Annotated in this window: 68 protein-coding genes, 1 other RNA gene and 1 pseudogene (1 of these 70 cut by a window edge); 8 read left to right on the forward strand and 62 right to left on the reverse strand. The window is 58.6% G+C overall.

The features are described 5' to 3' along the window. From ftsH to ACSAMP_RS02325, 4 genes are all read right to left on the reverse strand, one after another. Positions 1 to 681, reverse strand: the 5' portion of a protein-coding gene (gene ftsH, locus ACSAMP_RS02310) for an ATP-dependent zinc metalloprotease FtsH (RefSeq protein ID WP_457799382.1). Its footprint begins 1146 nt before the window's first position; the window shows 681 of its 1827 coding nt (coding positions 1-681); the start codon lies at positions 679 to 681; its stop codon lies beyond the left edge, outside the window. A gap of 250 nt (positions 682 to 931) precedes the next feature. Next, the gene (locus ACSAMP_RS02315; protein ID WP_457799383.1) at positions 932 to 1480 is read right to left on the reverse strand and encodes a QueT transporter family protein; all 549 of its coding nucleotides are present in this window, start codon (positions 1478 to 1480) and stop codon (positions 932 to 934) included. Between the two features lie 317 nt (positions 1481 to 1797). Further along, positions 1798 to 2292, reverse strand: a complete 495-nt coding sequence (gene lnu(C) / locus ACSAMP_RS02320) for a lincosamide nucleotidyltransferase Lnu(C) (protein WP_019543803.1) — start codon at positions 2290 to 2292, stop codon at positions 1798 to 1800. Positions 2293 to 2315: 23 nt separating this feature from the next. Beyond that, complete coding sequence (locus ACSAMP_RS02325) at positions 2316 to 3353, reverse strand: IS1595-like element ISSag10 family transposase (RefSeq protein ID WP_002837184.1); 1038 nt, start codon at positions 3351 to 3353, stop codon at positions 2316 to 2318. 162 nt (positions 3354 to 3515) lie between these two features. Here ACSAMP_RS02325 and ACSAMP_RS02330 point away from each other — a divergent pair, with 162 nt between their 5' ends. Both ACSAMP_RS02330 and ACSAMP_RS02335 read left to right on the forward strand, forming a co-directional pair. After that, positions 3516 to 3944 (forward strand): SseB family protein, encoded by a 429-nt coding sequence (locus ACSAMP_RS02330; protein ID WP_457799384.1) that lies wholly within the window; start codon positions 3516 to 3518, stop codon positions 3942 to 3944. Between the two features lie 425 nt (positions 3945 to 4369). Continuing rightward, positions 4370 to 5305 carry a LysR family transcriptional regulator gene (locus ACSAMP_RS02335; RefSeq protein WP_457799385.1) on the forward strand — a complete coding sequence of 312 codons (936 nt, stop codon included), beginning with the start codon at positions 4370 to 4372 and terminating at the stop codon, positions 5303 to 5305. Positions 5306 to 5368: 63 nt separating this feature from the next. Here ACSAMP_RS02335 and ACSAMP_RS02340 read toward each other — a convergent pair whose 3' ends face one another. The 54 genes and pseudogenes from ACSAMP_RS02340 to ACSAMP_RS02605 all read right to left on the reverse strand — a co-directional run bounded on the left by ACSAMP_RS02340 (position 5369) and on the right by ACSAMP_RS02605 (position 41955). Then, positions 5369 to 6214, reverse strand: coding sequence for an IS3 family transposase (locus ACSAMP_RS02340; RefSeq protein ID WP_457799222.1), 846 nt, complete (start codon positions 6212 to 6214; stop codon positions 5369 to 5371). Beyond that, positions 6208 to 6561 carry a transposase gene (locus ACSAMP_RS02345; protein WP_457799214.1) on the reverse strand — a complete coding sequence of 118 codons (354 nt, stop codon included), beginning with the start codon at positions 6559 to 6561 and terminating at the stop codon, positions 6208 to 6210. Before ACSAMP_RS02345 ends, ACSAMP_RS02340 begins: the two co-directional genes overlap by 7 nt. A 214-nt stretch (positions 6562 to 6775) precedes the next feature. Continuing rightward, positions 6776 to 7045: a helix-turn-helix domain-containing protein gene (locus tag ACSAMP_RS02350; RefSeq protein ID WP_008982833.1), complete on the reverse strand. Its 270-nt coding sequence runs from the start codon at positions 7043 to 7045 to the stop codon at positions 6776 to 6778. A gap of 98 nt (positions 7046 to 7143) precedes the next feature. Continuing rightward, positions 7144 to 7902, reverse strand: a complete 759-nt coding sequence (locus ACSAMP_RS02355) for a DNA adenine methylase (RefSeq protein ID WP_457799386.1) — start codon at positions 7900 to 7902, stop codon at positions 7144 to 7146. Positions 7903 to 7985: 83 nt separating this feature from the next. Next, entirely contained in the window at positions 7986 to 8330 is a 345-nt protein-coding gene (locus ACSAMP_RS02360) for a hypothetical protein (protein ID WP_008982835.1), read from the reverse strand. Next, the gene (locus ACSAMP_RS02365) at positions 8330 to 9148 is read right to left on the reverse strand and encodes a CHAP domain-containing protein (protein WP_008982836.1); all 819 of its coding nucleotides are present in this window, start codon (positions 9146 to 9148) and stop codon (positions 8330 to 8332) included. The genes ACSAMP_RS02360 and ACSAMP_RS02365 overlap by 1 nt, the downstream gene beginning before the upstream one ends. Beyond that, positions 9135 to 9488 (reverse strand): phage holin, LLH family, encoded by a 354-nt coding sequence (locus ACSAMP_RS02370; protein ID WP_008982837.1) that lies wholly within the window; start codon positions 9486 to 9488, stop codon positions 9135 to 9137. Before ACSAMP_RS02370 ends, ACSAMP_RS02365 begins: the two co-directional genes overlap by 14 nt. A gap of 173 nt (positions 9489 to 9661) precedes the next feature. Then, positions 9662 to 10072, reverse strand: coding sequence for a hypothetical protein (locus ACSAMP_RS02375; RefSeq protein ID WP_020990058.1), 411 nt, complete (start codon positions 10070 to 10072; stop codon positions 9662 to 9664). Positions 10073 to 10074: 2 nt separating this feature from the next. Then, positions 10075 to 10686 carry a carbohydrate-binding protein gene (locus ACSAMP_RS02380; protein ID WP_457799387.1) on the reverse strand — a complete coding sequence of 204 codons (612 nt, stop codon included), beginning with the start codon at positions 10684 to 10686 and terminating at the stop codon, positions 10075 to 10077. Further along, complete coding sequence (locus tag ACSAMP_RS02385) at positions 10671 to 11819, reverse strand: reverse transcriptase domain-containing protein (RefSeq protein ID WP_457799388.1); 1149 nt, start codon at positions 11817 to 11819, stop codon at positions 10671 to 10673. The genes ACSAMP_RS02380 and ACSAMP_RS02385 overlap by 16 nt, the downstream gene beginning before the upstream one ends. A 120-nt stretch (positions 11820 to 11939) precedes the next feature. Continuing rightward, positions 11940 to 12152 (reverse strand): annotated as a pseudogene (locus tag ACSAMP_RS02390) (hypothetical protein); the annotation flags it as partial. A gap of 42 nt (positions 12153 to 12194) precedes the next feature. Continuing rightward, on the reverse strand, positions 12195 to 12641 hold the full coding sequence (locus ACSAMP_RS02395; RefSeq protein WP_008982842.1) for a hypothetical protein: 447 nt from the start codon (positions 12639 to 12641) through the stop codon (positions 12195 to 12197). A 192-nt stretch (positions 12642 to 12833) separates the two neighbouring features. Further along, entirely contained in the window at positions 12834 to 14888 is a 2055-nt protein-coding gene (locus tag ACSAMP_RS02400; protein WP_457799389.1) for a DUF6273 domain-containing protein, read from the reverse strand. Between the two features lie 17 nt (positions 14889 to 14905). After that, complete coding sequence (locus ACSAMP_RS02405; protein ID WP_008982844.1) at positions 14906 to 15292, reverse strand: phage tail-collar fiber domain-containing protein; 387 nt, start codon at positions 15290 to 15292, stop codon at positions 14906 to 14908. Next, complete coding sequence (locus ACSAMP_RS02410) at positions 15293 to 16060, reverse strand: putative phage tail protein (RefSeq protein ID WP_444003096.1); 768 nt, start codon at positions 16058 to 16060, stop codon at positions 15293 to 15295. Further along, on the reverse strand, positions 16047 to 17156 hold the full coding sequence (locus tag ACSAMP_RS02415) for a baseplate J/gp47 family protein (protein WP_008982846.1): 1110 nt from the start codon (positions 17154 to 17156) through the stop codon (positions 16047 to 16049). Before ACSAMP_RS02415 ends, ACSAMP_RS02410 begins: the two co-directional genes overlap by 14 nt. Beyond that, entirely contained in the window at positions 17153 to 17599 is a 447-nt protein-coding gene (locus ACSAMP_RS02420) for a DUF2634 domain-containing protein (protein WP_008982847.1), read from the reverse strand. Before ACSAMP_RS02420 ends, ACSAMP_RS02415 begins: the two co-directional genes overlap by 4 nt. Further along, positions 17596 to 17838, reverse strand: coding sequence for a hypothetical protein (locus ACSAMP_RS02425; RefSeq protein ID WP_008982848.1), 243 nt, complete (start codon positions 17836 to 17838; stop codon positions 17596 to 17598). Before ACSAMP_RS02425 ends, ACSAMP_RS02420 begins: the two co-directional genes overlap by 4 nt. 12 nt (positions 17839 to 17850) lie before the next feature. Beyond that, positions 17851 to 18825, reverse strand: coding sequence for an XkdQ/YqbQ family protein (locus tag ACSAMP_RS02430; protein WP_008982849.1), 975 nt, complete (start codon positions 18823 to 18825; stop codon positions 17851 to 17853). Next, positions 18822 to 19469 carry a LysM peptidoglycan-binding domain-containing protein gene (locus tag ACSAMP_RS02435; protein ID WP_008982850.1) on the reverse strand — a complete coding sequence of 216 codons (648 nt, stop codon included), beginning with the start codon at positions 19467 to 19469 and terminating at the stop codon, positions 18822 to 18824. Before ACSAMP_RS02435 ends, ACSAMP_RS02430 begins: the two co-directional genes overlap by 4 nt. Before the next feature lie 12 nt (positions 19470 to 19481). Then, the gene (locus ACSAMP_RS02440; RefSeq protein WP_457799390.1) at positions 19482 to 21713 is read right to left on the reverse strand and encodes a phage tail protein; all 2232 of its coding nucleotides are present in this window, start codon (positions 21711 to 21713) and stop codon (positions 19482 to 19484) included. Between the two features lie 172 nt (positions 21714 to 21885). Then, complete coding sequence (locus ACSAMP_RS02445) at positions 21886 to 22311, reverse strand: hypothetical protein (protein WP_008982852.1); 426 nt, start codon at positions 22309 to 22311, stop codon at positions 21886 to 21888. Positions 22312 to 22326: 15 nt separating this feature from the next. Beyond that, positions 22327 to 22764, reverse strand: coding sequence for a phage tail tube protein (locus ACSAMP_RS02450; RefSeq protein ID WP_008982853.1), 438 nt, complete (start codon positions 22762 to 22764; stop codon positions 22327 to 22329). Positions 22765 to 22777: 13 nt separating this feature from the next. Beyond that, positions 22778 to 23842, reverse strand: a complete 1065-nt coding sequence (locus tag ACSAMP_RS02455; RefSeq protein WP_008982854.1) for a phage tail sheath C-terminal domain-containing protein — start codon at positions 23840 to 23842, stop codon at positions 22778 to 22780. 4 nt (positions 23843 to 23846) lie between these two features. Next, positions 23847 to 24320, reverse strand: coding sequence for a phage tail terminator family protein (locus ACSAMP_RS02460; protein ID WP_008982855.1), 474 nt, complete (start codon positions 24318 to 24320; stop codon positions 23847 to 23849). 11 nt (positions 24321 to 24331) lie between these two features. Then, positions 24332 to 24733: an HK97 gp10 family phage protein gene (locus tag ACSAMP_RS02465; RefSeq protein WP_008982856.1), complete on the reverse strand. Its 402-nt coding sequence runs from the start codon at positions 24731 to 24733 to the stop codon at positions 24332 to 24334. After that, on the reverse strand, positions 24730 to 25092 hold the full coding sequence (locus ACSAMP_RS02470) for a hypothetical protein (protein ID WP_008982857.1): 363 nt from the start codon (positions 25090 to 25092) through the stop codon (positions 24730 to 24732). The genes ACSAMP_RS02465 and ACSAMP_RS02470 overlap by 4 nt, the downstream gene beginning before the upstream one ends. Next, a complete protein-coding gene (locus ACSAMP_RS02475; RefSeq protein ID WP_020990062.1) occupies positions 25089 to 25457 on the reverse strand; it encodes a head-tail connector protein in 369 nt (122 codons plus the stop codon). Before ACSAMP_RS02475 ends, ACSAMP_RS02470 begins: the two co-directional genes overlap by 4 nt. Beyond that, on the reverse strand, positions 25411 to 25683 hold the full coding sequence (locus ACSAMP_RS02480; protein WP_008982859.1) for a hypothetical protein: 273 nt from the start codon (positions 25681 to 25683) through the stop codon (positions 25411 to 25413). The genes ACSAMP_RS02475 and ACSAMP_RS02480 overlap by 47 nt, the downstream gene beginning before the upstream one ends. 19 nt (positions 25684 to 25702) lie before the next feature. Continuing rightward, positions 25703 to 26647, reverse strand: a complete 945-nt coding sequence (locus ACSAMP_RS02485) for a hypothetical protein (RefSeq protein WP_008982860.1) — start codon at positions 26645 to 26647, stop codon at positions 25703 to 25705. A gap of 1 nt (position 26648) precedes the next feature. Beyond that, a complete protein-coding gene (locus ACSAMP_RS02490; protein ID WP_008982861.1) occupies positions 26649 to 27329 on the reverse strand; it encodes a DUF4355 domain-containing protein in 681 nt (226 codons plus the stop codon). A gap of 96 nt (positions 27330 to 27425) precedes the next feature. Then, positions 27426 to 28433: a minor capsid protein gene (locus ACSAMP_RS02495; protein WP_008982862.1), complete on the reverse strand. Its 1008-nt coding sequence runs from the start codon at positions 28431 to 28433 to the stop codon at positions 27426 to 27428. Further along, on the reverse strand, positions 28430 to 29827 hold the full coding sequence (locus ACSAMP_RS02500; protein ID WP_008982863.1) for a phage portal protein: 1398 nt from the start codon (positions 29825 to 29827) through the stop codon (positions 28430 to 28432). Before ACSAMP_RS02500 ends, ACSAMP_RS02495 begins: the two co-directional genes overlap by 4 nt. Beyond that, entirely contained in the window at positions 29828 to 30088 is a 261-nt protein-coding gene (locus ACSAMP_RS02505) for a hypothetical protein (protein WP_008982864.1), read from the reverse strand. Between the two features lie 11 nt (positions 30089 to 30099). Beyond that, positions 30100 to 31854 (reverse strand): phage terminase large subunit, encoded by a 1755-nt coding sequence (terL, locus tag ACSAMP_RS02510; protein WP_008982865.1) that lies wholly within the window; start codon positions 31852 to 31854, stop codon positions 30100 to 30102. 299 nt (positions 31855 to 32153) lie between these two features. Beyond that, positions 32154 to 32669 carry a transcription termination/antitermination NusG family protein gene (locus tag ACSAMP_RS02515; protein ID WP_444003093.1) on the reverse strand — a complete coding sequence of 172 codons (516 nt, stop codon included), beginning with the start codon at positions 32667 to 32669 and terminating at the stop codon, positions 32154 to 32156. Between the two features lie 4 nt (positions 32670 to 32673). After that, entirely contained in the window at positions 32674 to 33237 is a 564-nt protein-coding gene (locus ACSAMP_RS02520; protein ID WP_444003092.1) for a phage protein Gp27 family protein, read from the reverse strand. A 3-nt stretch (positions 33238 to 33240) separates the two neighbouring features. Next, a complete protein-coding gene (locus ACSAMP_RS02525; RefSeq protein WP_287827421.1) occupies positions 33241 to 33570 on the reverse strand; it encodes a type VI secretion protein in 330 nt (109 codons plus the stop codon). Beyond that, positions 33563 to 33955 (reverse strand): hypothetical protein, encoded by a 393-nt coding sequence (locus ACSAMP_RS02530; RefSeq protein WP_008982870.1) that lies wholly within the window; start codon positions 33953 to 33955, stop codon positions 33563 to 33565. The genes ACSAMP_RS02525 and ACSAMP_RS02530 overlap by 8 nt, the downstream gene beginning before the upstream one ends. Positions 33956 to 34055: 100 nt before the next feature. Then, positions 34056 to 34367, reverse strand: a complete 312-nt coding sequence (locus ACSAMP_RS02535; RefSeq protein ID WP_444003090.1) for a Mor transcription activator family protein — start codon at positions 34365 to 34367, stop codon at positions 34056 to 34058. Further along, positions 34364 to 34849, reverse strand: a complete 486-nt coding sequence (locus ACSAMP_RS02540) for a regulatory protein GemA (protein WP_444003089.1) — start codon at positions 34847 to 34849, stop codon at positions 34364 to 34366. The genes ACSAMP_RS02535 and ACSAMP_RS02540 overlap by 4 nt, the downstream gene beginning before the upstream one ends. An 18-nt stretch (positions 34850 to 34867) precedes the next feature. Further along, positions 34868 to 35560, reverse strand: coding sequence for a hypothetical protein (locus tag ACSAMP_RS02545; protein WP_457799391.1), 693 nt, complete (start codon positions 35558 to 35560; stop codon positions 34868 to 34870). Beyond that, positions 35553 to 35807 (reverse strand): AbrB/MazE/SpoVT family DNA-binding domain-containing protein, encoded by a 255-nt coding sequence (locus ACSAMP_RS02550; RefSeq protein WP_337649168.1) that lies wholly within the window; start codon positions 35805 to 35807, stop codon positions 35553 to 35555. Before ACSAMP_RS02550 ends, ACSAMP_RS02545 begins: the two co-directional genes overlap by 8 nt. A 109-nt stretch (positions 35808 to 35916) precedes the next feature. Beyond that, positions 35917 to 36312: a hypothetical protein gene (locus ACSAMP_RS02555; RefSeq protein WP_008982875.1), complete on the reverse strand. Its 396-nt coding sequence runs from the start codon at positions 36310 to 36312 to the stop codon at positions 35917 to 35919. A gap of 17 nt (positions 36313 to 36329) precedes the next feature. Further along, the gene (locus ACSAMP_RS02560; protein ID WP_020990063.1) at positions 36330 to 36578 is read right to left on the reverse strand and encodes a hypothetical protein; all 249 of its coding nucleotides are present in this window, start codon (positions 36576 to 36578) and stop codon (positions 36330 to 36332) included. Beyond that, positions 36572 to 36769 (reverse strand): hypothetical protein, encoded by a 198-nt coding sequence (locus ACSAMP_RS02565; RefSeq protein WP_008982877.1) that lies wholly within the window; start codon positions 36767 to 36769, stop codon positions 36572 to 36574. Before ACSAMP_RS02565 ends, ACSAMP_RS02560 begins: the two co-directional genes overlap by 7 nt. 2 nt (positions 36770 to 36771) lie before the next feature. Then, positions 36772 to 37728, reverse strand: a complete 957-nt coding sequence (locus ACSAMP_RS02570; protein WP_020990064.1) for an ATP-binding protein — start codon at positions 37726 to 37728, stop codon at positions 36772 to 36774. A 101-nt stretch (positions 37729 to 37829) separates the two neighbouring features. Then, a complete protein-coding gene (locus ACSAMP_RS02575; RefSeq protein ID WP_457799392.1) occupies positions 37830 to 38153 on the reverse strand; it encodes a hypothetical protein in 324 nt (107 codons plus the stop codon). 100 nt (positions 38154 to 38253) lie between these two features. Further along, the gene (locus ACSAMP_RS02580; protein ID WP_008982880.1) at positions 38254 to 39213 is read right to left on the reverse strand and encodes an AAA family ATPase; all 960 of its coding nucleotides are present in this window, start codon (positions 39211 to 39213) and stop codon (positions 38254 to 38256) included. Further along, positions 39206 to 41194 (reverse strand): Mu transposase C-terminal domain-containing protein, encoded by a 1989-nt coding sequence (locus ACSAMP_RS02585; RefSeq protein ID WP_457799393.1) that lies wholly within the window; start codon positions 41192 to 41194, stop codon positions 39206 to 39208. The genes ACSAMP_RS02580 and ACSAMP_RS02585 overlap by 8 nt, the downstream gene beginning before the upstream one ends. Beyond that, positions 41182 to 41249, reverse strand: an RNA gene (locus ACSAMP_RS02590) — hammerhead ribozyme type II. Before ACSAMP_RS02590 ends, ACSAMP_RS02585 begins: the two co-directional genes overlap by 13 nt. Further along, positions 41249 to 41443 carry a hypothetical protein gene (locus tag ACSAMP_RS02595; RefSeq protein WP_020990066.1) on the reverse strand — a complete coding sequence of 65 codons (195 nt, stop codon included), beginning with the start codon at positions 41441 to 41443 and terminating at the stop codon, positions 41249 to 41251. Before ACSAMP_RS02595 ends, ACSAMP_RS02590 begins: the two co-directional genes overlap by 1 nt. Before the next feature lie 15 nt (positions 41444 to 41458). Next, on the reverse strand, positions 41459 to 41734 hold the full coding sequence (locus ACSAMP_RS02600) for a DUF7678 domain-containing protein (RefSeq protein WP_008982883.1): 276 nt from the start codon (positions 41732 to 41734) through the stop codon (positions 41459 to 41461). Further along, a complete protein-coding gene (locus ACSAMP_RS02605; protein WP_008982884.1) occupies positions 41731 to 41955 on the reverse strand; it encodes a helix-turn-helix domain-containing protein in 225 nt (74 codons plus the stop codon). Before ACSAMP_RS02605 ends, ACSAMP_RS02600 begins: the two co-directional genes overlap by 4 nt. Positions 41956 to 42103: 148 nt before the next feature. Between ACSAMP_RS02605 and ACSAMP_RS02610 the strand changes: the two genes are divergently transcribed. Then, on the forward strand, positions 42104 to 42622 hold the full coding sequence (locus tag ACSAMP_RS02610) for a helix-turn-helix domain-containing protein (protein WP_020990067.1): 519 nt from the start codon (positions 42104 to 42106) through the stop codon (positions 42620 to 42622). A gap of 645 nt (positions 42623 to 43267) precedes the next feature. Here the strand turns inward: ACSAMP_RS02610 and ACSAMP_RS02615 are convergent. Next, complete coding sequence (locus ACSAMP_RS02615; protein ID WP_457799394.1) at positions 43268 to 44455, reverse strand: pyridoxal phosphate-dependent aminotransferase; 1188 nt, start codon at positions 44453 to 44455, stop codon at positions 43268 to 43270. A gap of 242 nt (positions 44456 to 44697) precedes the next feature. On the opposite strand from ACSAMP_RS02615, the gene ACSAMP_RS02620 reads away from it, so the two are divergent. Beyond that, the gene (locus tag ACSAMP_RS02620) at positions 44698 to 45078 is read left to right on the forward strand and encodes a hypothetical protein (protein WP_457799395.1); all 381 of its coding nucleotides are present in this window, start codon (positions 44698 to 44700) and stop codon (positions 45076 to 45078) included. 84 nt (positions 45079 to 45162) lie between these two features. Here ACSAMP_RS02620 and pta read toward each other — a convergent pair whose 3' ends face one another. Continuing rightward, positions 45163 to 46137: a phosphate acetyltransferase gene (pta, locus tag ACSAMP_RS02625; protein ID WP_457799396.1), complete on the reverse strand. Its 975-nt coding sequence runs from the start codon at positions 46135 to 46137 to the stop codon at positions 45163 to 45165. Between the two features lie 328 nt (positions 46138 to 46465). Between pta and ACSAMP_RS02630 the strand changes: the two genes are divergently transcribed. Then, positions 46466 to 47716 carry an HlyC/CorC family transporter gene (locus ACSAMP_RS02630; RefSeq protein WP_457799397.1) on the forward strand — a complete coding sequence of 417 codons (1251 nt, stop codon included), beginning with the start codon at positions 46466 to 46468 and terminating at the stop codon, positions 47714 to 47716. 119 nt (positions 47717 to 47835) lie between these two features. Here ACSAMP_RS02630 and ACSAMP_RS02635 read toward each other — a convergent pair whose 3' ends face one another. Both ACSAMP_RS02635 and ACSAMP_RS02640 read right to left on the reverse strand, forming a co-directional pair. Then, positions 47836 to 49008 carry an NAD(P)-dependent malic enzyme gene (locus tag ACSAMP_RS02635; RefSeq protein ID WP_441795068.1) on the reverse strand — a complete coding sequence of 391 codons (1173 nt, stop codon included), beginning with the start codon at positions 49006 to 49008 and terminating at the stop codon, positions 47836 to 47838. Between the two features lie 88 nt (positions 49009 to 49096). Next, positions 49097 to 50050 (reverse strand): RluA family pseudouridine synthase, encoded by a 954-nt coding sequence (locus ACSAMP_RS02640; protein WP_457799398.1) that lies wholly within the window; start codon positions 50048 to 50050, stop codon positions 49097 to 49099. Between the two features lie 150 nt (positions 50051 to 50200). On the opposite strand from ACSAMP_RS02640, the gene ACSAMP_RS02645 reads away from it, so the two are divergent. The 3 genes from ACSAMP_RS02645 to ACSAMP_RS02655 all read left to right on the forward strand — a co-directional run bounded on the left by ACSAMP_RS02645 (position 50201) and on the right by ACSAMP_RS02655 (position 52820). Continuing rightward, positions 50201 to 50476, forward strand: coding sequence for a translation initiation factor 2 (locus tag ACSAMP_RS02645; protein ID WP_457799399.1), 276 nt, complete (start codon positions 50201 to 50203; stop codon positions 50474 to 50476). 117 nt (positions 50477 to 50593) lie between these two features. Continuing rightward, positions 50594 to 51358 (forward strand): ABC transporter ATP-binding protein, encoded by a 765-nt coding sequence (locus ACSAMP_RS02650; protein ID WP_441795065.1) that lies wholly within the window; start codon positions 50594 to 50596, stop codon positions 51356 to 51358. Further along, the gene (locus ACSAMP_RS02655; RefSeq protein ID WP_457799400.1) at positions 51348 to 52820 is read left to right on the forward strand and encodes a proline-rich domain-containing protein; all 1473 of its coding nucleotides are present in this window, start codon (positions 51348 to 51350) and stop codon (positions 52818 to 52820) included. Before ACSAMP_RS02650 ends, ACSAMP_RS02655 begins: the two co-directional genes overlap by 11 nt. The last annotated feature ends 402 nt before the right edge of the window (positions 52821 to 53222 follow it).

The raw sequence follows: 53222 nt of genomic DNA on the forward strand, positions 1-53222 counted from the left end.
GAAGAAGGGGACGTTTGCCTCACCGGCCACGGCCTTGGCCAGCAGTGTTTTGCCGGTGCCCGGAGGGCCCACCAGTAGGGCGCCCTTGGGCAGCTTGGCTCCAATTTCCCGGTATTTCTCCGGGTCGTGGAGGAAGTCCACGATCTCCCCCAGCAGCTCCTTGGCCTCGTCCTCCCCGGCCACGTCGGCAAAGCGGATGCCGGTGGAGGAGGGCACATATACTTTCGCCCCGGAGCCGCCGCCCATGCCGAACATCATGCCGTCTTTGCCGCCCACGGCCTTCTGCATCCGGCGGTTGATAAAGTAGCCGATGAGCATAAAGGGCACCAGGGGCAGCACCCAGTTCACCAGCAGGCTGGTCATGGCGGAGGGCTGGGTGTCGATCTGCTGGAACTTGGCCCCGGAGTCGTAAAGGCGCTGGGTGCGCCCGGCGTCCTCGGTGGCCACGGTCTCATAGATCTTGCCGTCCTTGTCGGTGAACAGGATCTGGTCATCCCGGATCTCCACCTGGTCGATCTGCTTCTCGTCCGTCATGGACATGAACACGTCATAGGTCACGTTTTCAATGCGGCTCTTGTTCATAGAGGGGAACAGCGTCGCGTTGAGCAGCAGCAGAATGGCCAGGGTGAGCAGATAGTAGTATACCAGGGGTTTTTTCGATGGCTTTTTGATCTCTTGCATCTTGAAGATCATCCTCTCTGGGTGTGTCGTTCATTTCTTTTGGTTTCCCGCTCCCCTGGGGGGAGCGAAAACCTGTGGATACGCGATCAGAAAATCGTTAACCGGTTAATGGATATAGTAGCAAAAGACCGGGACAAAATCCCGGTGTAAGTGTAAACAATTTATGACCAAACTATGAACGTGACCCAGAAAGAAAAGGGGGGCGGCCAGACTCCACTTGTCCGGCCGCCCCCTCGCCCGGCAGCAGCGGTCAGCCCTGACCGCTCACGCGGGTCTTTAACCCCAGCCGGTCCAGTTTGTCGGCGGGGATCATCTCCCGGAAAAAGCTCACCCGGGGCAGCACGCCCAGCAGCAGCTGGCCCAGCACGGCGCTGGCGATCAGCTCGCCCAGGCCCACGGTGAAGGCGTTAAAGGCATAGGCCGTCCAAAAGGCCCCACCGGTGCCCCCCTCGGCAAAGGCGATCACCGCCCCCACGATGACGGCGTTGCACACCACCGGGGGCAGGGGAGCCAGCCAGCGATTGCGCAGGCTCTGGGTCCACAGGCAGGCGATGAGGGTGGCGGCGGAACCGGCCACCACGTCCAGCAGGCCATAGGGGGAGAGCAGGTTGGCGATGAGGCAGCCCACGAACAGCCCCGGCGTGGCGGCGGGGAACAGGAAGGGCAGCACGGTCAGCGCCTCGGCAAAGCGGATCTGCACCCCGCCATACTGGGGGATGGGCAAGGCCATGGTGAGCACAGCATACACCGCGGCCAGCATGGCCGCCAGGGTGAGATCGCGAACAGAGAATTTAGACATAAAAAAACCTCCATTTTCTTCTTTAGAGAACGGCGAGACTGAAATTTTTTCGGTCCCCCGAACGAACACAGCTTTTCCTCCCCCCGTGGCCGGGCGTTCCACGCATTTGGGGCAGCGGGCTGTGCTTGGACGAGATGTGGAAACTCGTCAAGGGGTATCTTACCACAGCCCGCCCCCGCTGTCCACTGGATAAATGGACAAAGCCTTGCCAGTGGGGGGCTGATGGGGTAAAATATGGCTATGTCACAACAAACAGTTGATAAATAGCCATTTTTATAGGGGAGTATCAGAACTCCCCTACAAACTGTTATTTGCAGTTATCTATACTCATTTGGAATTTCGATATGAAGTGTCTCACACAATAACTTCACATCATGTGCATCATTTTCATCAAACTCGTATCCCAGATGGAACATTACTTGACTATATGGTTCAATACAGGAAACCTCTATTTCCTCAATTCTTCCTTTACCCGAAAAAGTTTCTACCGGAAAACAATCCCCATCATAAAGAATTTCACCTTCGTCCGTATATTCAAAACAATGCAAATCAATAATTCTGTTTTTCAAATCTTCCCATACAGTATGGTTCAATGTTGTATATTCCATCTTAATCTCATAAAAGCCATTAGCTTTCATTATTTCTATAAAGTTCTGATAATCGTTCTTTTCTACAAAAATGTCAATATCATTATGGGCTCTTGACTGATATCCAAGAAGAGCATCTACACCCCAGCCACCATCAAGAAAGACTTTAATCTCCGCATCTATTGCAAATTGAAGAATCTGTTTTACATCTGTTATATTGACCATCTTATCATCTCCACAAATTCTAATTAGGCGACCAGAGGAACTGCTGGTCTGTTTGATAAATCTCTGCATTTAGCAGTTTTCAATGTTGCCAAAACGAAAGTTAAGAAGATGTTCCTTTTCTCCATGTCGCTTTCTTTGGCGTAATTTACAAGGTTATTCCACACAAGATAGTTGTTCAGATACTTGGTAGAAACACCGTTAAAGCCACGCATAAACCTCTTTAGCTGGCTATGGTAGCTATTGATATGTTGGATATTATAAATGCCTTTCTTGGCTTTGCCAGTCTTTAACTGCACAAGGTCAATGCCATTGGCATTTGTAAATCTCACATAGGAGTTCATCTTGTCCGTAACAAGAGTGGAATTGGTCTTAATCCTACCATCATAAATATGATGTAAATCTCTTGTAGAAACTCTACCAGTATTCGTAATCTTGGAGATAGACAAGCCATTCCTATTAACCGCACAAGGAACACATACCTTTTCTTGGGACAAGCCTCTGATATGTGTAGAATGACCACGCTTATGAGCCTTGCGTGGCATAGCAAATGTCTTACTCTTGCTATGATTGCCCTTGTACGAGATGGCGAAAAAAGTTTCGTCAGCCTCAATAATGCCGTCAAGGGTAACATCGTCTGCCATATTCTGAAGTGCATCCAAAATCTTGTGTCTCCAAAGGAATGCGGTGTTTCTGTGAATCCCACAAGCAACAGCAGTCTTACGAATGGATAAGCCATTCATCATACAATCAATGTACTGCTCCCACACGGACAAGTCTTTTCTTGTACCAGACACAATGGAGTTCGTAGCAATCACGAAGGACTTGCCACAATCCTTACATACATATCGCTGTGTGCCATCTTTACGATGACCATTGCGAACCACATGGATACAGCCACAAAGAGGGCATACACGACCATTTGCAAAGCGTTCCTTTGCTACGAAATCTTCAATATTCAAAGACTTTACAAAGGCAGGACTTAAAAGCATTGTTTTAAGGCTTTCCTGCTCTGCGACAGTCAACTTACCGATAATATCTAATGCGTCTTTGATAGTAGGCATATCCAATTACCTCCTTCGGTGGTACTGTTTCTTACTATTATTATACGCTATTTCTCGTCAAAATCAACCATTTGTTGTGACAGAGCCTAAAATATATAAAATATTTGATCCCCGCCCCCTGCGGGGGCGGGAATGCGCTTTTGTTTAGGAGGTCTTTGCTATATGGAATCCAATGAACAGATCCTGGACAACGCCCCCCTGCTCCAGGCCATCGCCCGGATGCAGACGGAGAACAGCCGGGAGAGCCGCGAGGCCGTGCTGGACATGGTCATCTCTCAGGCCCAGTTCCTGGCCCCGGCGGACATCGTCCCCGAGACAGAGGGGAAGGAGGCCGCCCTGCGCTTTCAGCTGCTGACCAATCAGGAGGGACAGCCCTTCTTCCCCGCCTTCACCGGCTGGGAGGAGCTGCGCAAGCTGTGCGGCCCCAAAAATCAGCAGACGGTAGCCCTCACCTTTGACCACTACGCCGGCATGGTCCTCCGGGACAACCGGGCCGCCGGCTTCGTCATCGACCCCATGGGCGCCTGCCTCACCTTTGACCGGAACATGATGGAGCATCTGGTACAGAGAAAACAAGAGATGACCAAGTGAAACGGATTGCCACGTCGCTTCGCTCCTCGCAATGACAAAAATACAGTCTTCTGTGTCGAGTACAGGCCCTCTGTACCCTGTCATTGCGAGGAAGGGCGCAGCCCTGACGTGGCAATCCGTCTCCCCACAAAAAAATTTTCAAATTTGAAAATTTCCTGTTGACATGTCGGTTAGTTTATGCTAACCTATGCTTGGTTAGAGAAAGCTAACTCCCCCCTCCTCACACCTCCCTGCTTTCTTCCTACCCCTTTTATTCAAGATTTCTCTGACCACCAGAAAGTCTTTCGGGACAGGCATCCCCGAGGGACGGGCCGCTGACCGTGCGCATACACGCGGTCAGCGGCTTTTTTATCTTTTCTCCCATCCCGATCTGTGATATGATAGCCTCACTGGCCGATCTGGCCCGAACTTTGGGAGGGGCGCTTATGTTCGTCAAGAATCCTGAATATTTTCTCACCATCGCCAAGGAGCGCAGCATCTCTAAGGCCGCCGAGCAGATGTATCTCTCCCAGCCCTATCTCAGCCAGTATCTGGCCAAGCTGGAGCACACCCTGGGGGTGGCCCTGATGGACCGGTCCCACACCCCCCTCACTCTCACCTCGGCGGGAGAGGTGTTCTATGCCTATCTGGAGCGGCAGAGCTATCTGGACCGGCAGCTGCTCAGCGACCTGCGGGACATCCAGGACCGGAACCGCCCGGTGCTGCACATCGGCGTGTCCCCCTGGCGTGGGGCCATGCTGCTGCCCGACATCCTGCCCCTGTTCACCCCCCAGTACCCCGACGTGCAGGTGGTCCTTCACGAGGCCGCCGTGCCCGAGCTGACCAAGCTGGCGGAGGACAGCGTCATCGACTTCTGCGTCATGCACATCCCCACCGACCTGACCGAGCTGTCCTATGAGCTGATCATGCGGGAGCGGGTCTTCCTCATCGGCCACAAGGACCACCCCCTGCTGCAGGGGCTGGACAGCCCCTATGACCGCCCCCTCCACTTCACCCAGCTGCGGCAGCTGGAGCACGAGCGGATCGTCATGCTCCCCTCTGACTGGCGGCTGGCCAAGCTGCTGTACAACACCTTCTCCGTGCTGAATGTAGAGCCGCAAAACATCCTGGTCACCACCAACAACACCACCGCCATCAACCTGGCGGCGGGGAACATGGGCTTTGCCTTTCTGCAGGAGAGCGGCATCTCCCGCACCCCCTATCTGGACCGGCTGGCCTGCTTCACCATCGGGGAGCCGCCCCTCACCTGCCCCACGGCGGTGGTGTACAAGAAAAACGGTTTCCTCTCCCCCGCCGCCCGGGCGTTCATCGACCTGACAAAGGACTTTTACCGCAGGTTTAACCGGGATGGGAATCTTTAAAAAAACACAGGGCCGACTGAAGTGACCCCCAAAAGTTAGACAATATTTTGAAGTAAAAATTGTTCAAGCAGCCGAAAGGGCTTGCTGTCTGTGAATTGCAGGCGGCAAGCCCTTTAGCTTTGCCTTGATGCGGCGGTTGTTGTAGTAATCCAGATATTCGATCAGTTCCAGTTTGAAGTGTTCCATGGAGCGGAACTCCTGCAAATACAGCAGTTCACTTTTGAGTAAGCCGAAGAAATTCTCTATCACGGCGTTGTCCAGACAGTTTCCTTTCCGGCTCATGCTCTGGCGAACACCTTTCTCCCGGAGCATCTGTTGGTATTGTTTGTGTTGGTACTGCCAGCCCTGGTCAGAATGGAGAATCAGGTTTGTTCCGGCCGGGATCTTTGCAAACGCCTCGTCCAGCATGGTGGTTACCATGCTGAGTACAGGACGATCCGATATGGTGTAACTGACCAGATCGCTGCTGCACAGATCGAGAATCGGGGACAGATAGAGCTTCTCTCCAAACAGGCTGAACTCCGTCACATCCGTGACCCATTTCTGATTCGGCTTTTCGACATGAAAATCCCGATTTAGCAAATTTGGTGCAATTTTGCCTACTTCTCCCTTGTAGGAACGATATTTTTTCATCCTGACACGACAAACTAAGCCCAGCTTCTTCATGAGCCGCTGGACAGTCTTGTGGTTCACAGAGAATTTACGCTTGCGAAGTTCTGCCGTGATCCGGCGATAGCCGTACCGGCCCCTGTTTTCGTGGTAAATTGCTGCGATTTCTTCCTTAACAGATGCATATTTGTCTTCTCTCTGCATCTGCTTCAAATGATAGTAGAAAGTTGCACGGGGCAGCTGAGCGATTGAGAGCAGAATACTGAGTGCGTGTTTTTGCCTTAGCTTCTGAACTACCAGCGTTTTCTGCGCTGGCGTCGCTCGTCTTCCAAAACCAAGGCTTGCAAGTTTTTTAGGTAATCGTTCTCCGCACGCAGTCGCTGCACTTCGGCCAGCAGATCTTCTTCCACCTGCTTCGGCAGCTGCTTTGGCGGACGACCCTTACTGCTGCGGCCACGCCGTTCGATGGCTAACCCTTCCGGCCCTTCTTCCAGGTAGATTCGCTCCCATGATTTGATTCGATCTCTACTGTTTACCTCAAATCTACGGCAGGTTTCGCTGTAACTCAATTTCTCTTTCTGCATGGTTTCAATCACCAGTTTTTTGAATTCCGGCGTATATCGTTTGTTTGGTACTCCTTTTGGCATAGCAAAACACCCCACTTGTTAGATAGTATACCATACTGTCTAACAAATGGGGTGCAGTTCAGACCTGGCCCTGTGTTTTTTTATTTGTTTTACTTGTAGGAATCGGTGTTGCTTTGCAAACAAGCTGCGAAAAATTTTCATACAATCTGCAAAAAAGAAACGGCGCTTAAAAGGGTTTTAAGTAACCTCTTAAGCGCCGTTTCTTTGCTCAGATTTAAGGCTGTTTTCTCTTGCGGTTTCCGTGTTCCTCCAGGATCAGGTCTTTACCAGTCCTGCGCTGCTGGTTCGGTATGTATTCCAGCAGGTCAGAAATACTGCAGTCCAAGACCTCGCAAATCCTGTCCAGCTGATCGAAAGACACTCGGTCTGCCATCTCGTTGTATAGGTCACCGATGGTAGAAGGGCGAATGCCGGTCAGCCGGGCAAGTTTTGCGCGTGTCCATCTGCGCTCTCCGAGGATTCGAGATAGGTGATTCTTTATCATCACAAATGCCCCTTTAGGGATATATTACCAGAGAAAAGGGGTGTTTTAGGGCGGTTTGTGATGAAATCACTCGAAGCGTGATAATTTAACGAACTTTGTTAGAAGTTACGGATAATCAACTCCGCATACTGGGTCTGGTTATTTCCCTTCCCAGCCAGAGTCGTGGTTCGAGTGATGCCCTCGATACGGTAATCTGCATACAGCTCTCGAATCAAAGGATGGTCATTGTAGGAGAGGATAAAACGGCCTTTTACTTGGCTTAAAACCTCTCTTAAACGGTGGTGATCCTGGGCGCTGAAAGGGCTGTCATAATACTTCTCGGTATTCACATAGGGCGGGTCGAGGTAGAACAGAGCCGTTGGCCTGTCGTAGACCTTGATAAGGTCAGCGAAGTCCTTGTTCTCGATGTTCACTCCCCGGAGCCGTTCCCGCACCTTCTCCAGGTACTCCACGGCGTTGTCGACCTGCTTGGAGCTGGTGGCGTAGGTGCGGTTGTCACAGCCGAAGCTGATCTTGACCGTATAGAAGAAGCGGGCCGCCCGCTGAATGTCCGTCAGGCCGCGTCCCTGTCCCTGCGCGAGGCAATCAAAGAACTGCTCCCGTGAGGTAAGCATCCACTCCATCTCGCGCTGCAGTTCCCCGCAATGGTACTTCACACAGCGGAAGAGGTTCACCAGGTTGCTGTTGATGTCGTTGTAGACCTCCAGCTGGTTTGCTTTCTTCTCCTTGGCGAAAAGCACCCAAGCCGCGCCGCCGAATACCTCTATATAGCGCCCTACCTCATCGGTGGGGAACCGCTCTAAAATGGCCTTGCGGAGCATACGCTTGCCGCCGATCCAGCCGATGAAACTTTCCATAGCATTCATCCTTTTCAATTATTAAAGGGGCACAATCCTCGGATGAGCTATGGAACAGCCCTGCAGCTTGGGGCTGCAGGGCTTTAGATTGCAGGGCTATCTGTGCTGCCTATGGGTTCGGTTTCCTGGAAGCCGTTTGCTTTGGCTTTTTCAAATGTGATTCCACCTTCGGTGTGATCTGATTTCGCCATATTGAGATAGAAACTGCATACCACACCGTGGGCTGTCCAGGGAAGCCCCACCATGGCGGAGATCCATGGCAAAGAGCCGGTGTAGCCGACGCGGATACAGTAGGCGGCCAGTAAAAGGCCACCTACTGTTACTACCCACAATAGTGGGCGAATGTCGGCAATCATCCACTTGGAGAATTGGGAGAGGTCTGGCTTTTTCGCCGTTTTACTCCCGGCGAGGCGTTTCCCGCCGCTCATCACGCCAGCCCATGATCCTGGGCGAAGCGGTAGAAGAGCTGAGCGGCCTGCTCGCGGGTCAGAGGGCTGGCCCACATATAGTTAGGCTGGCCATCTGCAGTGGTGCCGTTACCGGCGAACAGGCCCACACGGATAGCCCACTCCCTGGCCTCCCGGCTCCACTCGCCGCAGTCATTATCCTGCAGCTCCTTCTGGTGCGCGGTCATAGCGACCTTGAACATCTCATTGAACTTGTTCTGATCCATATCGTCATCCTCCTCTGGTACGATGGAAAAGTCGGGGCGGCCATAACCGCCAATCTTGCTGTAGGTCAGGGCATAGCTCTTGTCTCGGACACAGCCGCCGTTCTCCACGACACCCGCTGCGGAACTGGTATTGCCCTCAATGGTGTAAACCCGGCCTCCAGCCACCTTCTCTACGATGCCGGTATGATACATGGTCTTGCCGCCGTCATTTGTGAAGAAGATCTGGTCGCCGGGCTGTGGGCCGCTGGTGTGAAACTGGCCCTTCTGCTTGTAGTAGTTGGCGGAGCCTGAACACCCGGCTCCCACACCTTTCTTAGCCTGACAGAGCAGCTTCAGGCCCAGCTCCAGGCCGAAGGTCTGGATGAAGCACCAGTCGGTGAAGATGTCACACCAGGCATAGCCATTCTTCTTGCCGTTGTAGACCACGCCCAAGGCATCCAGGTCACGAGCGTACTTGTTCCAGTTCCCGTCCCCAGCGTTGGCCGTCTTGTCATCGAGCTGGGCGTTGGTATCCTTCTCGATGTAGCCAATCTCAGCCCTGGCAGTGGCCAGCAGTCTCTCAACCGGCCTCATGGCCATCATCCTCCCCCACAACGACACCCTGCTCGATGGCGATCAAGCCATTGTTTGTCAGATCATATACGGCGGCCTCAATCAGCGCATCCAGCTTTTCAGCATCAACGGTAATGCCATGCTCCTGGAGCCAGTTCAGCACATAGGCTTTCTTCTCCTCGCCCCTGCCGGAGCCGGTGTAGATCTGCTCGGCAGCGGTGACGGCGATCTTCACCCAGGCATTGATCTCAGCCTGCTGGGAGGCCGTGGTCTTGCTCTTGATATAGGGGATAACAATGGCGGTGATGATGGCCGCCAGCAGTGCAAAGACGGCCTCAATAATCACGGTGATGTCAAACATAGTGTAATCCTCCTCGAATAAAATAGGTTCTCAAATGCGATTTAAAGGGACAAAAAAGCCCGCCCAAAGGAGCGGCAGGAACCTCCTTTGGGCGGATATTCAGCAGGGCATAGGCCCCACCCCCTTTCCGTAGGCAATATAAAAAGGCCGCTCCATGAGCAGCCTTTTTCATATCACTTCGCGCCGATCAGATTGGCGATATGCCGCAAATCCTCCACCGGCGCATTGAAAAACTCATAGTTCCAGAGCCAGAAATCCTCATGCTCCGGCCTTCTGTACTTTTGGCACAGCGGATCGCCCCACACGCAGTCCCAACGGCGCTGACAATCATCTCGCTCATTCTTAGGGCGCAGACGGGCAATAATAGACTCCAGCAAGACTCCCCGCTCCTGGCCCTTTCCATCATCATCCTGGGTGAAATAATCGAAAGCAATCTGGCTGGTGACAGTGCAGAGCGGCTGCTCTCCCAGGTAGATAAAGCCCTCCTGCGCCGTCAAATGAGTGCCCCACGGGATATTTATCGGGATACCGAAGGCACTGAAGCGGGCGCGTTTCCTTGCAATATAACTGCTGTGTTCTACCACACTTATTCCTCCTGCTCCGTCCATCCATACACACCGGGTTCCCACACATTATTATCCACGCTGCTGATCCAGTGCTTCCCATTGTGACTTACCTTCGCTCCCGAACTATAAGCGTCATGTGCGCCCACAGGCTGGCTCCAGGCTGGCCATTCCTCTGCGGGATCGGATGTGCCTGCCCACAAGCTGGAAGCTGTGTCTGGTGTCCATTCAGCCTGTGAGGTATGATCCTGAACACACTTATAAAGCGCACCATTATACCTCCTGATCTGTCCCACCTTGTAGGCCACCGGGTAGGCCCACTCTGCAAACAGATCAGCGTGTTCAGCCGCTGTAGCATCATCGATACTTCCTGCCTCAGCAAGCGTCACAAACACAATACCATTCGTTTCCTTAGCTTTGGTGATCTCACTACCCGCATCAACTTCCTCCAACATAATGGTGGATACCCCTTTCAGAGCCTCTCGCCCCAGCAAGTGATAAACCTTTCCGTCAAAGGCAATGCCCGAAGCCTCCGGCTCCGGGCAAAGAATGAAGCAGCCATTATCATGCTGCTTAATATAGGTGAGGAACTCGGTCAAGCCGATGGTTGTTCCATCCTTTATGATTTTATACATTTTGCACCTCCAAAAAAGATCGCATGATAAAGCCGCCGCAAGCGGAGCAGCCGTCCGTGGTCGTTGAAGTTGCGGTAATATGCGCTCTGGCACTCCATGTACTGCTCCACCTCTGAAAAGGGCCGCTTCCCAGCCATAAATTCCTGGTGAAACAGCTTCAGCTTTCGTCTGGCTCGTTTGATCCCGTCCCGGCTGCCATTGACCTTAACCTTGCCAGTCTCCGTCAGTGTAAACCGGGCCTTGCACCAGCGGAAAGACTTTGTCAGGGGGATGATCTTGCACTTACGCTTGTTCACCCGGATCCCCATAGTCTCAAACCGCCGCACCATCTCCCGGATCACAGCTTTCAGCTGCTCCACATCGGGCATGATGATGTAATAGTCATCCATGTAGTGCCCGGCGCAGTGGACACCCACCTGACACTTCAGCCAATTATCCACGGCGCTTGGGAGGGCCACCATCTCCTGCTGGGATGGCTCAACGCCCAGCGGCATCCCCCGGCCCGGTGCAGTGCTGGGGGCGTAATCCACCACAGTATCCGCCACTCGGCGGAGGGCCGGGTCGGGGATCAGCAGCTGGTGCCTCTGGTAAAGAGCCTGGCGGGGTGCGCCTGGGAAGAATGCTTTGAGATCTACGAGGCCCATGGCTCCGGTGCGTCCATACCGGCGATAATGCCAGTGCAGATGCTCCTTCAGCCGTTGGAAATGCCAATGCAACCCTTTATTCCGTTGGCTGGCCCCGTTATCGAAGATCATGCTGGGGTTATACAGCGGGATCAATACCTCGCTGCAGAGGGTCTTGTGGACTTGCCGGTCTGTGATGTGCGGCGCATCGATGGGCCGCACCTTTCCGCGCTCACACAGCGTAAAATGGACGCATTTCCCCGGCTTCCAAGTGCCGGACAGGATCTCCCGCCTGCGGCGGGCAGTCCCTGAAAACAGGTGGTTCTCAAAGTTCTGTACGCTCTGCTTCCAGCGGACGCCATTGCAGCAGCGCCGCCCGTAGAAGAACATCTTCCGGTAGCTGAACACCTGGTCGATGGTTCCCAGGGCAGCACAACGAGCCGCCCGCTTCTCCTGCCGCCTTGCTCGGCGACGCTGGTATCGCGCCTCACGGCGCTCCTCACTGGTCATAAAAAGTATTCGCCCTCCGCATAGTTAAGTTGTAGGTGCGCCTCTAAACTACTTTGGCCCAGCACATGAAACGGGGTCAGCGCAATCGCCCGCCATGCAAGCAGCGTCCGTGCGTGGCCGTCAGAGGGCAGTTTCAGGGGTTTCCCCCTGGGAAGTATCTCTCCTTTTACATCGGTCGTCTTTCACCTTCCGGTTACTCCATTTGACCGTGTACCTGTAAAATCCGGGCAGCAACGCCGCCGAGTAGTAGGCGTTGTTATTGTTGTTGCCGCCGCCGGTGTTGACATTGCAGAAATTGTTATTGTTGTTGTAATTAGGGGAGCGCAGCCACCACCAAACCGCTGAGCGGAATTAACAGAGATACACCCACACAGGTCAGAACTTCTTGATCTGGCCTTTTAGGAGTTCGTTCTCCCGGTCAATCAAGTCGCCTAACCGTTGTGCCATTTTGTCCAGCTTCTCCTGTGCCTTCCCGGACTCCACCTGGCGTCCGGTGGAGGTAGTAAAGCACCCCTCCGGGTTCAGGTTCATGATCCGGTAACACTTGGAGAGCCGGGTATCCAGCGCCATGAGGGAGGCCCGCGCCTCCAGGAGGTGGGCCTTGCGGAGGCTCCGCCGCTGATCATCCGAAGGGTAAATGCTGTTCGCCTTCTCCGCATGATCCTCGACCTCTCCGGCCAGCTTTGCGATTGGCTCTGCAACGAGCCGCGCATACCGGGCGGACAGCCTCGTTAAGAAATTGATGGTCTCATCGTAGATTTCGCCTGCGCAGTTCACAAACTCCATCTTGCTGACGCTCCGCTGGGCTTTTAGAACCGACATCCTTTCACCCCCATTCGCTGGGATCCGTCTAAAAGTATAGCATAAAAGCAATGCCGGTCATAGGCCATTTTTCAAAAAATCGCGTCGGCGCTTCGCGCCGACATCTTTTTTGGCGTGGCCCCGGCCAGCTGCTCCTCCCGGAGGGCCGCCCCCTTTCGGGGGCGGGATGTGGTCGGATAGCTCTGCGGAGGATTAGGTAGCAAAGCCGGGCAGCAACGCCGCCGAGTAGTAGGCGTGGCTAGTGTTGCTGCCGCCGCCGGTGGTGACAAGGCAGAAACCGTTATAGTTGGTGTAATAAGGGGAGCGCAGCCACCACCAAACCGCTGTCCCGGTAGCGTTGTGCTTATAAGCGACTCTGCTGTTACTCGCTTTGTAGTAATCATATTGGAGCTGACTGTTCCTCTCGTAGTCATTCGCATAGTACCGGGATCCAAACACCTCAAATTCCGCAAGAAGGAACAGATAGTCCGTGGTCGCTGTAACATTGCCTGCCACACTTCCTGTGGCGTTGCCGACATTGTCGGTGTACTTCGTCACCGACTTCATAACAGCCCGGAGATCGGAGGGCAGCGCGGCCATCAGGCTATTGGCCAGCGGGCTGGTCGGCGTTTTGCTATTGCCCAGCAGGGTTTTTCTCATGCTGGAGTCCTTCCATCCGCCGACATTGGTGTTACTGTCATTCATGTGGAAGTAGCCAGCCCCACTCACGCTACTGTTATATTGGTTATCGCAAAGGCCCACCATCGTCCCGCCGATCTTGCCGAGCTGCCAGTGGATCCGGTGCGTCCCCTCCTTGGAGGAATTGTGGTTGAAGCCCAGGATAAAGGGGCTGATGGAAAGGTTGGAGAAGGTGAAATTGCCCACCTGCCCGTTGATGGTGATGCTCTTGGTATCACCCACGCTCCAGTAGTTCGCACCCTCATCCGCATCGCTGGCCGCCCGGATCGCCGCCCAGGTATTGGAGTTCAGCGTAGCATTGAACAGGTTCACCTGCACGGCACAGGTCTTGTTTGCGGGGGCCGTGTGATTTGTGCCCTCTGCCACCTTGACTGTAATGGTGGCGCTGCCATAGGCTTTGCCTGTCACGGTAACCGTATTGCCGGAAACCGACACCGTGGCAACGCCGGTGGCATTGGAGATGGCAGAGATTGCCCCATCGCCCGCCCTGGTAACCGTGATGGTGGTGGACGAAGTGCTCTTGTTCAGAGTGATATTGCTCTTATTCAGGGACAGGCTGCCTGCCGCCTTTCCGATTTTCCATATAACTGTCTTGGCTCCGATGCCGCCGTCACTCCACTGATAATTGCTGGTGGGCGTAAAGGTGGCGTTATAATTGCCAGCATTAGTACCGCTGGTTGTGCCGCCGATGGTCAGCTGTGCGCTGTCATAGTTGCTCCAGCTGGGGCTTTGCGCCAATCCACTATAAGTCAGGCTGCCGCTTTGCACCGGAGTTGTGGTAATGGATGCCCGCTGGATCTGCCACTCCACGCTCCGGGCTGTAACGCTGCTGTCGCTCCATTGATAGTTGCTGGTTGGGGTAAAGGTTGCCGAGTGGCTGCCCGCATTGGTGGCCGATGTCTCTCCACCAATGGTCAGTTGGGCGGTGTTGTAGTCATTCCAAGTGGGGGTCTGCGACTCCCCAGTGTAGGTCAGGCTCCCGCTCTGCGAGGGGGCCTTGGCAATGGTGGCTCGGCCTATCGTCCAAGTGACTTCCTTTGTGGTGTTGGTGCCATCGCCCCAAGTGTATCCCTCTTTCGGAGTAAAGGTGGCGACATAGTTGCCTGCGTTGGTGCCTTTGGTTGTGCCGCCAATGGTCAGGGTTTCCGGGTTATAGCTGTTCCAGTTAGGGCTTTGTTCGCCGCCCGTATAGGTCAAACTGCCGTTTTGAGTAGGAACCGCATCAATGGTATGGGCCAGCTTCGTGATGGCTTCCAGAGCGGCATCCGCAGCAGTCAGAGCATTGGAAGCGTCTGTCCCTGCCTGGTCTGCCACCTGTGCCGCGTTGTGCGCTGCTTCCAGTGCTTCCGTGGCCTTTTCATCCGCAGCTTCCGCTGCTTCCGCTGCAGCAGCGGCGGACTGGCCGTTTTGGTCGGCCTGCTTCTTCACCGCATGGGTATTGTTGATCATCTGCTGCACCACGGGGTTGACAATCGTGCTGGCCCGCACCGGGTCGGTGTCCTGGATCTTACGGATAGCCGCCGCATTATACTCCGGGCTTTCCGGGACTGTGTAAAACTCTTCTGCCATGAGCTGTCACCTCCAGGTTAAAATTCATCGTCAAACTCAAAGGTGAAGCTGACATCTTCATCCTTCTTCTTGGGGTACATGGTCTTGATGGCCACCACATCCCCATCGCTGTCCACCAGCGCTGCCTCGCTGATCTCCTCGCCCACCAGTGCGTCCTTGGGAATGGTTACCGCATAGCGGGCGGTGGTTTCAGCCGGGTAGGTCACGCTCTCCACCTCATAGCGGGCGAGTTCGCTGTTGAGGGCCGTCTGTGTTTCCAGGGGTACAAGCGGCTCTCCGCTCCCATTTACACCGCCGTTCCCGAAGGCCACATGGGTAATGACGGCCAGCGGCTTTTCCGGGTCGCTGGCCGCCATGCAGAGCTTTCTGCGGCGCGTTTTGGTGATTACACTGTTTTCATTCATCTAAAACTCCTCCTGCATGATTTGGGCATTGAATTTCCGGGAGCCGTCAAAGGCGGCAGCTCCATCGAAGGCATACCAGTTATTCATGGTCAGGGTGCCGTTGATCTCTTCCCGGACAGGGAAGCTGGTGCAGATAGCCATGGCCGGGAAGGTAATCCCGCTGAAAGACTGGTTGAACGGGATGCTGCCGTCAAAGTCAGCCTCTCCATCAAACCGCACCACCCGCTGGCCTCTGGTATTGGCGAAGCGGGAGAGGATCTTCAGCCGGTACAGGGATACCTCGTTCCGGTTCTCCATGCCGGTGGGCTGGAATGCACCCACAATATCGAAAATCAGGTGGGCCGGTTTGATTTCATCGATCTGCCGGATCAGCTCAGGCAGATCTGGAAAAACGCCTTCAAACAGCATATAAACGATGACGGTAAAGGCATACTGGCTGAAATGCTCCACCACCGCGCCCTCGCTCCCCGTAACAATCGACACCATCTCCCGGATTGCCTCCACGGTGGTGGTGCCCCGCGTGTTCAGCTTTGCCAGCACCTTGGCCCGCCGTGCCTCCAGGCTCTCTGTGGTATTGACTGGAAGCTCAAACAGGCGCTCGTGCCGGGGAAGCAGGAAAGTGCTGGTGCTGATGTTCAACTGCTGCTCCAGCGCGGCGATGGTGCGCTGCGTCTGCGTCAGCTCCGTCTGCTCTGTTTGGAGCAGGTCTGCCATCTGCTCCATTGTCCGCACCCGCTTGGGAAGCATGAAGGCATCATTGATCGGCACTGATTTCCACCTCCTCCAGCGTGAAAAACTCCTCATAGTCGGATGTGAGGGAAGAAATCTCCCCATTCAGGGTATAGCTGATAATATCCGCCACTCCGTCCACGCCGAAGATAAGGTCGCCGATCCGGTAATAGCTGATACTGCTCTTCCGGTTTTCATCGCCCCGGACGGGAGCCGTATCAAAGTCCTCCCGGTTTACGCTGTCGATGTAGCTCTGCAGCGCCGTCTGGACATTTTGGCGGATGTCGGTGATGTTGTACCCGCTGGCCACCTTGACTGTGACCACCACGGTGGCGGCCTTGGGGGTGGCGGCCACCACGGTCACCTCCGCTCCGATTTGGCGCTCCTCTTCAATGTGGGCCTCCACATTTTTCAGGATCACTCCGTCCGGCGCACCATACTTATCGGAAAGGATGATCACCTTTACCTTGCCAGCTCCGCACACTTCAGCGCCCAGGCACTTGGCCCCGCCAACGCCGGACACCTGTTTTGCCCAATAAATGAAATGGTTCCGGTTCCCGCTGGTGATGGGCCTCCGGATCTTCTCCAGCACCCGGCTGCGGAAGGAGTCATCCCCCTCAGCCTCCGCACCACCGCCGAAGGGTGCGGTATTGGTAACGGAGGTCACGCCGGAAATAGCTGTGCGCAGGGCTGTGATGGTGCCGATGCCCACGTTGCCCACGGTTCCCGCCGTCTGACATTTAGCCCCCACCTCGCATTGTCCCTCGGCGCTGATCTGCGCTGTAGCTGTAGTTTCAAAGGCCAGTGTACCATATAGAACCTCGGTGCCCATCGGGATGGTCGTGCCTGCTTCCCCGGTAAAGAGCAGATTGCCCACCGACGCTGCGGCGGGGTTCCGGGTCTCGTTGTAGTCCAGGGCCTTCCGGTCAAGGTACTCACCCTCGGCGGTATCCAACAGCACGTGGTCGGGGATGGGCTGCACCTCCATTGCGTCCATGCGGGCCATCTCTTCGGCCACGGCCTGCAGGTTATCCATGCAGAAGCCGCCCTCCAGTTTGTTGGCCGGGTTCTCCAGGCCGTCCCTCATGCGCTGAAGGATGGCGTCCGTGCTGAAGTCTATCGTTGTGTCGCTCATGCCGCTCTCACCTCCTTGGCATCCCACTCAACGGTCATCGCCCCATAAATTGTGGTGCAGTCAAATTCGACCTGAATCCCACTTTTTGTGCGGGTAAATTGGAAATTGCTCAATTCTGAAATATAGGGGTTTACCATCAAAGCCTCAATGATAAACCGCTTCAGCTCCGAGGTTACGATCTCCGAGTGCAGGGTACTGCCGATCAGAGTGTGGATCTCGCTTCCAAAGGCGCTGTCGTAGGCGGTATAGCGGAACCGTTCTGTGGACAGCGCCTTGAAGATCCAGATCCGCAGCGCCTCGTTGCCCTCCACCAGGTAGGTATTCCCATCCCGGAGCAGCAGGCGGTTGTTTTCAAAGTCGTATGCGTACTCCCGGAACATAGGCAGCTCGCTGGCTTGCCCGCTTTCCAGTATTTCCGGGCTGATAAAAGGAAAAATGCTCATACCGGCACCACCTTTGCGATGATATAAAAAGCGACGCCAGTTTCATATACCAGCACCTCATCCCCGGCCTGGAGGGAAAGGGAGGCGCTTTTGTAGAGGTATTTGGAGATCACCTGGTCATGCGCCTTAATGGTCAGCGGGCTGGCGGTGTTGACGGTTGCAAACCGCCAGCTGCCGTCTGCTCCCCCGGAGCCGTCGCCGCGCAGGGCCTCGGCCATCTCCACCGCCCATCTTGACATATCTCTTGCCTCCTATCCTTGGGATTGGTTTTCAATCTCTTTTTCGTCCATCATATTGGAGAAGGCCAGGGTCAGGGCCATCTCATGCTTACCGTCCGTGAAGGTGTGGGTGTCGCTTTCAATGTAGAACTTGCCGAACAGCCCGGTGGTGGTTTCCTGGACGATCAGCGCATAGCCGCTGACCGCCCGGCTGTCACCCTGGCAGCCGGTGACGCTGCCGGTCTGCTCCAGCGTCTGCAGAAGGGCCTTGGCCTCGGTCTGTGCGTCCTTGCCGTCCTCCTGCTTATAGACCGTCTGCACCACGCCGTATTTCTGCTGCGCCGCGGTATCCTCCACCACGCCGATCTGGTTGCCGTCCTTATCCGTGATCAGCACCCGGTCAACCATGTTCTGCAGGCTGGTCTTGTAGTTGGCTTCTGTCAGGTTATAGGAGCCGTCCAGCACCACCCCGCAGAGCGCCCCCCTTTCAATTACATAGAGCTGTGTGGCATTTTTGATCAGGGGGATGTATTTCTTGCCGTTCTTCCGGCTGGCGGCTGTGTAGGCCGCCATAATGCCGTCATACGCCTTCTTGCCCAGCCAGGGCATATAAACGGGGATCCCCGTAGACGCTGCCGCGCCGAAGGGGATCCCCAAGTGGGAGCAGATCCAGCTTGTGATAGCCTCCGGGGTCTCGTTGTCGAACACCCGGTTGATGTCGGACTTTGTGACATAGAACATCAGGTCGAAGGCGGTGTAGGTCACCACATTCCCGCTGCCGGACTTCTCGATGTCAAAGACAGGGCCGCTGAAGAGCAGCTTCCCGTCCTCCAGGAATTGCACCTGATCGCCCTCGTTGATATTCACCTTTGGGAGGAAGCGGTCACTGTCCTTGTTGGCCACCGTGAATACCAATTTCCTGGCCACCTGTTTGCTGTCGCCGCTCCAGGTGACTTTCTCAATGACCTCGGCCAGCTGCTTTCCTCCGGCGTTCAGTTCATAGCTCATGGGATCACCAGCTTCTGGCCAGGCTTAATCAGGTTGGGATTGCTCCCTATCGTCCCCTTGTTGGCCTCATAGATTTTCGTATATTGGGAGCCGTCGCCGTAGTATTTCTTGGCGATGTTCCACAGGCAGTCCCCGGACACCACCGTGCAGCTTCTGGGGACCGTCTGTGTATTGGGGCGGCTGTTCAGGCCGCTGGTATCGCTCTGCTGCTGGGCTTCTACTTGTACTGCCGGAACATTCAGGAAGCGGTATTCAGACAGCTCCAGTGTGTAGTACACATCCCGGTCACCTTCCCGGTGCTTCTTGGTCAGTTTGTCGATGCTCATGGCCAGATTGAAGTCGCAGTCGCTGATGATGACGCGGATGGGCTGTGTGCTGGTTTTCCACTTCTCCAGCAGACGGATATACTCCATCGGCTCCCGGTCAGCGTAGCGGGCCAGCGGGGACGATAGGGCTGGGAAAAAGCTGGACAGGGAGCCTGTTACCAGGCCCCGGTGTCCGATCAGGTTCACCTCGCCGATATTCAGCAAGGTGATCTTCTGGTTGTTCTGCGCCTCGGAGAACTCAAATTCCGAGGGATTGATGGGGAGATTGAACATCTCCTCATGGTTGTTGTAGCTCAATTCAATGATGCGCTGCTTCAAGCGGCCACCTCCTTATGCGGGCACCGGCACCATGTTCTTCACGGCCAGCACCACTTCCTTGGCGACCTTCTCGCCGATCTTGTCGATGTCGGCCTCCTCCCGCACCACGATGGTGTCTGCCAGCTTCGCAAGGGTGAGCCGGATGACCGATGCGGCTGGGGTGGAAGATCCGCCCTGGCGGATGGGAGCGTTAGCTGGGACGGGAGTGGTATTCTGTGCTGCCGTGGCCGCCCGCGTCTTCTGCAGACTGCTGGCCAGCTGCACACTCTCCTTGTTGGGCAGAATCCGCGTTCCACGGGGTAGGTCGATCAGCTCTGGCCCCTGCTCACCTACCCAGGTGGGGCCGCCGCGCCAGTTGTTGGTTCCTTCCGCATTGGAGCCTGTGTCGCCACCTCCGCCACCGCCGAACCCGAACAGGCCGCCGACCTTGTCCGCGATCCAGCTCAGGCCGTTGCCGATGCCCTCAACAATGGGTTTCACCTTGTCCCACACACTGCTGATGACGCTGGCAATGCCATTAAAGACCGTTTGCACCACATTGAAAAGAACTTTAAACACGCTGATAGCGATGTCGATAATCGGGGAGATAACCGACCATGCGGAGGTCAGGATGTCTGCCACCACCGGCATCACCGTGCCGATGATTTCTTGGATCCAGCCCATCTTGCTGCCGATGAAGGACAGCACGGAGCCGACCTTCTGGCCGATGCCGTCGAAGATGACCTGGAACACGGGGGCCAGCGTGGAGATGACCGTCCCGATGCCCTGCACCAGCCCCGCGATGACCGGAGCCGCCGCGCTGATCACCTGGCCGATGGTGCCCACCACTGTCTGGATCACAGGCAGCACCGTGGGAATAACAGTCTGCACAGTTTGTATAATGCTGGTAATGGCAGGCATGACCGCCACACTCACCTGCTGCAGGGTGGCCTTGACGGATGCACCGAAGCTGGCCAGCTGCGGCTGCATGGCTGCAAACCCGCTCTTGAAGTCCCCGATGGCGCTGAACAGATCGTCCACAATGCCGCCCATACCGGCAGGCAGGAAACTGACGATGCCATCCCGCAGGCTTTTGACGATCCCAGCCCCCAGGCTCTTAATTTTAGGTGCGGCAGTCTGCAAGCCGGTCTGGATGGCCTCCGGCAGGGAGGTGATGACGCGGCCCACCATGGGAATGGCATTGTCCAGCAGGAATGTGGAGGCGGTGGACACCAGCTCTTTCATGGAGCCGGTCACATCCCCGCCAATGGCCATGTTGCCCAGCAGGTTCTGTGCGGCGGCCTTCATCGCTGAGAAGGAGCCGCTGAAGGTCTCGCTGGCTTCCTTGGCCGTCGTCCCCGTCACTCCCAGGTTCTCCTGAATGGCATGGATGGCGTTATACACATCGGCCAGGTTGTCGATGTCGTACTTGGTGCCGGTGAGCTTCTGCGCGTCCGACAGCAGTCTCTGCATCTCTTCCTTGGTGCCGCCGTAGCCCAGCTTCAGGTTGTCCAACATGGTGTAGTTCTGCTTGGCGAAGCCCTGGTAGGCGTTCTGGATGGACTCCATATCTGTGCCGAACTTGTTGGCGTTGTCCGCCATGTCGATCATGGCCATGTCCGCGACCGTGGCCGCCTTTGCCGTGTCACCGCTCAGGCTGCTGATCAGCGAGGCGGAGAAGCTGGTCACCTGCTCCATGTAGGCGTTGGCGGAGAGGCCCGCCGTGCGGAAGGCCGCATCAGCGTTTGCCTTTACCACCCCGGCGTTGTCCTTGAACAGGGTCTCCACGCCGCCGATGCTCTGTTCCAGCGCGGCCCCCTGGCTGATGGCCCCGCCCAAGACCACGGTGCCCGCCAGCGTCACTGGAATGGCCACCGTCTTTGCCAGGCTCGTCAGCTGGCTCTTGATTTTGGAGATCCCGGCGGTCACGCCGTCCTTCAGCTTGACAATCGGCGTTGCGATCATCTTGCCGACTGCTTTTACCTTATTGCCCACCGCCTTGATTTTATCGCTGACCATATCCTTGATGGCCACGGCGGTGACGATTTTCTTACGCAGCGGCTCCAACCGCTGCCGCAGCTGCTGCGCAGCCCGGTTTGCCGCCGTTGCGTCAAGCCGGGCTGTGCGCCGCCGATCCCAGGTGGACTCCAGCTCCCGGCGCGTCCGCTGCACATCACGCCGGAAGGCGCTCTGCTCCTGCTTGATACTGCGGAGTACCGCCGACATATTATCTTTGATTGAGATTGCGCCCTTAACTACGCCCATCAGCGGTTCACCTCCTATTCAAGTGAGAACATTTTTGCGCGTTCGTCCAAGGCGACCAGCATAGATGCCTGATAGAAAAGCCTGGACTCCAAGTCCAGGCTTAGAAACTCCTCCGCCTTCCATCCCTTCTGGATGTAGTAGTGGAGCAGATATGCATCGCCGTCCTGGGCAATTACTTTTTTAAATCTTCCACCACGGTCACTTTGCCGTTCATCGCGCCGGACAGCTCCATGATGGCTGTGGAGATCTGTGTGATCTCCGACAGGTCAAACATATTCACGATGTCCAGCGGCTCCTTCAGCTCCCGATCCTCCGGGGGCAGTTCGGCTTCCATGGCCATGACCTCTTTGGCTGTATCCCGCAGGCTCGGTTCCACGGCGGCCAGATAGATGCTGTACTTGTCACTGCGCTTGATGTCGCCGTTGTCCTCCAGCGTCATACACTCCATGATTTCCCCATAGTCCAGGCTGCGAATCGTCAGATCCATGTCCATGCTGGGAATATGCAAAGTCTGCCGCTTGGGGATCTTCTTATCCCTCAACCGCTGAAGGGCGCGGTGCGAAAAATCAGCCAGCAGCTTTTTCTTATCAGTGTCCATGCTTGCTTCCTCCTCTTATGCGGAAATGGCGTCCAGGTTGACCATGTCGGACGGGGTGAAGCCACCAGTGGCTTCCTCCTCGATCAGGCCACCCTTCTCGTAGGTGACCAGGGGCAGGTCGTTATACCAGCAGTTGTCGATGCTGTAACGCTCCTGCTGCCCGTTGGTGGCGTCCGGGTCGGCCAGCTTGGTGATGATCTGGCTGCGAAGGTCAACACCCTTCTTCCAGCTCTCCAGCACCTTGTTGTAGCGGGTGTACGCCTTCTTGATGGTCAGAGTGAACTCACCCTTGATGCCGGTCATCTTGCTGTCCACATCAATGTCCAGCTGCACATCCTCACGGTTGGCGCTTACCTTGACCTCAATCTTGGACAGCTCGGCGATCAGCTCGCCGTCCACCCAAATCTCGCCCCAGGTGCCCGTCAGGGTACGGTTGCCTCTCAATTTGCTCATGCTTCTGCCCTCCTTACATATTGCAGGTCAGCTTCAGATCTTCCATCGCGTCCACAAACTTGACATTGCTGGCGATAAAGACCTTGGAGCCGGTATTCGCCTGGGCCAGGGCGGTTTCATCCATCTCGGAGGTGTCGGTGCCCTGGCTCTGCAGATAGGTCTCCTGGGCCTCCACATCGATGGCGGCGGTATTGTCAAAGGTTCTGTCCAGAACATTGCCCTCCAGCTCCCGGTGATAGGCCAGGATCGCGGCCACAAACGCCTGCTTGTTGTCGTAGTCGTTGATGACCTTTCCCACATAGGAGGACTCAAAGGTTTCCCGGATGTCATCCTGGTACAGGTCAACGCCCTCGATGATCTTGATCTTCGAGAAGTCCTGGCCATGCTCCGGGGTGAAGGAGGTCAGGCTGTTCACGCCGCGCCCGATCTTGTACTTCTCCCCGTCAAAGACGATGACCAGCTCCCCGTTGTCGATGCGCTCATCCGCATCCTCCGGTACTTCGGCGGCGGTGATGTCGGACAGCTCAAAGTAGGTGCAGCTCCGGGCCAGGGACAGCCCCGCCAGCACACCAGCGATGCGGCAGCAATACTCCGCCGTGCTGAAGGCCGTGGTGCCGAGGGTACTGGTGATTTTGTCCGTGGTCAGGTTGATGATGCCCTCGTGGTCGCCCTTGCAGTTGGGCAGCACCGCCTTGAAGGTCTTGTGGTGATCGTCTCGCGCCTCCTTGATCCAGGCGGCCACCGTGGTCTTTTCATCCTCGGTGATCCCAGGGATGACCAGGTAATTCCACTTCAGGTCGTTCAGCTGCTTCAGCTGCGGGTTCAGGTTCTCTTCCGTGGTGGCCACCTTCAGCACGATGGTCTTGGAGGGGGAACCCTCATAGACCAGCTTCAGGTACTCATAGTTGCGCGCCGTGAAGTGGGTGGGATCCACATCCAGCACACTCTTGTAGATGTTCAGCGCCTGGCCCTCTTCGGTGTCGTCTTTCAGAACGATGGCCACGATGCCCCGTGCGCTGCGCTTGATGGCGGTCACGCCCTTGGTCTTAAATTCAATGATGATTTCGGGCAAGCCCATAAAATCACTCCTTTCGGTTGGTTCGGATGTTGGACTCTAGCTCTGCCATGAGCGGCGGGGCCTCCGGCTCCTCAATGCTGTCGCGGAAGGCCAGCGTGAAGGTGGCGTGGAGTACCTTGTCCACAATATTGAAGGCCAGGTCGGGAATGGTCACCGCCCTGGCCTCGCCTTTGTCGGTAAAGCGGAATACCGGGCGCAGCAGATCGTCCAGCTCCTGGCTGATCTGCAGGTACTCCAGATTGCTCTCGCCCTTGGTGTGGAGCGCGGCGTCCACCAGGATGCTGCGGTCTGTGTAGCCCCGGCCTGCGGGCTGGTTGCCGGAGGGGATGATGTCCAGATAGATATAATCCTCCAGCTCTGCCCGGCCTGCCTCCTGCGTCTTGTCGATCCCCTCACCAAACACATCGAAGGCGGGCCAGCACCCCTTCAGCAGGGCGATCAGGCTGCTGCGGATGGCCTCGTAAATGGTGGTGGCCATGCTCTCCCTCCTCACAGGTCATGGGTGCTGATGAAGTCGCTGAGCCATTCCCGCAGGAAACCGGGCAGGGCCTGGTTCAGCTCCTCCAGGGACAGCTCCATCATGTGCTTGCCCGGCACAAAGCTGCGCCCGCCCCGCGTCCGGTGCCCATACTCCACTGGCTCCGCGTACTCCACATTGGTGTAGACCTCGATATAATAGGTGTCCCCCTTCTTGACAATCGGGCCGACCTTCCAACTGTCCTGAAGGCGGCCCGTCTTGTGCGGGGTCTTTTCCTTGACCTTGCCTTGCAGCTCACGGGCGATCTGAATGACCATCGCCCGAAACTCAGCGGGATATTCCTCCTCGATCATGCGGGAGAGCTGCTGCTCCTGCGCGTCGAGGCCATCGAAGCGGTATTCTGTCCGGCTCATGCTTTCGCCTTCGCCAGCTTCAGCGGCACATTGTTGTGGGAGGGCTGCCGATCCGCAAGCCCGGCCTCCGTCAGGTACTCCCGGCCCAGCCGGATCACCTTCACCGTGTCCCCAGGCTCGATCTCCACCTCCGGGCGGACAAAGAGCAGGAAGTCGGTGTCAATGCTGGCGGTGGGTTCCTTTTTCCCCAGCTTGCCCCCGGAGGGGCTGGAGAGGGCGCAGGGTATATTCTCATATACCTGTCTGCCGTCCAGCCCCTTCTGGAACACGCTCTCCCCGGAGGGCAGGGTAGTTTTCTGCGGACGGTACACCCAGCAGCTGTCCTGGTAGGTCAGCGCCAGGATGTCGGCTTCCGTCATGGGGGGCAGTCCTTCGGCAGCTTCATCCGCTTGAAGGGGATGAGCTGGCTCTCATAGTTCTTCACAAAAGCCACCGTCTCCTTCAGGCTGTTGGCCTTGTCCCGGTAGCTGATGCTGGTGTCGCCCCGCGTAACGCTGGCCACATCGTTCTCCGATGGGGCCACCTGGTCGGCCCGGAGCATATCCTCCACAATCTGCGCCGCCACATCCTCAAGCGGGGGAGGAAAGTCCTCCCGTCCGCAGAATACCAGGATGCGGCTGATGGCCCGCTTCACATACCGCTCGATGGTGGGCAGCTGCTCATCCGGCAGCTGCAGGTCACTTTTCGCCGTTGCCGCTATCCGGCTCACCAGTTCCTGATCCATCCGGCTCCTCCTTGGCCTTGCCGCCCTTCTTCGTGCCGCCCTTGCTCTCGGCCTTCAGACGGTCAAGCAGGGCGTCGCCCAGCTTCTCCAGATCGGCCTCCGTCACCGGACGCCCCTCCGCCTCGGCGGAGCCGCCGATCCGGGTGAAGCCCTTCTTCTCCAGCTTGGCGGCCCGCTCCTCGCTGGCCACCTGCCGGACTTCATTCAGTCTCTTCAAAGTAATCATGGCGCATATCCTCCTTCTCTTAGCCGTCTCTGCCGCCAGCCTTGGCCTGCTTGATGTTCACCCACATGGCCGTCAGCTTGTTGTCCGGCACCCACAGATCATGGTACTTGCGGTAGTCCGTCGCCCAGGCCCGCTTCTTCTGATAGGTCTCCGGGTCGAAGATCCGCACCTTGTCCGTGCGGGACACGGCGATAGGGGCGGTGCGGGGGCTGATGATCCAGTTGATGTCCTTGGCATCCTCCGCAGCTGCAAAGCCGCCCTTCTCCTGGGTCGAAGTGGTGCCGTCATAGAACTGGTAGCTGGTTTTCATCCGCCCGCTGCCCACGCGGATGATGGGGAACTCACCGTTCAGGCTCTTCACCTTCACCGTGACATCGCCCTGCTTGAAGTCCATCACGCTCAGACTCTTGGACAGGGTGCTGGACATATCCAGGATGGCGGCCACGGGGCGGGCCATCGTGATCACCAGCGGGGTCTCATCGCCCACCACATCCTGCACAGCCGCGATGTCATAGTAGAGCTTCTTCAGGATGTCGTTCTCCGTGGGGGTGTACTCATAGCCCGCCCGCTCTTTGGCGATGCACAGGCTGGCGATCTTGCTGTAGCGGTATGCATCGATCTCCGGGATCACCTTGGTGCGCTGGAACTCGCCCATGACCTGGGCTGCGGTCACCACGAAGTTGGTCTCGTTGACCTCGTTCTCATCGAAAGTGAACTGGCGGCCTCTGTCCTGGGTCATCTCCTTGGTCTCCCACTTCAGGTTGACCGAACCCTCCACAAAGCCCTTGTCGCGGTCATAGTCGGCCAGGCCGTCCATGTCCATGCTGGGGATCTTCACCTCCGCGCCGCCGTTGTAGCGCACCAGCTTGTCGTTCAGCTCCATCCAGCCGGAAGTGGCCTGCTCAACGGCGGCCTTGTCCAGCTCGCTCTGGAATACGCTCGCATATTCAAATACATTGGCCATATTACATCATGCCTCCTCTGATGCCCTGCGCGATCTGGTCTTTCACGGTGTTCTCCGCCTTGGCCCCGCCGCCAAGCCCCTCCGGGGTCTTTCCCCGCAGGCGCTCCTTCACGGCGGCCTCCAGCGCGCTCTTGAATACCTCCTGGGTCTGCTGCAGGCTCTTTTCCATGCTCTCCTTGTCCGTGTAGGTCAGCAGGTCGGCCAGCCCCACGGGGAAGCCCTCATCGGTCAGCTTCTTCACCGCCGCGTCCTTCAGGTCACGCTGCAGCAGCTCCGTGCGCAGCTTGGTCAGCTCCTGCGCCTGGGCCTCGCCCTCGGCCTTGGCCCGCTCCTCCGGGGACAGCTTGGCCAGCCGCTGCTTCTCCTGCTGTTCAGCCTCCCATGCGGCCTTGGCCTCCGCGATCTTGGCCTCCACATCGGCCTCGGAATAGCTCTTGCCACCCTGGGGTTCCTGCTTGGTGCCCTCACCCTCCTTGGGGGCAGGGTCGCCGTCCTTCTTGGTGCCCTCGCCGGAGCCGGGGGCCGGTTCCTCCTTGCCTCCGAAGAGGGAGTCCCAAAACTTCTGGAAGGCCGTGCGCTGCTCTGCGGTGGGCGTTGTGGGCTGCTGATTGGTCTGCTGGGGGGTCTGCCCCTCGCCGCCTGCGGCAGGGGCGGTGCCGGTGGTGGTCGTGGTTTCTGCCATCGTCAATTCCTCCTTGTGTAGTCGTGTAAAAGTAGAATATAAAAACGCCCCTCAAAAGGCGTTTTTACCTGGTTTACAGGCGGGCCGCGCCCGCGTTCAGGAAGCATATTTTTTCTTCCATTCCTCAAATTTGATATTGCCGTCCAGGGGATTGCCCTCCCGTTTGGCAAAGACGCTCTTCTTGAAATACGCCCGGATGATACACAGGCAGTTGGGGTGGATGGGCGGCAGGTTCACACCCGGCTCCGCTTCATCCACCCGGAACACCCGCCCATTCAGGTCGCTGCAGGTGCAGCTGCCGGAATGCTCGGTGCCGCCGAGAAACTGGTATTCCTCGATGCCGCTCTCCTTGTAGCCCATCACCTCGCCCTGGTTGGCGAAGTATTTGCACTCCGTCCGCACCAGACGCTCGGCGTTGTAGCGCCCCTTGTCCATTACCTCATCGATGGCGCAGGCCATCTTCTGGACGCTGCTCCCCTGGATGAAGCCCAGGGTGATCTCCCGCTTGGCCAGCGCCGAAAGGTGGTCGCAGGCCCCCCACACGGCCTCGGAGTAGTGCTTCTCGCTCCATGGGAAGGACAGCACCCGCTGGATCAGCTTTTTGTCGATCTTCGCCACATGGAAGCCCAGGCCGATCCCCCGCTGGATGGAGAAGCAGCTCTCGTAGTAGTTGACCTGCAGCATATCGCCCAGCAGGGTGTCCAGCTTCGTGGTGCTGTCCTCGGCCAGGTCGATCATGTTCTGGTAGACATTGGCCAGCAGCTGCTCCTTCCGGGTGATCCGGCTCTTCATAGCCAGGGTGTTCAGCTCCAGCAGGGCCTTGCTGCCCTTGGCCGCGTCAGATGCCTCGGCGATGTATTCCTCGATGGATTTGCGCCACACGCTGTACTCCTTGCCCTCCAGGAGCTGCCGGGCCGCCTCCTCGGTCAGCCCGTTGTCCTTGGCAAAACGGGCAAACAGCGCCTCGATCTCCTTCTCAATGTTGAAGGCCGCCTCGTCATAGAGGAAGATCAGCTCCCTGGCGTAATCGTCGGTGCGCTTGGTGTTCTGCAGCACCCGCTCCTTGGCGTCCTCGATCCACTCGTTGCGCGTCCAGTAGCTCATGCGCCCTCACCAGCCTTTTCCTCCGGCTCATCTTCCGGGGAAGCCTCCGCTCCCTCCGGCTGGGCCTTGGCCTGGGCCAGCGCCTGGGCCAGGGCGTTGTACTGGCCGAAGCTGTTGACCTCCTGCTGCTTCTCATCCTCCAGCTTCTGCAGTTCATCCTGCACATTGTCGATGGTGGGCAGCATCTGCAGGCGGGTTTCGCGGGACAACTCCCCGGACAGCATGGTGATGATCTGCGCGATCTCCAGCACATTCTGCGGCTTGTTGCGCCGGAATTGGATGTCAATGTCCCGGTAGTCAAACTGGCCGCCCTGGATGTTCAGGATGTGGGTGATCAGCTCGATGCGCCGCTGCAGGCCGCGCTTGAACTTCCGCTCCTTGATGGCGCAGATCTGCTCCAGCCCCCACAGCTTATAGGACACCGCCACGCCGGACAGGTTGCCGCCGAAGTTCGCGTCCGTCAGGTTGGGCACCGCCGAGAAGATGTGCATATCCTCCCGCAGCCGCTTCTTGTAGTTCTCCAGGGCCGTGTCGCTCACCTCTTTGATGAGCCACTGGATGTCGCCGCCGTCCTCTAGGATGATGGCTCCCTTTTCCTTCATCTCCGCAATGTCCTGGGAGGTCACGGCCCCCATCTTCAGCACCTTCAGCAGCGCCTCATCGTTGTACTGGAAGAAGTTCGCCGTGTTGCTCTCCACCCGGTTGTATGCGTCGATCAGCGTGATCACGCCCTCGAAGTCCCCAAGGCGCTCCTCGTTGTTGATGTACTCCACAAAGGGCACATCCCCCCAGTAATGCTCCCGGATGTCCAGCAGCTCCAGCGCCCCGCCGTTGATGCTGCGGAAATACCAGCAGTCCTGGGCCGTCCAGAACTCCACCTTCTTGATGATGTTCTTGTCCTTGTCCTTGGAGTACACGATGCGGATGGCCGCCATGGGCGTGTTGTACCCCGTCTCGCAGATATAAATGCAGCCGTCAGGCGGCACCTTGGTGAAGCGGATCTGCGCGTCCTCATCCAGGTAGAGCATTTCAAAGCAGTCCCCGTTGATGCTGGCACCCTTGGCCAGCTCCATGTTCTCGTCCTGCTCATCGTTGTAGTCGAAGATGTCCTGCAGCGCCTCCAGGTATGCGTCATTTTGGGAGCTGTAGACCACCGGCTTGCCGATGAAGTACCCGGTGGCCGTGTCCGTGATATATTTCGCCATGTTGTTGACCAGGCGGTTATTGGGGGCGGTGCTATCCTTCTTCCTGTGCCGGAGGATGTCGTGGTCGCCCTCGTAGTATCCCTCCAGCCTGGCGTACTTGGTGTGCCCCTCGTTTTCGTCAATGATCTCCTTGATGTCCGCCTCCGTCAGGCTGTCTAGCAGGGATCGTTCCATGAAGATGACCGGCATTTAACAAAACCTCCCCAGCTGTGATTGATAAAAGTCCTGCCTGATTTTCTCGGCTACTTCTTCCAAGTCAATCGTTACGGTCATGCCGTCTGCTACTTTCACCTCTCTGTAACGGTGCTTTTTCAGAACAGGAGCCGCCGCAGCCTCTGCCACATCTGTGGTGGCGGGCTGAATATAGCCCAAGCCTTCCATCCGCTTGCGTGAACATCTGTCGCGCTGCGGGCAAATGTTACACTTGCTGGCCATTCTTGATAAGCCCATGAAACCCCTCCTTAAATTCCAAACTCGGCCCGATTCACGATGCGGAACCGCTTCACCCTCTTTGCGATGGAGCGCGCACCCTCCAGGGCGTCCGGGCCATCGTCATGCGCCCCCATGGGGAACTGTGTCAGCTGCTCCAGCAGCCGCTTATGGCGGCGGTTGAATTTGATATACTTGTTCTTTACATCCGGCTGCAGCGTCTGGATACGCATGACCTTGTCGCTGGTCTGCTGCACCTCCTCGATTGGGAGGTAAAGCCCGGCCTTGGCGCTGGCCTTGGCCAGCTCCTCCTTCAGGAACCACTGGAACTGGTTTGTCTCCGCGCCCAGCTTCCGGTAGCCGTGCCCGAAGCTGGCCCGGAGCCACCGCTCCTTGGCCAGCACATCCGCGATGATCCGGTCAGGGTGACGCCGCTCGATGTCCGCGTCTACCACATACATATACCCGCTGCCCTTGTGCTTGGCCAGGGTGACGATGGCGGAGAAGTCGCTCCGCTTGGTCTTGCCCAGCGAGGGGTCGATGAACCCAAAGAAATCGAAGGCCGGGTCGCCGAAGTTGACCTCCGCCTCGTTGTAGTAGTCAAACCATTCCTCCATGAACAGGCAGTCATCCGGGTTGATCGGCTCGTTCTGCTCCTCGGAGTTAAACGATGCCTCGCCCTCCGACACCCGCATCACCATCAGGTCGTAGTAGGACAGCTTTTCCTCCCACAAGACCTGGGTGCCCTCCAGCATGGCCTCCTTGTGCGCCTGGAAGAAGGCCAGCGCCTCAGATTCCCGGTCATCGTTGGACAGGTCGGTGAAGATGGTTTCCCACTGCTGCCACAGGTCATCCGCCTGGGAAAATTGGATCACCGCCTTGTACTTGATGGAGCGGTAGGCCGGGTTGGTCAGCGTTTTGGCCAGCAGGCTGTCATAGTGGAGCAGGGTGCCAATATAGATAATGTCGGTGTAGTCATCGCCGCACTTGCTTACCGCCTTGTCAAACCAGTCCTTCAGCTTCTTGCGCTGCTCCGGCGTCCGCACATTCTCATCGTTCTCCACATCATCCAGGATGATCAGGTCGGGCCGCCAATTCCGGTGCTTCCGGCCACGGATCTTCTTACCGCTGCCAATGGCCTCGATCTTGATGTTAGTCTTGGTCAGCAGCACATTGCTGCGCCACACGCTGCCCGCCAGCACCCCGAAGTCCTCCAGGATCGCCGTGTTCTCCTCAAACTCCACCCGGATGTTGTCCAAGAAGCCCTCTGCCTGCTCGGAGCTGTCCGAAATGATGATGGGATAGTGCTTGTATCCGTACAGGGTAGAGTGCATCGTGCCTTTAAAGGTCAGGTTGGTGGACTTGGCGTGTCCACGGGGGGCCGCCACCGCCCGGCGTGTTCCCGGCAGGCGGCTGATCATCTTGGTGTCCGCCGCCGTCAGGGGATAGCGCCCCTTCAGCACACCCTGCTGCCAGATTGCGTCCAACTCCCGGTGAAACTCCGGGGAGGGCTTGCTGAAGTAGTGGGGGAAGTAGGCCCGCCCAAAGAACTCCATATCGATGGCTCCCAGCTTCCAGCGCAGGCCCCCCGGCCCCGTCATGGGGTGCCCCGCTTCAAACTCCCGCCGAAGCTGGACGCGCTCCGGGGAGTCGTCCTTGTTTAAGAAACCTTTTAGGAGTGCGCGCAGACCGTTTAAATCTGTACCCTCCTCACTGTATAATTGGCTCTCTGCCTCGGCGATGGCTCCCGCCAGGGCGTTGATGCTCTGCTTTTTTCGCTTATTCAAAATGGCCTGTCCTCCTCCCGCTTTCAACAGGGGGCCGTAAACGCCCCACAGCGGCCTTTCCGGGCCGTTTGGGGAATTACCCCCGCCTGCCCGGTGCGGCGAATTTAAAGGGGTTTGTGCGCGGCTTAAACGGTATTCCGGGCAATAGAAAGAACCGGGGGTGAAAAACAGGGGGCGAAGGGGTGTGCTTCGCCACCCAGCCTGCTGTTCAGCCCGGTTCTTTTGCACTGTATTTCCACCGGCCTCCCCAGGCGGGACGAATCAACCGCCTGCTTTGTCCGGCTTCCTGTAAACGCCCTTTAAGAACTCTCGTCCTCATCCTCACCGCCCTCCGTGGAGAGGGTGAGTGTTTTCAGCTCCCCGCACAAGCTGATCTCCACCTTGGCGCGGCGGGCGCGCTTGTCAAGGTCGATGCGGCTGACGGGGAAGTGCCTCAGCACACCCTCCACGATCCGCACACCGCCCTCCGGCAGCGTCTCCACCCTGGAGGGCTTCAGCACCTCGCCGCCGTTGTCCAGCAGCCGCAGCCACTCCACCTCCAGGTGGGTCAGATAGGAGGGGGACAGCCCGTTGGGGCCGAGGAAGCGGAGTACATGGGGGATCGCCTTCACCCGGTAGTAGTTCTCCGCACTGTACTCCAGCGCCAGGAATACATAGCCCGGCAGCAGCGTGTAGACCTTCGTTGTCCAGCCTCCGCCGTTGCGGATCGCCCGCTCCTCGCGGGGCACTGCCGCCCGGATGCCCAGGCCCTGCAGCGCGTCGCGCACCCCGGTTTCCTGCCCGGTTGATACCTGCAGGACATACCATCTTACCATGTCCTCACCTCGCTTCCAGTCCGTCCTGTTTCTTGCTGTTCAGGAACTCATTGACCTGGCGGTAAAGGTCAGGCCGCTCCTTGGCCATGGCCTGCCACACCAGGGACTTCACCGCGTCCAGGCCCGCCTCTGTGGTGTCCTGGTTCTGGATCTCCACCCGCTTCTTATAGGCCGCTGCGCGCACCAGCGCGTTGGCCTCCCGCAGCATCTTGTCGATGCTTACCCCCTGCCAATCCTCCTCCGAGGTGTTGGCCAGGGCGTTGAGCAGGTTCTGGCTGGTCAGCCGGATGATGGCCTCGGTGGTGTCCAGGTCGGGGTATTTGTCCAGCTCATCCATCATGCGCCGGAAGTTCTCTTGGGCCATGTTCAGCATCTGCACCTCCGCCTGATATGCTCTGGCGTAGCGGCAGACGCTGGCAACGGAGATGCCCACACCGTTTGCCCCCAGGAAGTCTACGATCTCGGAATAGGTGCTGCCGGACAGGAGCATCTGCTCCACTGTCTCCCGCAGGGCGGGGTCGAGAGCGTCTATTTTGCTGTGCTTTCGGTTGCCCGCTTTCTTACCCATCCCTTACACCTCGATCATATCGTCCTCGATGCCACCGGCCAGCAGCCGGATGCCCTTGCCCGTCAGCTTGGCCTCCAGCGCCGTGTAGTCCGTGTCGGCCAGGGCCGCAGGCTCTTTGTTGGAGATGCGCCGCAGATGGATGTAGCCCTCTTCAGTCAGGAAGTTCACGCTGTCCAGAAACTCATCCTCGGCGATGCCGTCATCCTCCAGGACACTCTGCACACCCGTCAGCTTGTTGTACTTCAGCCGGAGGATGTTCACCGTCCGCAGCACCTTGCCGTTGTTATGAACAAAGCTGCCCGCCCGCAGAGCGCGCTTTTCAAGATTACTCACTCTTCTTATCCCCTTTCATTTCCAGCAATATATCCATGATCCGGTCGAGCTTCCGGTCTGTCTTAGCCTGCTCCCGGAAGAAGTCCTCCTTAGTGATGTAGTCCGCTTTGATCTGCTTGATGTCCCCACGGCACTCGTCCAGATCCTTCCGGTGCTCGGCGCGGGGGGTGTAGTCAGCGCGGATCTGCTTGATGTCTGCCTGCAGGGATTGAACCGTACTCTCGTAGTCGGACTTCTTCACGCTGTTTTCGCTGATTTCTTTCATCGACTCGTCCAGCTTGTCGATGCGTCCAAATAGAGAACGCTTCAGCAGATAGACCAGCCCGGCGGTTACAAATCCAAGCAGCAGCACGGCCAGCCACCAGGTTCCAGCGTCAAATGTCATAACAAAAACCTCCGCGCAAAAAAATAGAAGGTACATCGGATTTACACCGATTGTACCTTCTATTTGCGAAGCGGGAAAATAAAGCCCTTTATGAAATTGCTTAAAAGAGGGATTGTTGCCCATCCATAGGTCGGGTGCGCACCTCCCGCATCTTATCTGATACAATACTCCTGATCCGCACTTCTGTCAATCCGTACCTTCCGGCCAGCTCCTTGAAGTTGTATCCATCGAACTCCTCGCGGATCTGCTCATCGCGGGCCATCCGCTCCCAGGCGTCCGCCTTGGGGATGTAGATAGACAGGCCCCCGAACACAGACACCAGCCGCTTGTAGTTGTCCAGGCCGATCAGCTCAGCGACCTGCTGCTGTTCCTCATCCAGGTCGGACATCTGCACCCGATCCAGCGCGCTCATCCGTGCCCACCACCTCGCTTTGCGTTGTTCACATACCCCTTCAGCACCTCGATCAGCTTGTTGCAGGCCCGGAAGTCCAGCCAGATAAAGGGCTGCTGGGGGGTGGAGTCCACCTTCAGCTCCTTGCGGATGATGCCGCACAGCCGCTCCCCCAGGGAGGCCGTGCTGGGCTCCTTATCCGCCTTGGCCAGCTGATACATGAGCGCCCACACCTTTCGCTGCTGGCCGTCTGTGGCCCCGCCTGGCCGCTCCGGGTGGGTCTTGGGCTTGTGCCGGGGCAGCGGAGCCGCGCCCTGGCGCTTCTGCAGGTCGGCGATCACCGCCTGGGCCTCCGTGTAGGTCAGGGACTTCACTGAGTCTTTCCCGGTCAGGGCGGACACCAGCGCGTGAAGGTCATCGTCCTCGTTCCCGCGCTCCACAATGCCCAGGGCATTCCCAATGGCATAGATCTTCCTGATCTGCTGGGCGTTGATGGCTGCCATGCCCGCCCCTCCTTTCTGTTACACTTCCGGCTGCTCGGCCTCCACGCCGACCTTCATGCCTTCCTCCACGATCACGGCGGCGCGGATGATGTCAATGGCCTCTTGGGTGGTGCCCTCCCAGCCTGCGGCCTCCAGAACCTGCGCCAGCCATTCCCAGTTGATGACCTCGGCGGCCAGAAACGCCCAGTCGCTGGCCTCCTGCTCCGGCAGCCCCGCCACCTTCTCCAGCAGCGCCTTGTCCTTCTCATAGCGCCCCTTCAGCTTCTTCCGCAGGGTCGCCTGGATCTTGGCGTCGCTGGTGATGGCCCGGATGGTCTCCTCCAGGCTGCCCATCGTGAAGTTGCCCTGGCAGACCATGGCCAGCAGCCGCTTGCAGGGTTCCGTCATCTTGTCCACGGTTTCGGACTTCACGAAGTCCCCGGCCACCTCGCCCAGCACCTTCTTCACCATGGTCAGGGAGATGGGCTTCACCGTGGCCGTGTTCGTCACCGTCACCCGGCTGTTCTGGCTCCCCCAATAGCTGATGGACAGCAGCTTGGTGTCCTTCAGCGCGACTGTGGCCATGGTTTCAAACTGGCCCTTCAGCCAGTCCATCCGCTGCTTGATGCGGTCAGCCTCCAGCGCCAGGGCCGCGTACTCGTCCACATAGCGCCGTACCTGGTCGGCCCGCTCTTCCTTCTTGTTTTTCAACTCCACCAGTGTGTCAGCCAAGTTTCTCGACCTCCTCCCGGATGCCCAGGAAGCACTCCCGGCAGATCTGGAAGCCCCGGAAGGTCACCACCTCATAGGTGCCCTGGCAGATATTGCAGGTGGGGCGGTGCTTCTGGATCACCAGCCCGCCGTCCCCCGTAGGGGTCAGATCCACGGCGGTGCCGCCGTCCAGCCCCAGCTCGTGCCGAAGGTGCTGCGGGATGGTCAGGGTGCCCTTTTTCCCCATGCGCTTCGATGCGTTTCGCATTGGCTTAACCTCCTTCTGTTCTTGTGATGCCTCACTCTGCATTTCCACGGGCTTGTGACCGTTCCCCTGGAGGGGAGCTGCATTAAGGCCGGGGGCCGAAGCCCCCTGCTCATACCTTGACCAGTTCGATGCTTTGGTTGTTGGCGCAGAAGTGTCTCTTCAGCGCCCGAAAGGATGACCACTGCGGGGTGAAGCAGGAATATTGCATGGGGTACTTCTCGCGCAGTTCCTTCTGCCTCCGCTTCGGCAGCCGTTCGAACTCGGCCCTCTGTTTGCCGGAGAGGATGTTGTGCCGCTGCTCCTGCAGGAAGCGGCGGCGCACTTCGCAATCCTCGGCCATCCACTGGCCCCGGAACTCGCCGCCGATATAGACCATGATCTTGTTTTGATACACGCTCACCCGCTCCAAAATCAGGGTGATGTCGTATCCGTCCACCTTCAGCTCCACCGGATGGAAGAAGTGGGTCAGGGCCTCCTCCGCCTGCTTCCATTCCTCTTTCGTCATCGGGCATCACCTCCCATTCATCCATGTGTGGCCTCGAAGTTCTCGATGGCCCACTTGTTCCCGGTTGCGTAGACCGCCTGCCGGGTGCGCTCGGCGGGGCCAGCGCCGCGCTGCGGTGGGCCGTCCATCCGCAGCTGCTCCGGCAGCTTCTCCACGATGGACACTACACTGGCGTCGCCGAACTTCTCCAGATAGGCGGCGATGTCCTCCTTGATACCGATAGCCTGGCCGGACGGCGCGTTCACCTGGATCGTGATGGTCAGCACTTTCTTCCCCTCCTTCTGCGGGCCTTGTCCTCCAGCCCGCACCGCGATGGATGGTTCTGGCAGGCGTTGGCGCACTGCCTGTCGCAGTCGGCGCAGCAGCGGCTTGCCTGCACCTTGTCGCAGTAGAAGATGGTGCAGAACCGGCCTGTGCAGGCCCGCCGCTGGCTCCTGTCTTGTGCCCTGTCCTTCATCGTCAGCCCTCCTGCTTTTTCTGGAGGCGGATGTCCCGGCCTCTGAACTGCACCACTGCGTACATCCCCGCCAGACGGGAATGCACCCGGCTGCTGTAAGTTCGCTCGATCTCCTGCAGTCCCAGGTTGGTGTTGATGATTGTGGGCTTGCCCGTGTTCAGGCGGTGGTTGACCAGGTCATAGACCTCTGCCTGCGTGTAGCGGGTCACCAGCTCGGTGCCCAGGTCATCGATCACCAGCAGGTCGCACCCGAAGATGACCTCCCGGAACTCCAGCGCCGCATCGTCCTTATGGAATTTCCCCAGCTCCAGTTGATCCATCAGGTGCGGAGCGGACACATACATAACCAGGTGGCCCGCCTTGGCCACCCCCTCGGCGATGGCCAGGGAGAGGTGGGTCTTGCCCAGCCCCGGTGCCCCAGTGAACAACAGGCTCTGATTCTGGCCACCGAACTCCCGGATATACCGCTGGCTGCTCTCCACCACCTTTCGCATAATGGGCCGCAGCTTTTCGTCGTAGTAGCGCAGCTCGAAGTTCTCGAAGCTGCATTCCCGCGCCGGGGACACATCGCACAGCTGCTCGTACACCAGCTGGTTCAGGATGACCTGGCGGCACTCGCACATCTGGCCGCCCTCCTTCACGCCCCGGTCTCTGCAGAGCGGGCAGGTATAGGCTGGCTCCAGGTCGGCTTCTGTTACGCCTGCGGCGGCCAGGGCCGCTGCCCGGCGTGATTGTGCTGCCCGGATTGCCTCCTCCATCTCGCTTGTGTCCTGGTCATGGGTCAGGCTGGCCCGCGCCCGCTGTGCGTATAGACGCGCCAGCTCCCGTCCTGCGGCATTGATCTCCGGGTGCTGCTCATTCAGGGCCGCCATTGCGCTCCTGTGGCGCTCTTGGGCGGTCTGGCGGCGGGCGGCCAGGATCTCATCCGCCCGCTTGGATAGTTTCTTGGGATAGCGCATCAAACCGCCTCCGTGACTTGCCTCACTCTGCATTTCCACGGGCTTGTGACCGTTCCCTCTTGGGGGAGCTGCATTAAGGCCGGGGCCGAAGCCCCAGGCGCTCACTTGATTTGAAACTTCTCCGGGAAGTGGTACACATCAATGTGGCTGTGGATCTTCACTGTCCCGTCCTCCAGCCCCTCGCCGTACCCCTTCCGGTAGCCCCGCTCATAGGCCTTGCTGAAATTCCTCTGCACCCTGACCTCTTTTCCCAGCGAGAATCCGAAGCAAATCAGGAGGATCACCAGGGGAAGGAGCAACGCTTCGCCCCCGATGGACACTGGGCGGCCATTGATGATCTCAAATCCCAGCCGGATAAACGCCCCAGCGAGAAGTCCTGCGGAAAATCCCAAAACCAAAAGCAGCAGTTTGCTCACCCTCTTCATTGTCCCGTCCTCCTTATTTTCTCTTGTTCATCCACGCCAGAATGATAATGGTTACACAGATGATTGCTGTTACCGCCACCGCTGTCATGCAGTCACCCCCTTACACCAGGCCGATGCCCATGGTGCGGGCCATCGCATACAGCCCGTCGTAGCTGATGTTTTCGTTGTTCACCGCGTTGTTGTAGACATTCACTGCGCCTCGGATGCCCCACTTGGACTGGCTGATGCCATGCAGGAAGTTCAATTCCTTCTTCCGGCCATCCTCGGCCAGCTTGGGGAACAGCTTCGCCACATCCTCGTCGGTGACCTTGCGGGTGCTGTAGTAGCGGTTCATGCGAATGCGGGAGAACAGCTGGGCGAACCGTGCCTCCTGCTTGCCCACCATCCGGGTGTAGACCTCCGTGTTGCCGATCAGCGCGATGCCCACGCCCTGCTGCCCCGTGATGGGGTTTGCGTCCGCCCAGGTGCGGATCTCCTCCAGGGAGCGCAGCTGCAGGTGCTGGGCCTCATCGATGATGATGACCTTGTTTGTGCCCTCCAGCTTCTCCCGGATGGCCAGCGTCAAATCCAACTTGCTCCGGGTCTCCGGCACCTTCAGCGCCCGCGCCAGCACCTTCAGCAGGTTCCCCAGGGTGCCGGTGCTGGGCGTCGCCTGGATGTAGACGCTGGCCGTGGGGTTTTCCCGCACAAACCGCTCGGCCCCCTTGGTCTTGCCGATTCCCGCATCCCCGTGGATGATGACCATGCCCTTCTCCAGCTGGCAGTAGCGGATGAGCTTATACACATCCTCCGAAATGGAGGTGGGAATGTAGTCCTGGGTGGGGCGGTAGGGCAGGGCTTTCTCGGTGTTGACCTCCTGCTCTTCCTGAGTGCGGAAGAACTCCTCCAGCTTGCTCTCCAGGGCAGCGATGTCGCCGTTGTCGTACATACTGCGGCGGTACTGGCTCAGTGCCGTCTGGCTGATCCCCATGAGTGGGGCAGCCTTGGCCTGGCTGATGTTCTTTTCCTTCAGGAACTGCTCCACCCGTGCCTGCAGTGCGCTGTTATATTCCTTACTCATGCTCGGCTCCTCCATTTCGTTTCATTGCGTTTCGGTTCATCGTATCCAGATCCGGGCCACCAGCCACCGCCTTCAGCAATGGCTCCTCATCAGGCCGCTGCAGCTCCAATACCTTCGGGGATGCAGCGGGGACGATCCGGGCGACCTTGCTCTCGTGGGCGGCCTCCATAACCAGCTCCAGCGCCGTATGCCGCCCGAAGGCCGGGAAGGTGCTGACCTTCTTGGCCTCCTTGGTGATGCGCTCCATGCGCCGCACCTTGGCCATGGCCTCCTTGACTTCCTCCTTGCTGGCCCCGTAGGTCAGCACCGCCGTGTTGTCGGCGGGGACGCTCATAATGAAGCGGTCTTGCAGGTCGTACACCCGCACCTCGCTCAGATCGTCCGGGTCGTAGCGGTAATAGACCTGCTGGCCCAGGTAATTGAACACCAGCTCGTCGTTCCAGTAGTCGATGCGCTGGCCCGCGATGTCCAGGTGTACGCCCCGGCGCGTGACCTTCTGCGCTCGACTGCTCCGCATCAGCATCAGGCTCAAATCCTCGGCGCTGGCCACCCGCTTGGTGTGCAGATTCTCATTGTAGACCTGCTGGCGGGGCTTGCCGTGGTCTTTGGCCACCGCGCCGCCGTAGGGCTGCTGGTTAAAGTACCAGTCCAGCAGCTCCTCCACCGTTTCCACCAGGGTAGAGTCCAGCGGGATCCTACCATCCTTCAGGATGAACTTCAGGCTCTCCGGCTTCTCCAGCACATTGCCGCCGGTGAAGGTATCGAACAGACGGGAGAGGTGGTCTTTCACATCCCGGAAGCGCCGCTCGATGATCTTCGCTTTTGCGTTCCGCACAATGGCGTTTGTCATGTGAATGCCCAGCCGCTCGAATACCGGGGGCGGTTCAAACCGCTCCTGGCCGTCCTTCGGCTTCTTTTTGCGGTGGCCCAGGCCGCCCACATCGTAGGTTAGGAACTCGCGGCCATTGTCTACATAGATGTTCTCCGGGATGCCGTATTTCAGGATGCCACGCCGCAGCGCGATCAGAGTGGACTGGCTGCTGGGGGCGTTGGTGACATAGCACCCGGTAAAGATGCCCGACCGGGCGTCGAAGAAGGCTGTCAGGTACAGCCGGTGGCGCTGGCCGTTCTCTCCCTCGGTGATAATATCGAAGGTGTGGTTGTCGGCGATCCACCACTCGTTGCTCCGCATATCGTCGTAGACACGGCGGATATATGGAGCGCAGCGGTCACGGAAGGCTTTCTCACCCTCCCGGCCCAGTACCTTCAGCGGCTCCGGGATGTCGGCCTGCGCCCTGCGGTAGAAGGTCGTGTAGCTCGGCATATCCCCAACCAGCTCCGGGAAGCTCGTTTGCATCTCCAGCTTGGTGTACTCATAGCACTTTTTCAGGGGGTGCTGCCGCTCATCCAGATAGAAGTATAGGAATGCCTGCCACATGGGATCCGGGATGCTACTCTTGCCCTTCTTCCACTTGCCACGCTTGTCGATCAGGCCATCCAGGTCGTTATCCCGCACCGCGTTCCAGCGGCGGTATAGGGTATCCACGGAAATGGCCCGCTCTGGATATTCCAGCTTGCACCACTGTACGAAGTTTGCGTCCACCTCGGTCTTGTTGGCCCCCGGCTTGTTCCGGTAGCCCTGCCACTGCTTCACCAGCCGGAGCCAGAAGGCAATCTCCTCCTGCTCCTCAATGGAATAGGTGTCCAGCGGCTTGGCTTCCTTGGTCAGGGTCTGCGCCACCTCCGGCGAGGGGGTCAGCTTTAGCCCATCAAAATACTTCTGCTGCAGGTGGGGTTCCAGAGCGTCCAGGCTGAAAAGGTACTCCGGGGAATTGAATTTGTTCAAAACCCTTTCAGCGGGGATTTTCCCGCTTTCAGCCCAGCGGCGGACAGTGCGCTCAGTTTTACCTGTTAGCGCCGCCACTTCCTGCGAACTCAATGTGACAGCCATTTCCTTCACCTGCCTTTCATAACCTGCCATCGTCAGTGCAGGGAGGTTATCCCCTGCAGACCGCCCTGGCCGGGCGGTTTCGGCTCATTTGCTCTGCTTGATGGTGATCTGAAACTCGCTCCCGTCCTCCATTCGAAGGACAAGGCCGCTGTCCCGCGTCAATATCCCAGCCTCCGCATAGGTCTTGATATTGGATACCTCGCCCAGCGCAGTGTCTACCAGATCCAATTCTCCAGAAATCAGGAGGTTCAAGGCATCTTCTATGGTTTTCTCGTTCATGTCCATGTTCCTTTCTTAATTCTTGTTCGTAGTGCTTTCCAGGTAATTTAAAAGCGTTTCAAAAACCACCTTAGCGTCCTGAGTTTCCGGTCGCTTATCCCAGCCTCGGTCATAGCTTATAAGGGCGGGCTGCCATCCAAGTCCCACTGGCCGGATGAACAGTTTACTGACGCGGCCTCCGTTGATCCCAAACTCGGACGGCTTCTCATACACCTTAGCTTGCCATTCATAGCCTCCTTCGATGGTTCCTAACATCCAGCCATCGGCTTTCTGAGTTACTTCGATATTCATACCGCTTCTCCCTTCGCCTCAGTGAAAATCTCTTCAGTCTTACAATGTAACGCCTTTGCAATCTCTCTGGCGCGGAGGTGGCTGGTCATTTTGGTGGATCCATCCTCCAGGCGGTAAATTGCATTTACCGGAAGTCCCGCTTCTACCGCCAGTCGGTAAGGTGTCATATTCTGCTTTTCTCGGCGGCGCTGGAGTTCTGCCGCATTTACCTTGAGTAGCATCTTCGCCCCTCCTTTTGTTTCCGTTTGTATATGTTATGTACCCATTATAATGTTTCCATTTGTATATGTCAAGCGTTTTTCGCTCTTCCCTGTTTACATTTGTATATATTTCCGCTATACTTGTTTTTCAGAGAGAAGGTGTACTTAGATGAACAAGAAAAGTGCTATGGGGCAGCGCATTCAAGAACTCCGAAAGGACGCTGGTTTAACTCAGGAGCAGTTGGCGCAGCGAATTGGTGTCAGCATGGCCGCAGTTCGCAATTATGAGAACGGTCTGCGGGAACCAAACTCAAAAGCGATGGCTGCTCTGGAGCGTTTCTTCAAAGTGAGCGGGGAATACCTCCGAGGTGATATTGACCGCGAAACCTTCCTCCAGAATAGTGCTACTATTCAGGATCGCCTGGATGGACTGGTGGGTCTGTTTCAGACCTTCAAACTGGACTTTGACTGCAGCTCCCAGGAGCGGCAAATGCTGGCTGTTTCCATCCTGTCTGGGGTGATGGAAACTGTGACTACCCAACTGCTCCGCGATGATGGCCCCGCCGATCTGGATGGGGATCAGTTCGCACAGATCTTCCAGGCCGCCTTTGCATTGAATCCCCAAGGGCGCACCGAGCTGGCGAAGCGGGCCGCCGAGCTGACACAGCTGGAGCAATACAAGCGGTGATACCATTTGTATATAGGACAAGCCTACCACCTGGCTGTGCCCTTGTTTTTCATTTGTCAGAAAATCACAAATTCTGTTATGTTCACGGTGTTGCCGCGTCCTCTTAAACGCCACCTTTTAAGAGCCTCTTAAAAACCACTTGTCCGGCATTTTTAGCCCGGACATTCTGGCCTGGACATTTTCAAGGCCGAGTGCCCGAAAAGCCCGTATTTCCGGGGCGCGGACACCAATTTGCAGCGCGGACACATTTTGTCCGGGCTGTCCGGGCCTTCCAACAAAGAAAAAGACCTTTCAAGCAGGGGAGAAGCCGCCCAGCGCGCGCCCCGCTTAAAAGGTCTTTTTTGTTTTCTTAAAACCCCGAAAACCCCCGCCGTGCTTGGCTTTTCGCCCTCTCGCCGTGCCTGCTGCTGTATCCTCTTAAACGCTCTTAAAAGGGCCTCTTAAAACCCCTGCCCGATCCGTCCGCCATACGCCTGGTGAGGATAAAAAAATAAAAAAAGAAATTGCAATCCCATTTTCACAGGACTACAATTTCTTCCTCGGTTTTGCACTTGTTTATCGCTGAAATCCCTTGATTTTAGGCCAGTTCCCGTGTTTTTTCGGGATATTTCATATCAAACCCTTTGACCGGCCTATATTTCTCAACTATCCTGAAAACTTACAATCGGCCAATGCCTTGAACTTGGGCAGGGCCCGCTCAATGCGCTCGGTCTGGACGCAATAGGCGATGCGCACGTGGCCGGGAGCGCCGAAGCCGGAGCCGGGGACCAGCAGCAGGTCGAACTGCTTGGCCCGCTCGCTGAAGGCCATGTCGTCGGGCTCCAGAGAGCGGGGGAACAGATAGAAGGCTCCGCCGGGCTCAGCCACGTGATAGCCCATCTCCCGCAGTGAGGTGACCAGCAGCTTGCAGTTGCGCTCGTACACCGCCAGATCAGACGTCATGTCGCAGCACAGGGAGGTGACCTGCTGGAACAGGCTGGGGGCGTTCACATAGCCCAGGGAGCGGCCCGCTCCGGCCACGGCGGCATAGACCTCCTTTGCGTCGGTAACGTCGCCGGGGACCAGCACATAGCCCAGGCGCTCGCCGGGGAGAGACAGGGACTTGGAGAAGGAGTAGCACACGATGGTGTCCTTGTAGATGTGGGGCACCCAGGGCACCTCAAAGCCCTGGAACACGATCTCCCGATAGGGCTCGTCCGAGATGAGATAGATGGGGTGGCCGTATTCCTGGCTCTTGGCGGTGAGGACGGACGCCAGCTTCTCCAGGGTCTGGCGGGAGTAGACCACGCCGGAGGGGTTGTTGGGGGTGTTCACCACCACGCCCTTGGTGTGGGGGGTGATGGAGCGCTCCAGGGCGTCAAAGTCGATCTGGAAGTGCTCGATCTCCGGGGGGATCAGCACCATCTTGGCCCCGGCCCCCTCGATAAACACCTTATACTCGGGGAAATAGGGGGCAAAGACGATGAACTCGTCCCCCGGGCAGGTCAGGCCGTTGAACACGCAGCACAGAGAGGCCGCCGCACCCACGGTGATATAGAACTGTTCGGCGGTGTAGTTGCCCTGGAAGCGGCGGTTCAGAGAGTCGGCAAAGCGCTGCCGGGCGGCGGCGTCGCCCTGGGCGCTGGTGTAGCAGTGGATCAGCTCGGGCTGCTCCTTCAGAATGCGGATGGCCGTCTCATTGATGGCGTCGGGGGCGGGGACGCTGGGGTTGCCCAGGGAGAAGTCGAACACATTCTCCGCGCCCACCACGGCGGCGCGCTGCTTGCCATACTCAAACAGCTCCCGGATCACAGACCGGGCAGTGCCCAGGCCCAGCATACGTTGGTTGACCATGATCAAAACCTCCTGCACGGGGAAATAGAGACCCCCGTGAAAATATTTAACCTGGCTGAAATTATATCACTGCACTTTGGTCAAGTAAAGACAAAAGTTTTCCCGCTCCGGCCCGGACGCACCGTTCTTTTTTACAGAACCGTTGACTTTTCCTGTATGGCCTGTACAATGTAGTTAGAGCGCAAGTCAAGCCAAGCCCCACCGACCTGAATTCTGATTGTCTCGCTGTGAGGTGAAGCCAAATGTCAAGCCCTATCTTCCGCCACCCAAGATTTTTGACCGAGGTGCTGAACATCCTCCCGCTCCTGGCCTTCGGCCTATACGCCCTGAAGTTCACCGAGACTGCCGGGGCGGAGGCCGCAGTTATCCGGGTGTTCATTGTCTACGGTCTCTTTCTCCCCTACCCCACCAAAAAGCTGGTTTTTACTGAAAGCGCCAGCCGCAGGCGCTGGTTCGCCGTGCTGTACACGCCCCACGTGATTTTCGGCATCTGGCTGGCTTGGTGGGGCTGCACCCACGGGTGGTTCCTCTCCCTGCTGTATCCGGTCCTCTCCGCAGCCTGCTATTGGGCCGCCTGGGTCTCCCTGGACCGGCCCGTAGAGGATGAACAAGACGAACCATAAGCCTGACAAAAAAGTGGGCTGCACACATGCCGTCAAGGCATTCTGTGCAGCCCGCTTGTGCGTTATTTGTTTTTCAAGCTGTCATCAGGCCAGAGCGGCGGTGATGATGGCCATGGAATAGACCTCCTGGGCGTTGCAGCCCCGGGACAGGTCGTTGATGGGGGCGTTCAGGCCCAGCAGGATGGGGCCGTAGGCCTCGAAGCCGCCCAGGCGCTGGGCGATCTTATAGCCGATGTTGCCGGCGTTGATGTCGGGGAAGATGAAGGTGTTGGCATAACCGGCCACCTTGGAGTTGGGGCACTTGGTCTTGGCCACACGGGGAGAGACGGCGGCGTCGAACTGCAGCTCGCCCTCGATGGGCACGTTGGGCATGGCCAGCTTGGCCTTGTCGGCGGCGTTGCGCATCTTGTCCACGTCCTCGCCCTTTCCGGAGCCGAAGGTGGAGTAGCTCAGGAAGGCCACCTTGGGGTCCACGCCGAAGATCTTGGCGCAGTCCACGGTCTCAGAGGCGATCTCCACCAGCTCGTCCTCGCTGGGCTTGATGTTGATGGCGCAGTCGGCCATGGCCAGCACGTCGTTGTCGCCGGTGGCGGAGGGGCGCACCAGAATGAAGCAGGAGGACACGATGGTGTTGCCCGGCTTGGTCTTCACCAGCTGCAGGGCGGGACGGACGGTGTCGGCGGTGGAGTAGGTGGCGCCGCCCAGCAGGGCGTCGGCCTCGCCCATGGCCACCAGCATGGTGCCGAAATAGTTGCTCTTCTTCAGGGCCTTGCGGCAGTCGTCCTCGGTCATCTTGCCCTTGCGCAGCTCCACCATGCGGGAGACCATGGCCTCCATGTTCTCATAGTTCTCAGGGTCGATGATGATGGCGCCCCGGATGTTGAAACCGGCGTCCTCGGCGGCCTGGCGGATCTCGTCAGGGTTGCCCACCAGGATGGGGGTCAGGAAGGTGCCGGACAGCAGCCGGGCGGACGCCTCCAGAATGCGGGGGTCAGAGCCCTCGGTGAAGACGATCTTCCGGGGGTGGGCTTTCAGGATCTCGATCAGCTTCTTAAACATAAGCGCAGTTCCTCCAGAAACAAAGATTGGGACATCTCGCGCAGATGCCCTGCTTATCAAATCAAGGGTATGTTAGCATTATTCTTTTCAAAAAGCAAGGGCCAGCTTTGGCCTATCACCCTTTTTTCTTTGCAAATCGGAGCGGATTTTGCTTGCGAGCCTTTCATGGCGTGAAAATCAGGCAAAGAAGCCGGAAAATCCGTATAAAATCTGTTTGGTTTGTTGGCTATCCGTTGCAATCAGAGAAAAGGTATGGTATACTCCTTGGAAATCGCTCCCACGGGAGTCGAAAATTTATGAAGAAGAAAGCAGAGTTGATCCCTTTATTATGGACCTTGACAGTGCCAGTATCGGTATGCTTGCGGCCCTCATCATTTTGGTGGCTTTTTCCGCCTACTTCTCCGCCACAGAGACGGCCTTCACCTCGCTCAACCGCATCCGGCTCAAAGCCCGGGCCGACGACGGAAACCTCCGGGCCGCCCGGACGCTGAAGCTGGCGGAGGACTATGACAAGCTGCTGTCCACCATCCTCATCGGCAACAACGTGGTGAACATCACCGCCACCACCGTGGCCACCGTGCTGTGTACCCGGTGGTTCCACCAGTATGGCCCCACCGTGTCCACCGTGGCCCTGACGGTCATCATCCTGATCTTCGGCGAGATCTCGCCCAAGAGCCTGGCCAAGGAGAACGCCGAGCGCTGGGCCCTGTTCGCCACCCCCCTGCTGCGGATACTCATGGTTCTATTTACCCCGGCCAATTTCCTCTTCGGCCAGTGGAAGCTTCTGCTGGGCCGCCTGTTCCGCAAAAAGGACGACGAGGGCATCACCGAGGAGGAGCTGGTGGGCATGGTGGACCAGGCAGAGACCGAGGGCGGACTGGACAGCCACGAGAGTGACCTCATCCGCAACGCCATCGAGTTCAACGACATGGAGGTATCCGAGATCCTCACCCCCCGGGTGGACCTGACCGCCATTGAAGAGGACGACTCCATGGAGGCGCTGGCCGCCCTGTTTGCCGAGAGCGGCTTCTCCCGCATCCCCGTCTACCACGAGACCATCGACAACATCGTGGGCGTTATCCATGAGAAGGACTTCTACGCCGCCCGCTATCGAGGGGAGACCATGCTCCGGCAGTTGAAGACCCCCGTATTTTACACCACGGGCAACACCAAGATATCCGAGCTGCTGCGCATTTTGCAGAAGAACAAGGCCCACATGGCCGTGGTGGTGGATGAATACGGCGGCACCCAGGGCATCGCCACATTAGAGGATATCCTGGAGGAGCTGGTGGGCGAGATCTGGGACGAGCATGACGAGGTCATCGAGACCTTCCGCAAGCAGCCAGACGGCAGCTATCTCATTGCATGTTCCGCCAACCTGGATGACCTGTACGACCTGTTCCAGGTGAAGGGCACCTGCGACGCGGCCACCGTCTCCGGCTGGGTCATGGAGCAGGTGGGCCGGGTCCCCGAGGAGGGCGACCACTTCCAGGCCGAGGGTCTGGACGTCACCGTCACCCGGGTAGAACACCGCCGGGTGCTGGAAATTTGCGTGAAGCCCTTAGAGGCCGAAGCATAACTTAAAAATCGCCCCGCTGCATAGAATCCATGTATTTTCCACCCCCGCAGGGGGTGGAAAACACGAAATCATAAAAAATTCCCGCTGCACATCACCATGCAGCGGGAATTTTTTTATGTTCAGATGCGTGCCACGCCGGAATCCCGGGCGGCCTGGGCCACGGCGGCGGCCACCGCGTCCTTCACGCGGGGGTCGAAGGCGGCGGGGAGGATATAGTCGGCATTCAGCTCCTCGTCAGAGACGATGCTGGCAATGGCCTGGGCGGCGGCGATCTTCATCTCGTCGTTGATGTCGCTGGCCCGCACGTCCAGCGCGCCCCGGAAAATGCCGGGGAAGGCCATCACGTTGTTGATCTGGTTGGGGAAGTCGCTGCGGCCGGTGCCCACCACGGCGGCTCCGGCCTGACGGGCCAGGTCGGGCATGATCTCGGGCACGGGGTTGGCCATGGAGAACAGGACGGCCCCGGGGGCCATGGTCTTCACCATCTCCGGCGTGACCAGGCCGGGGGCGCTGACGCCCAGGAACACGTCGGCCCCCACCAGCATCTCCGCCAGGGTGCCCTTGCGCTTCTCCTGATTGGTCACTTTCGCCATCTCCGCCTGGGCGGGGGTCAGGCCCTCCATACCGTCGTAGATGGCGCCCTGCTTGTCGCACATGATGACGTGCTTCAGGCCCCGGGCCATGAGCAGCTTCATGATGGCGATGCCGGCGGCGCCCGCGCCGCAGGAGACCATCTTCACGTCCTCGATCTTCTTGCCCACCACCTTCAGGGCGTTGGTCAGGGCGGCCAGCACCACCACGGCGGTGCCGTGCTGATCGTCGTGGAAGACGGGGATGTCGCAGCGCTCCTTCAGCTTCCGCTCGATCTCGAAGCACCGGGGGGCGGAGATGTCCTCCAGGTTGATGCCGCCGAAGGACCCGGCCAGCAGGGCGATGGTGTTGACGATCTCGTCCACGTCCTTGCTGCGCACGCACAGGGGGATGGCGTCCACCCCGCCGAAAGCCTTGAACAGCACGCACTTGCCCTCCATCACGGGCATACCGGCCTCGGGGCCGATGTCGCCCAGGCCAAGGACGGCGGTGCCGTCAGTGACCACGGCCACGGTGTTCCACCGGCGGGTCAGCTCATAGCTCTTGTTGATGTCCTTCTGGATCTCCAGGCAGGGCTGGGCCACGCCGGGGGTATAGGCCAGGGACAGGGCGTCCTTGCTATCCACGGCGGCCCGGGGGGTCACCTCGATCTTACCCTTCCACTGATAATGGAGCTTTAACGATTCCGCTGCGTAATCCAATGTCGATCCCATCCTTTTTGTAATCTTTCCCGCCCCGAAAAACCGGACCGAGGCAGGACTTTCGCGTCTGTATGTGTCTGTAACTGTATCATAAATCGGTCTGATTGTACAGGATTTTTCCGGTGGGGTCCCCCTTCTCCAGCCCCATCAGGGCGGCCATGTCCTGGGGCATGGGCTGGGTAAAGTCCAGCCGCCTGCCGGTGATGGGGTGGCGGAAGGACAGGCGGGCGGAGTGGAGGGCGGGCCGGGGGATCAGCTCCGGTGCCTCCCTTCCATAGAGAAAGTCCCCGGTGAGGGGGCAGCCCAGGCTGGCCATGTGGACCCGGATCTGGTGGGTGCGCCCGGTGTCCAGGGCCAGGCGAAGGAGACTGCGCCCCTCCCGCTCCAACCGCACCGTATACCGGGTGCGGGCGGGCTTTCCATCGGGGCAGACCATCTGCTCCACCAGGGAGCCGGGCTTTGGCCCCAGGGGGGCGTCCACGACGCCGGTCTTCGGCCGGGGGCAGCCGTCGCATACCGCCAGATATTCCCGGAAGAAATCCGCCGTGTGCAGCTGCTCCTTTAATCTCTCCTGGGCGTGGGGGTGCTTGGCCACCACCATCAGGCCGGAGGTGCCCCGGTCCAGGCGGTGGACGGGGTGAAAATCCGCCTCCGCCCCCTCCTGATCGTAATGCCAGAGAAGAAAATTACCCACTGTATCGTAAAAGTGCCCCGGACCCGGGTGGACCGTCACCCCGGGGGCCTTGTTCAGCACGACGAGATCTCCGTCCTCATAGCGGATATCCAGTTCCCCCGGGGCGGGGACCACGCCGCTGCGCCGCTCCGGGTCAGACAGGCGGACGGACAGGATTTGTCCCACCCTCGGCACACACCGGGTGTTCACCCGCGCCCCGTCCAGCAGGATGCCGTCCTCCAGCCACTTGATGCGGCGGATCACCGTGCCGGACAGGCCGAATTTCCGGCGCAGCAGCAGCTCCACCCGCACCCCGGCGTCTGCGGGAGTGATGGTCAGTTCTAATCGGCGGACAGCATTGTGTGACATGGGGGCACCTCCTTCCGGTATTGTCCTGGTATTGTCAATGCCACCAGTATACCCTCCCGCCCCCTGCCCTGTCAAAGCGAATAGTTCTCCTCCGCCGGGGCAGAATATGGAAAAGCGCGGGCTGAAAGGCCCGGGAAAGGAAGTGCTGCCATGGTCAAAGGCATTACCCGCCAGGTCATCCTGGTCAAGTCCCCCGACCCCCGCCTGTTTGAGGAGGCCATTTTCATCGTGAAGGAGGAGGCCCTGGCCCGGGAGGGGGTCACCGCCGAGCGGGTCTTAAAGGAGGCCCGCCGGGCGGCGGACGGCTACCTGAAGCAGGGCCTGGCCTGGAACCGGCGGCTGGAGCGGCTGCCCGCCCCCCTGTGGGCCGCTTTGGGGGCAGTAGTCGCCAGCGCCGGGTGGCTGGGGTGGCTGTTCCTGCTGTGAGCGACTTAAATCACTTTTAAACAAATCCTAAAACTTTCTTCCAGAAAATCGCCGCTTCCCGGTGCTATGCTAATGGCACATCATCCGCCGGACCGGCGGAAAAGGAGCGACGTGTATATGGAAGAAATTTTATCCGTCCAGGACTTAAAGCGGGTCTATGGCCGGGGGACGGCGGCCACCCAGGCCCTGGGCGGCGTGTCCCTGTCGGTGGAGCAGGGGGAGTTTGTGGGCATCATGGGCCCCTCCGGCTCGGGCAAGACCACCCTGCTCAACTGCATCGCAACGATCGACCGGCCCACCTCCGGCTCCATCCGGGTGGGCGGGCAGGAGCTCACCGGTCTCCGGGGCCGGGCCCTCACCCGCTTCCGCCGGGAGCGGCTGGGCTTTATCTTTCAGGACTGCAACCTGCTGGACACCCTCACCGCCTTTGAGAATATCGCCCTGGCCCTGGCCATCACAAAGGCCCCGGCGGGGGAGATTGAAGGCCGGGTGCGGGAGATGGCCCAGCGCTTAGGGATTGAGGACTGCCTGGACAAGTATCCCTATCAGATGTCCGGGGGCCAGCAGCAGCGCTGCGCCGCCGCCCGGGCCATGGTCACCCGGCCTGACTTAGTGCTGGCCGACGAGCCTACCGGCGCGCTGGACTCCCGGGCCGCCGGACTGCTGCTGGAGCGGCTGGAGAGCCTAAACCGTGACCTTGGGGCCACCATCCTCATGGTCACCCACGACGCCTTCACCGCCAGCTGCTGCCGCCGGGTCATCTTCCTGCGGGACGGACAGATCTTCACCCAGCTCCGCCGCCAGGGGGACCGGCGGGACTTCTTCCGGCAGATCATGGACGTGGTGGCCCAGCTGGGCGGGGAGGTCCAAAATGTTCTGTAAGCTGGCTCTGGGCAACGTGCGCCGCTCCTTCCGGGACTATGGCGTCTATCTCCTCACCCTCACCTTCGGCGCGTGCCTGTTTTTCACCTTCAACTCCGTGGAGGACCAGGGGGCCATCCTCTATCTCCGGGAGAAGAGCCACGAGACGGTGCGGGCCATCCTCACCGTGCTCGGCGTCCTGTCCGTCTTTGTGGCGGTGGTGCTGGCCTGTCTGATTCTATACGCCCACCGGTTCCTCCTCCGCCGCCGGAAGAAGGAGCTGGGCTGCTATCTGCTGCTGGGCATGAGTCCCGGGCAGGTGTCCCGGCTGCTGATCTTAGAGACGGTGGTGACCGGCCTCATCTCCCTGATCGCCGGACTTGTCTTAGGCTCCGCCGCCTCGTCAGGGCTGTCCGCCCTCACCCTGTCCCTGTTTCAGATGGACGTGTCCGCCCAGTTGGGGCTGGTCTTCTCCCCTGGGGCGGCCGTGAAGACGGCGGTGTGCTTCGGGGCCATCCTGCTGCTGGTCATGGCTCTCAGCGGGGTGGAGGTCACCCGGGCCCGGCTCATCGACCTGCTGCGGGGGGACCGGAAAAACGAGGTGCTCCCTCTCCGGCCCCTGTCCGCCTCTGTCGTCCAGTTCGTGGCGGGGGTGGCCTGCCTGCTGGCCGCCTATGGCATCCTTCTGTACTTCGGCCTGGTGACGGCCCTGGTCGTCCTGCCTCTGTGCGCCGCCATGCTGATCCTGGGCACGGCGGGGACCCTGCTTCTCTTCCGCTCCCTCCCCGGCTTTGTGCTCCACGGGGTGAAGCGGCATCCTGCTCTCTATTACCGGGGGCTGAACCTGTTCACCCTGCGCCAGTGGCTCAGCCGGGTCCACTCCACCTATCTGTCCCAGACGGTGATCGCCATCCTGCTTCTGCTGGCCATGGGCATCACCGCCAGCTCCGTGGGTCTCAATTCCACCATTCAGGCCCTCACCGATGACCAAGCCCCCTTCGATCTCACCGTGCAGAACCGATCGGCGGACGAGTCCGGTCCGGTAGACTTTGATGCCGCCATCAAAGCGGGGGGAGCCGAGCGCGCCCTGACCTGGAGCTATGACTGTCTGCTCTACTACAACGACCCCGCCGTCACCGGCCTGGAGCAGGCCAGCGGGGCCATCGCCCTCCGCGACTATAACGCCCTGTTGGAGCACCTGGGCCGCCCCGCCTACTCCGGCCCCCTGCCCCATCTCCTGGTCTGGGAGGAGGACGTCCCCGCCACCGGCGGCCTGGGGATGCCAGTGCATCCTGGTGGAGGACAAGGTCGCCCAGCGGCTGGAGGTCCGCCGCCAGCTGTGGTCGGCGGACTACGCCGGGGACAAGCAGGCATCCGAGGACACCGTCCTCCCCCTGGTCAGCGACGCCATGCAGGGCCTGGACGGCCCGGACGTCAGGATAGACAGCCGTCTGGCCCTGTATCAGGAGACCATGGGCTCTAAGATCCTGGTGCTGTTTTTGGGGCTGTATCTGGGCTTTACCTTCCTGCTGGCCGCCGCGGCGGTGCTGGCCCTCCAGCAGCTGTCCCAGGGGGCGGACAACGCCAGGCGCTATGCCCTGCTGGGCCGCCTGGGGGTGGAGGAGAAGGCCCTGGCCCGCTCCGCCGCCCACCAGGTCACCCTGGCCTTTCTCCTGCCCCTGGGCCTGGGCCTTGTCCACGCCGCCGTGGGCCTGTCTGCGGTGAACCAAGTCATCACCGTCACCGGAAACCTGGATTCTTCCTCCGGCAGCCTGTCCGCCGCCGCCCTGCTGCTGGCGGTGTACGGGGGCTATTACCTGGCCACCCTCCTGTCCTGCCGCCGCATGGCCCTGTCCGCCGCCCACCGGCAGCGGGAGGAGTAAAC

This window comes from Flintibacter sp. SJQ-8, assembly GCF_054108085.1.

Excerpts from the sequence above, each read along its gene's own strand:
- ACSAMP_RS02645 (WP_457799399.1), top strand. The coding sequence starts at position 50,201 with ATGGTCAAAGGCATTACCCGCCAGGTCATCCTGGTCAAGTCCCCCGAC.
- ACSAMP_RS02600 (WP_008982883.1), bottom strand. The coding sequence starts at position 41,734 with ATGAATATCGAAGTAACTCAGAAAGCCGATGGCTGGATGTTAGGAACC.
- ACSAMP_RS02495 (WP_008982862.1), bottom strand. The coding sequence starts at position 28,433 with ATGAGCTACTGGACGCGCAACGAGTGGATCGAGGACGCCAAGGAGCGG.
- ACSAMP_RS02615 (WP_457799394.1), bottom strand. The coding sequence starts at position 44,455 with ATGGTCAACCAACGTATGCTGGGCCTGGGCACTGCCCGGTCTGTGATC.
- ACSAMP_RS02550 (WP_337649168.1), bottom strand. The coding sequence starts at position 35,807 with ATGCGAAACGCATCGAAGCGCATGGGGAAAAAGGGCACCCTGACCATC.
- ACSAMP_RS02455 (WP_008982854.1), bottom strand. The coding sequence starts at position 23,842 with ATGGGCTTGCCCGAAATCATCATTGAATTTAAGACCAAGGGCGTGACC.
- ACSAMP_RS02500 (WP_008982863.1), bottom strand. The coding sequence starts at position 29,827 with ATGCCGGTCATCTTCATGGAACGATCCCTGCTAGACAGCCTGACGGAG.
- ACSAMP_RS02470 (WP_008982857.1), bottom strand. The coding sequence starts at position 25,092 with ATGACGGAAGCCGACATCCTGGCGCTGACCTACCAGGACAGCTGCTGG.
- ACSAMP_RS02595 (WP_020990066.1), bottom strand. The coding sequence starts at position 41,443 with ATGAACGAGAAAACCATAGAAGATGCCTTGAACCTCCTGATTTCTGGA.
- ACSAMP_RS02365 (WP_008982836.1), bottom strand. The coding sequence starts at position 9,148 with ATGAGGCCGGTTGAGAGACTGCTGGCCACTGCCAGGGCTGAGATTGGC.
- ACSAMP_RS02490 (WP_008982861.1), bottom strand. The coding sequence starts at position 27,329 with ATGGCAGAAACCACGACCACCACCGGCACCGCCCCTGCCGCAGGCGGC.
- ACSAMP_RS02655 (WP_457799400.1), top strand. The coding sequence starts at position 51,348 with ATGTTCTGTAAGCTGGCTCTGGGCAACGTGCGCCGCTCCTTCCGGGAC.
- ACSAMP_RS02395 (WP_008982842.1), bottom strand. The coding sequence starts at position 12,641 with ATGTCGGTTCTAAAAGCCCAGCGGAGCGTCAGCAAGATGGAGTTTGTG.
- ACSAMP_RS02640 (WP_457799398.1), bottom strand. The coding sequence starts at position 50,050 with ATGTCACACAATGCTGTCCGCCGATTAGAACTGACCATCACTCCCGCA.
- ACSAMP_RS02360 (WP_008982835.1), bottom strand. The coding sequence starts at position 8,330 with ATGAGCGGCGGGAAACGCCTCGCCGGGAGTAAAACGGCGAAAAAGCCA.
- ACSAMP_RS02530 (WP_008982870.1), bottom strand. The coding sequence starts at position 33,955 with ATGACATTTGACGCTGGAACCTGGTGGCTGGCCGTGCTGCTGCTTGGA.
- ACSAMP_RS02650 (WP_441795065.1), top strand. The coding sequence starts at position 50,594 with ATGGAAGAAATTTTATCCGTCCAGGACTTAAAGCGGGTCTATGGCCGG.
- ACSAMP_RS02465 (WP_008982856.1), bottom strand. The coding sequence starts at position 24,733 with ATGAGCCGGACAGAATACCGCTTCGATGGCCTCGACGCGCAGGAGCAG.
- ACSAMP_RS02355 (WP_457799386.1), bottom strand. The coding sequence starts at position 7,902 with ATGGAAAGTTTCATCGGCTGGATCGGCGGCAAGCGTATGCTCCGCAAG.
- ACSAMP_RS02330 (WP_457799384.1), top strand. The coding sequence starts at position 3,516 with ATGGAATCCAATGAACAGATCCTGGACAACGCCCCCCTGCTCCAGGCC.
- ACSAMP_RS02325 (WP_002837184.1), bottom strand. The coding sequence starts at position 3,353 with ATGCCTACTATCAAAGACGCATTAGATATTATCGGTAAGTTGACTGTC.
- ACSAMP_RS02350 (WP_008982833.1), bottom strand. The coding sequence starts at position 7,045 with ATGATAAAGAATCACCTATCTCGAATCCTCGGAGAGCGCAGATGGACA.
- ACSAMP_RS02335 (WP_457799385.1), top strand. The coding sequence starts at position 4,370 with ATGTTCGTCAAGAATCCTGAATATTTTCTCACCATCGCCAAGGAGCGC.
- ACSAMP_RS02605 (WP_008982884.1), bottom strand. The coding sequence starts at position 41,955 with ATGCTACTCAAGGTAAATGCGGCAGAACTCCAGCGCCGCCGAGAAAAG.
- ACSAMP_RS02425 (WP_008982848.1), bottom strand. The coding sequence starts at position 17,838 with ATGTCAAGATGGGCGGTGGAGATGGCCGAGGCCCTGCGCGGCGACGGC.
- ACSAMP_RS02420 (WP_008982847.1), bottom strand. The coding sequence starts at position 17,599 with ATGAGCATTTTTCCTTTTATCAGCCCGGAAATACTGGAAAGCGGGCAA.
- ACSAMP_RS02535 (WP_444003090.1), bottom strand. The coding sequence starts at position 34,367 with ATGAGCGCGCTGGATCGGGTGCAGATGTCCGACCTGGATGAGGAACAG.
- ACSAMP_RS02440 (WP_457799390.1), bottom strand. The coding sequence starts at position 21,713 with ATGGGCGTAGTTAAGGGCGCAATCTCAATCAAAGATAATATGTCGGCG.
- ACSAMP_RS02515 (WP_444003093.1), bottom strand. The coding sequence starts at position 32,669 with ATGGTAAGATGGTATGTCCTGCAGGTATCAACCGGGCAGGAAACCGGG.
- ACSAMP_RS02580 (WP_008982880.1), bottom strand. The coding sequence starts at position 39,213 with ATGAGTAAGGAATATAACAGCGCACTGCAGGCACGGGTGGAGCAGTTC.
- ACSAMP_RS02415 (WP_008982846.1), bottom strand. The coding sequence starts at position 17,156 with ATGAGCGACACAACGATAGACTTCAGCACGGACGCCATCCTTCAGCGC.
- ACSAMP_RS02460 (WP_008982855.1), bottom strand. The coding sequence starts at position 24,320 with ATGGCCACCACCATTTACGAGGCCATCCGCAGCAGCCTGATCGCCCTG.
- ACSAMP_RS02475 (WP_020990062.1), bottom strand. The coding sequence starts at position 25,457 with ATGGATCAGGAACTGGTGAGCCGGATAGCGGCAACGGCGAAAAGTGAC.
- ACSAMP_RS02570 (WP_020990064.1), bottom strand. The coding sequence starts at position 37,728 with ATGCGCTATCCCAAGAAACTATCCAAGCGGGCGGATGAGATCCTGGCC.
- ACSAMP_RS02565 (WP_008982877.1), bottom strand. The coding sequence starts at position 36,769 with ATGAAGGACAGGGCACAAGACAGGAGCCAGCGGCGGGCCTGCACAGGC.
- ACSAMP_RS02555 (WP_008982875.1), bottom strand. The coding sequence starts at position 36,312 with ATGACGAAAGAGGAATGGAAGCAGGCGGAGGAGGCCCTGACCCACTTC.
- ACSAMP_RS02585 (WP_457799393.1), bottom strand. The coding sequence starts at position 41,194 with ATGGCAGGTTATGAAAGGCAGGTGAAGGAAATGGCTGTCACATTGAGT.
- ACSAMP_RS02630 (WP_457799397.1), top strand. The coding sequence starts at position 46,466 with ATGGACCTTGACAGTGCCAGTATCGGTATGCTTGCGGCCCTCATCATT.
- ACSAMP_RS02485 (WP_008982860.1), bottom strand. The coding sequence starts at position 26,647 with ATGGCCAATGTATTTGAATATGCGAGCGTATTCCAGAGCGAGCTGGAC.
- ACSAMP_RS02385 (WP_457799388.1), bottom strand. The coding sequence starts at position 11,819 with ATGACCAGTGAGGAGCGCCGTGAGGCGCGATACCAGCGTCGCCGAGCA.
- ACSAMP_RS02315 (WP_457799383.1), bottom strand. The coding sequence starts at position 1,480 with ATGTCTAAATTCTCTGTTCGCGATCTCACCCTGGCGGCCATGCTGGCC.
- ACSAMP_RS02620 (WP_457799395.1), top strand. The coding sequence starts at position 44,698 with ATGTCAAGCCCTATCTTCCGCCACCCAAGATTTTTGACCGAGGTGCTG.
- ACSAMP_RS02380 (WP_457799387.1), bottom strand. The coding sequence starts at position 10,686 with ATGTATAAAATCATAAAGGATGGAACAACCATCGGCTTGACCGAGTTC.
- ACSAMP_RS02430 (WP_008982849.1), bottom strand. The coding sequence starts at position 18,825 with ATGAGCTATGAACTGAACGCCGGAGGAAAGCAGCTGGCCGAGGTCATT.
- ACSAMP_RS02445 (WP_008982852.1), bottom strand. The coding sequence starts at position 22,311 with ATGGACACTGATAAGAAAAAGCTGCTGGCTGATTTTTCGCACCGCGCC.
- ACSAMP_RS02450 (WP_008982853.1), bottom strand. The coding sequence starts at position 22,764 with ATGAGCAAATTGAGAGGCAACCGTACCCTGACGGGCACCTGGGGCGAG.
- pta (WP_457799396.1), bottom strand. The coding sequence starts at position 46,137 with ATGTTTAAGAAGCTGATCGAGATCCTGAAAGCCCACCCCCGGAAGATC.
- ACSAMP_RS02400 (WP_457799389.1), bottom strand. The coding sequence starts at position 14,888 with ATGGCAGAAGAGTTTTACACAGTCCCGGAAAGCCCGGAGTATAATGCG.
- ACSAMP_RS02370 (WP_008982837.1), bottom strand. The coding sequence starts at position 9,488 with ATGTTTGACATCACCGTGATTATTGAGGCCGTCTTTGCACTGCTGGCG.
- ACSAMP_RS02405 (WP_008982844.1), bottom strand. The coding sequence starts at position 15,292 with ATGAATGAAAACAGTGTAATCACCAAAACGCGCCGCAGAAAGCTCTGC.
- ACSAMP_RS02610 (WP_020990067.1), top strand. The coding sequence starts at position 42,104 with ATGAACAAGAAAAGTGCTATGGGGCAGCGCATTCAAGAACTCCGAAAG.
- ACSAMP_RS02505 (WP_008982864.1), bottom strand. The coding sequence starts at position 30,088 with ATGGGCTTATCAAGAATGGCCAGCAAGTGTAACATTTGCCCGCAGCGC.
- ACSAMP_RS02575 (WP_457799392.1), bottom strand. The coding sequence starts at position 38,153 with ATGAAGAGGGTGAGCAAACTGCTGCTTTTGGTTTTGGGATTTTCCGCA.
- ACSAMP_RS02540 (WP_444003089.1), bottom strand. The coding sequence starts at position 34,849 with ATGGCAGCCATCAACGCCCAGCAGATCAGGAAGATCTATGCCATTGGG.
- ACSAMP_RS02480 (WP_008982859.1), bottom strand. The coding sequence starts at position 25,683 with ATGATTACTTTGAAGAGACTGAATGAAGTCCGGCAGGTGGCCAGCGAG.
- ACSAMP_RS02345 (WP_457799214.1), bottom strand. The coding sequence starts at position 6,561 with ATGCCAAAAGGAGTACCAAACAAACGATATACGCCGGAATTCAAAAAA.
- ACSAMP_RS02520 (WP_444003092.1), bottom strand. The coding sequence starts at position 33,237 with ATGGGTAAGAAAGCGGGCAACCGAAAGCACAGCAAAATAGACGCTCTC.